Here is a 53,893-nt window from a genome sequence, read left to right on the forward strand (position 1 = left end):
GTCGAGCAGGATGCCGTCGGGGGCGTGGGGGCCGGCGGCCTCGACGGCGAGGTCGATGCGGTCGTAGGTCGCCTGGACGGGCCGGAAGCGGTCGCCGAAGCGCGCGAGGCGCGAGCCCGCGAGCCGGATGGCGTCGGGGTCGCGGTCGATGCCGGCGACGACGAGCGTGGAGTGCGCGGCGAGCAGCGCCTCGGTGTGGCCGCCCATGCCGAGCGTGCCGTCGACGACGACGGGCGCGCGCCCGGCAGCGGCGGCTGCCTCGATCGCGGGGGCGAGCAGCTCGAGCGTGCGAGCGAGCATCACCGGGGTGTGGAGTGCGGATGCGTCCATGTCGTGTCCCATCCCGACCCGGCCCCTGATCCCCATCCGTTCGACGCGCCACCGGGGAAGGTGCGGCGCGGCGGACAGCTGGGGGTCACGGGCCAGGTCAGAAGATGCCGGGGATCACCTCCTCGGTCGTCGACGCGAAGTCGGCCTCCTTGGCCGCGTAGTACTCGTTCCAGGCCGTCGTGTCCCAGATCTCGGCGCGGCTGCCCGCACCGATGACGGTGAGGTCGCGGCCGAGGCCCGCGTAGTCGCGGAGGTTCGCGGGGATCGTCACCCGGTGCTGGCTGTCGGGCTGCTCGCTCGACGCGCCCGAGAGGAACAGGCGGAGGAAGTCGCGGGCACCCGCGGAGGTGAGCGGCGCCTGCCGGATCTGCTCGTGCACCCGCTCGAACTCGCGGATCGAGAAGACGTAGATGCACCGCTCCTGGCCGCGTGTGAGCACGAGGCCGCCCTCGAGCTCCTGCCGGAAGCGGGCGGGGAGGATGACGCGGCCCTTGTCGTCGAGCTTGGGCGTGTGGGTGCCGAGGAACACATCGCCCCCTCTCGTCCGGCCTGCGAGAACCGCCGACTCCTGCCGACTTCCTCCACTCTACTCCACTAGCCGCCACGCGTGCCGGAAATCGCGCCGCGAATCGCGGCTCTTCCTCAAGATTCCGCGGGGATCGGCGGTGGAGGGATTTCCCGCCGCTCGCGGCTCGCGCGCGCCGTCCGGGCACGACGGCGTGGCCCGGCGCGGCCGGCAGCGCCCCTGGCACGCGAAAGGGGCCAGCGCGCATCGCGCTGGCCCCGTCGTGGAGGTGTGTGGAGGGCTGAGCCCTGGAGTCTTGGCCCTAGCCCCTCGTGTTGCGGTCGTCCCACTCCTGGGCGAGCCGGTCCATGAGGCCCGGACCCTGCTTCGCAGCCGCCGGTCCCTGGCCCGGCCGTCCCTGCGCGGCGGCGTCGTCGCCGGTCGCGGGCTTCGAGGCCGACAGCGCCCAGAGCGCACCCACGACCGCGACGCCGAACCCGGCGACGCCGATGACGGCGAGCTTCATCAGCACGCCGACGACGACGAGGACCAGGCCGACGGCGATGCCCAGCACGCCGATCGCGACCTTCGTGTAGTCGACGGTCCGCGGACCGCTCGACGTGTTCACGATGTCAGCCTCGTGCTTGTAGAGATTGCGCTCCATCTCGTCGAGCAAACGCTGCTCGTGCTCGGAGAGGCCCATCTCGCACCCCCTTCGCTCGACTGGTGCGGATGGCCAGTCTACGCGTCTCCGCTGTCAATAGCATGTGGGATGTGTCCGCCCAGCAGCGATTCTCCCGAGCCGTCGACGGCTCCCTCCAGCAGTACCTCGATGCGCGCGAGCGCGCCCTCACCGAGATCTCGGCCGATGCGGCCCCGCTCATGCGGCTCGTGCGCGAGATGGTGTCGGGCGGCAAGCGCGTGCGCAGCTCGTTCGTGCTGTGGGGATGGCACGCCGTCGCGGCGTCCCGGCCGGGTGCGCCGCACACGACGGGCACCGAGCAGGACCCCGAGTGGGTTGACGTCGTGGGCGTCGCGACGGCGATGGAGCTCTTCCACGCCGCCGCGCTCGTGCACGACGACATCATCGACGCATCCGACACTCGCAGGGGCAGGCCCGCGATGCACCGAGCGCTCGAGGCCGTGCACCGCGACGGCGAGTGGGTGGGCGACGCCGCCTCGTGGGGATCGAGCGCCGCGCTGCTCGCGGGCGACCTGCTGCTCAACTGGGCCGACGACCGCATGCTGCTCGCGTGCCGCGGCGCGGCGCACGGCGACGCGGTGCACGACGCATACCGACGGATGCGCGAGGAGGTCACCTTCGGGCAGTACCTCGACGTGCTCGAGGAGGCCGCGTGGATCCGCCAGGAGCCCGCGGCGCTCCTCGACCGAGCGCACACGGTCGCCGTCTACAAGTCGGCGAAGTACTCGGTCGAGGCGCCGCTGACGCTCGGCGCACTGCTCGCGGGCGCGAGCGACCGCCAGCTCGACGCGCTCGCGGGCTACGGGCTGCCGGTGGGCGTCGCGTTCCAGATGCGCGACGACCTGCTCGGCGTCTTCGGCGACCCGGCCGTGACGGGCAAGCCCGCCGGCGACGACCTGCGCGAGGGCAAGCGCACCGTGCTCATCGAGATCGCGCGGCAGCGGCTCACCCCCGGCGTGCGGACGATGCTCGACGAGCTGCTCGGCGACCGCGAGCTCGACGAGCGCCAGGTGGCGATCCTGCAGGACGCGATCCGGCGGTCCGACGCGCCCGCGCGCCTCGAGGCGCTCATCGACGGCGCCGTCGGCGAGGCGCTCGAGTCGCTGCACGAGGGCGAGCTCTCGCGCTCCGCCGTGCTCGAGCTCGAGCGGCTCGCCGACACGGTCTCGAAGCGCGACAGCTGACGCCGTGCCCGCTCGCCGCAGGTTCCCGAGCGCGAAGCCCGCGGCCCGCGCCCGCTACGCGAAGCGACGGCAAGGGCGGCTCGCCCGCGTCGACAACGACCTCACCGCGGAGCAGTGGGCCGACCTCCTCGCCGCGTGGGAGGGCTGCGCCTACTGCCGGGCGACGGATGTCGCGCTGCAGCGCGACTGCGTCATGCCGATCTCGCGCGGCGGGCGCTACACCCTCGAGAACGTGGTCCCCGCCTGCCCGTCGTGCAACGCGAGCAAGCACAGCAGCGAGGTCACGGGGTGGCTCCGGCGCAAGCGGCTCGACGAGCGCGCGTTCCTGCTCCGGCACGCGACGATCCTGCCGACGCTCCTGCGCTGCGAGGACGAGCCGGACTAGCCGAGCAGCTGCGCGGCCTTCCGCACCGAGGCCTTGCCGCCGGCGCGCATCGCGTCGATCGGCGTCATCCCGAGCGAGTCGTCCTCCGCGAGCAGCCAGTCGATCGCCTCGTCCTCGGTGACGCCGAGGTCGTGGAGCACGAGCAGCGTGCCCCGCAGCTCGCTGAGGGGCTCGCCGTCGCGCACGCACAGCGCGGGCACCTGCAGCGTGCCGTTGCGGCGGGTGGCGGGGAGGCGGTGCTCCTCGATGAGGCGGTGGATGCGGCCGACCGGCTGACCGAGCAGGGTCACGAGGTCGGGAACGGTGAGCCATGCGGTGTCGTGTGTCACGCTCCCATCCTGGCATTGCGGCGTGGGTCATCGGCAAGCGCCGGTCCGCCGCCTATCCTCGCCTTCGTGCCCGTCGACCCCCGCGATCCCGTCATCGGACGCACGATCGACCGTCGGTACGCGGTCGGCGAGCGGATCGCTCGCGGCGGCATGGCAAGCGTGTACGAGGGGCTCGACCTGCGGCTCGACCGCAAGGTCGCCGTCAAGGTCATGCACCCGCACCTCGGCGACGACGAGCACTTCCGCGAGCGCTTCATCCAGGAGGCGAAGGCGGCGGCGCGGCTCGCGCATCCGAACGTCGTCAACACCTACGACCAGGGCGAGGACGACGGGCTCGCGTGGCTCGTGATGGAGCTCGTGCCGTCGATCACGCTCCGCGACCTGCTCGCGGAGCGCGGCCGCATCACCTCCGAGCAGTCGCTCGACGTGCTCGAGGCGATCCTCGCGGGCCTCGCCGCCGCGCATCGCGCGGGCATCGTGCACCGCGACCTCAAGCCCGAGAACATCCTGCTCGCGCACGACGGCCGCATCAAGATCGGCGACTTCGGCCTCGCGCGCGCGGCGACCCAGAACACCGCGACCGGCAAGGCGCTGCTCGGCACGATCGCCTACCTCTCCCCCGAGCTCGTCACCCGCGGCCTCGCCGACGCGCGCAGCGACATCTACGCGGTGGGCATCATGCTCTTCGAGATGCTCACGGGCCAGCAGCCGTTCGTCGGCGACGAGCCGATGCAGATCGCCTTCCAGCACGCGAACGAGCAGGTGCCGCTGCCGTCGAGCGTCGCGAACGGCGTGCCGGAGGCGCTCGACTCGCTCGTGCACTGGGCGACGCAGCGCGACCCCAACCTGCGGCCCTCCGATGCCTCGGAGATGCTCGCCGAGCTGCACGCGGTGCGCGAGCGCGGGCTCGACAGCCCCACCACCGTCATGCCGTTCGTCGCGGAGGACGACCGCTCGACGACCGTCATCGAGCGGCCCCGGCCGCAGCGGCGCCGCCAGCTGGCCGAGCCCGAGGTCGTGCACGACGCCGGCGACGGGGTCGCGACCACCGCGCTCGCGCGGCGCGTCACCGTGCGCCGACGGCGCGGGATGCTGTGGCTCGCGATCGTGGTCATCGGCGCGCTCGTCGCTGCCGGCATCGGCTGGTGGTTCAACCTCGGGCCGGGCGGCAGCGCGACCGTGCCGTCCGTGGCCGGCGAGACGCAGGAGGCGGCGCTCGCGCTGCTCGCCGCCGAGGGCATCGAGGTGGACGGCACCGTCTCGGAGCCCGACTACGACACCCCGGCCGGCCACGCGCTCCGCACCGATCCGGGGGCGGGCACCGTGCTCGCGAACGGCGAGGCCGTGCAGCTCGTCGTCTCGTCGGGCCGCCGCAGCCTGCCGCCGCCCGCCGTCGCCGGGATGCCCGTCGACGAGGCGCGCGCCGCGATCGAGGCCGCCGAGTTCACGGTCGCTGACGGCGAGCCAGACGCGGTCTTCGACGGCGCCACGGCCGGCACCGTGCTCGCGGCGTTCACGCCCGACGGCACCGACGTGTCGCAGCTCGAGGCGATCGAGGAGCGCACCCCGATCGCCCTCCGGGTCTCGCTCGGGCCCGTGCCGGCCGAGGCCGGCCAGGTCGCCGCCGAGGCGCAGGCGGCGCTCGAGCAGGCGGGGCTCGTCGTGGACTTCTCGGCGCAGGAGCACTCCGACGAGGTCGAGCAGGGGCGGCTCATCTCGCTCGCCATCCCCACCGACCGGCAGCTGCGGCGAGGGGACTCGATCTCGGGCGTCGTCTCGCTCGGACCGGTCATGGTCGACGTGCCGGACGTCGTGGGCATGACCATCCCGGACGCCGTGCAGGCGATCCGCGACGCGGGCCTCGTGCCCGACCTGCGCACGAACGTGCCGGAGCCGCTCCAGGCGCTCGCGGCGATCCTCTCGCAGGACCCGGGCGCGCCCGGACCGGTCGTCGAGGGCACGACGGTCGTGATCGACGCCACCTACTGACGGAGCCCCTAGGGGCGCTGGGCGGCGCGCAGCTCCTCGGCGACGAGGAACGCGAGCTCGAGCGACTGCATGTGGTTGAGCCGCGGGTCGCACAGCGACTCGTAGCGCGACTCGAGGCCGAGCTCGTCGATCTCCTCCGAGCCGCCGAGGCACTCGGTGACGTCGTCGCCCGTGAGCTCGACGTGGATGCCGCCCGGGAACGTCCCGACCGCTCGGTGCGCCTCGAAGAAGCCGCGCACCTCGTCGACCACGTCGTCGAAGCGGCGCGACTTGTAGCCGTTCTTCGTCGTGATGCCGTTGCCGTGCATCGGGTCGGTGACCCACAGCGGCGTCGACTCGAGCGACTTCGAGGCCTCGAGCAGCGGCGGCAGGGCGTCGCGGATGCGACCGGCGCCCATCCGGGTGATGAACGTGATGCGGCCGGGCTCGCGCTCGGGGTCGAGCCGGTCGACGAGCGCCTCCATGTCGGCGGCGGTCGTCGATGGGCCCAGCTTCACGCCGATGGGGTTGCGCACCCGTGAGAAGAAGTCGACGTGCGCGCCGTCGATCTCGCGCGTGCGCTCGCCGATCCACTGGAAGTGGCTCGAGGTGTTGTAGGCGAGGCCCGTGCGCGAGTCGATGCGCGTCATGGCGCGCTCGTAGTCCATCAGCAGGCCCTCGTGGCCCGTGAAGAACTCGACGCCGCGCAGCTCGTCGAAGTTCGCGCCCGCGGCCTCCATGAAGCGCACGGCGCGGTCGATCTCGCCGGCGAGCGCCTCGTAGCGCGCGAACGACGGGTTCTGCGCGAAGCCCTTGTTCCACGAGTGCACCTGGCGCAGGTCGGCGAAGCCACCCTGCGTGAAGGCGCGCACGAGGTTGAGCGTCGATGCGGCCATGTGGTAACCGCGCAGCATCCGCTGCGGGTCGGCCGTGCGCGACTCGAGCGTGAAGTCGTAGCCGTTGACGATGTCGCCGCGGTAGGCCGGCAGCGTCAGGTCGCCGCGGGTCTCGGCGTCGCTCGAGCGCGGCTTGGCGAACTGCCCGGCCATGCGACCCATCTTCACGACCGGCATCGCGGAGCCGTACGTGAGCACGACCGCCATCTGCAGGATCGTCTTCACGCGGTTGCGGATGTTGTCGGCCGTGGCGCCCGCGAAGGTCTCGGCGCAGTCGCCGCCCTGCAGCAGGAACGCCCGGCCCTGCGCGGCGGCGGCGAGCCGATCGCGCAGCATGTCGACCTCGCCGGCGAAGACGAGCGGCGGGGCGCTGCGCAGCTCGCGGCGCACCTGCTCGACGGCGTCCTCGTCGGGCCACGCGGGCTGCTGCTTGACCGGCAGCGCGCGATACGCGTCGAGGCCCTGCTCGATGGAGCCGCGCTCGTCGGCGTCGGGGATCGCGATCGTGTCAGTCATGCTCGCCTTCGCTTCCAGCGGCGCGGTGCGCGCCACGGATCAGTCTACCGAGCGGGTCGGCCGCCGCGGTTCGCGGCGAGCGCCCGGCGCTCCGCCTCGACCCGCGACTTCACGCTCGACGCGTAGACGTCGATGTACTCCTGGTCGGAGATGCGGTTGAGCGCGACCATGATCTCGTCGGTGATGGACCGCAGCACGAAGCGGTCGCCCTCGAGGTTGTAGTAGCGCGAGAAGTCGAGCGGCTCGCCGAAGATGATCCCGATGCGGCCGACCTTCGGGAGCCGCCGGCCGATGGGCATGATCTTCTCGGTGTCGACCATGACGCACGGCACGACCGGCACGCGCGCGTCGAGCACCATGCGCGCGACGCCGGTACGACCGCGGTAGAGCTTGCCGTCCGGGCTGCGCGTGCCCTCGGGGTAGATGCCGATCAGCCCGCCGTCCTGCAGCTTCTGCAGCGCGGCGTCGAGGCTCTGCGAGCTCTTCTCGCCGCCCGAGCGGTCCATCGGCAGCTGGCCGACCGCGAGGAAGAACCACCGCATGAGCCGGCCCTTGAGGCCCTTGCCGTTGAAGTAGTCGGACTTCGCGAGGAAGTAGACGCGGCGGTCGATGACGAGCGGCATGAGGAAGGAGTCGATCACCGAGAGGTGGTTGCCGGCGATGATCGCCCCGCCCTGCTGGGGGATGTTGTCGACGCCCACGACCCACGGCCGGAAGACGCGCGTCATGTACGGCCCGACCACCCAGTGCCGCATCAGCCAGTAGAACATCGCACCTCCCAGAGGCCTCGAGCCTAGGGCAGTCGTGCGTGCCGCACAGACATGCGGCGGACGTGCGAGGCCCCGGCACGCGCGACCATATGATGAGGAAAAGCACGACAGCCGAAGGAGTCCCAGTGCCACAGCTCACCGTCCCCGAGGGCGTCACGCCGCCCGTCGTCCCCGCGGACCCGGAGGCGAACGTCACGGACCTCCTCGAGGAGACGCTGCTCAACCACCCCGATGCGCCGCTGTTCGCGGTGCCCGAGGGCGAGGGCTGGCGCGACATCTCGACGCGCGAGTTCCACCGCCAGGTGATCGCGCTCGCGAAGGGCCTCGTCGCGGCGGGCGTGCAGCCGGGCGACTCCGTCGGCTTCATGTGCAAGGTGCGCTACGAGTTCTCGCTCGTCGACTTCGCGCTCTGGTACGCCGGCGCCCGCATGGTGCCCGTGTACGAGACGTCGGCCCCGTCGCAGATCCAGTGGATCCTCTCCGACGGCGGCGCGACCCGGGTCATCCTCGAGGACGCCGACCTCGTGTCGCGCTTCGACGAGGCGCACGGCGACCTGCCCGCGATCACCGACGTCTGGCGCATCGACCGCGGCGACCTCGACCGGCTCGTCGAGCAGGGCAAGGATGTGCCCGACGACGAGATCGAGCGCCGCCGCTCGCTCGCCGTCGGCAGCGACATCGCGACGCTCATCTACACCTCGGGCTCGACCGGCCGCCCCAAGGGCACGATGATCACGCACTCGAACTTCGTCGAGCTGTGCCGCAACGCCCGCGTCGTCATGAAGGATGTCGTCGGCCCCGGCACGTCGACGCTGCTGTTCGTGACGCAGGCGCACGTGTTCGCCCGCTTCATCTCGGTGCTCGCGATCGCCTCGACGGTGCGCGTCGGCCACCAGTCCGACACGAAGAAGCTGCTCGCATCGCTCGGCTCCTTCCGCCCCACCTTCTTCCTCGCCGTGCCGCGCGTGTTCGAGAAGGTCTACAACGCGAGCGAGCAGAAGGCCGAGGCCGGCGGCAAGGGCAAGATCTTCCGCCGCGCCGCCCAGGTCGCCGTCGCGCACTCGAAGGCGCTCGACGCCGGTCACGTGCCGCTCCCCCTCAAGCTGCAGTTCGCGCTCTTCGACCGCCTCGTGCTCAACAAGCTCCGCACCGCGATGGGCGGGCGGGTTAAGTACGCCGTCTCGGGCTCCGCCCCGCTGTCGACGTTCCTCGCGCACTTCTACCGCTCGCTCGGCATCCGCATCCTCGAGGGCTACGGCCTCACCGAGACCACCGCGCCGCTCACCGTGGGCCTCCCCGACCGGTTCAAGATCGGCACGGTCGGACCGGCGCTGCCCGGCAACGGCGTGAAGATCGCCCCCGACGGCGAGGTGCTCGGCAAGGGCGTCGCCGTGTTCGCCGGCTACTGGCAGAACGAGCAGGCGACGCAGGAGGCGTTCACCGAGGACGGCTGGTTCCACACCGGCGACATCGGCTCGCTCGACGCCGACGGCTACCTCACCATCACGGGCCGCAAGAAGGAGCTCATCGTCACCGCCGCGGGCAAGAACGTCGCGCCGAACACGCTCGAGGACCCGATCCGCTCGAACACGATCATCGGGCAGCCGGTCATCGTGGGCGACCAGAAGCCGTTCGTCGCCGCGCTCATCACGCTCGACGCCGAGATGCTCGCCACCTGGCTCGAGAACCACGGCCACGACAAGTCGATGTCGCTCGAGCAGGCCGCCGCGCATCCCGCGGTCGTCGAGGAGGTGCGCGGCGCGATCCAGCGCGCGAACCGGCTCGTCTCGCGCGCCGAGTCGGTGCGCAAGTTCGCGATCCTGCCGATCGAGTTCGTCGAGGCGTCGGGCTACCTGACGCCGAAGATGTCGATCAAGCGCCACAACATCATGAACGACTTCAAGCCGCAGATCGACGACATCTACGCGTCGAACTCCACGGCGCACGACGTCGGCGAGTGAGCCGCCGGTGCTCTCGGTGATGGGTCGGCCGCTCGCATGATCGTCCCGAACGCGCCGCAGAGCACCGCGGCGGTCGCCGACCACTACGACGAGCTCGACCTCATCTACCGGCGGGTGTGGGGCGAGCACGTCCACCACGGCCTGTGGACGACGGGGCGCGAGTCGCCCGACCAGGCGGTGGAGGCGCTCGTCGACACGGTCGGCGACCGCTTGCGCCTCGAGCCCGGGCAGCACGCCGCCGACATCGGCTGCGGCTACGGCGGCACCGCGCGCCGGCTCGCGACCACGCGCGGCGCTCGGGTGACCGGGTTCACGCTCTCGGCCGAGCAGGCCGCGTACGCGGCGGCGCACCCGGTCGACGGCGTCGACATCCGCGTCGGCGACTGGCTCGAGAACGATCTCGCGGATGCGTCGGTCGACGCGGCCTGGTCGATCGAGTCGAGCGAGCACATGGTCGACAAGCAGGCGTTCTTCGACCAGGCGCATCGCGTGCTCGCGCCCGGCGGCCGCCTCGTCGTCTGCGCGTGGCTCGCCGAGACGGGCGCGACCGGCTGGAAGGTGCGGCACCTGCTCGAGCCGATCTGCCGCGAGGGCCGCCTGCCCTCGATGGGCACGCGCGAGGAGTACGAGGCGATGGCGCGCGCGGCCGGCTTCGAGGTCGTCGGCTTCGAGGACGTCAGCCGCCGCGTGGCGCGCACGTGGACGATCTGCGCCCGCCGGCTCGCGCGCGCGCTCGTGACCGACCGCGACATCCGCCGCATCGCCCTCCCGGCGCGCAACCGCGTGTTCGCGCTGTCGTTCCCCCGACTCATCGCCGCCTACCGCACGGGCGCGATGCGCTACGGCATCTTCACGCTCGAGAAGCGCGACTGACGCGGTTCAGTACCAGGGGGCCTTCCGCACCTCGGCCATCGCGACGCTGCGCATCTCCTTGTCGAGCGCCTGCAGGTAGAGCCTGCCGTCGAGGTGGCCCATCTCGTGCTGCAGCAGCTGCGCCATGAGACCCTCCCCCTCGAGCACGACCTCCGCGCCGTCGAGGTCGACGCCCTCGACGCGCGCGAACGGGTGCCGCGGCGTGGGGAAGCCGAGCTCGGGCACCGACAGGCAGCCCTCGTCGACGAGCTCGGGCTCGCCGCGCACCTCGACGATGCGCGGGTTGAGCACGTAGCCGACCTGCCCGTCGACGTTGTAGGAGAAGGCCGCCTTCGCGACGCCGATCTGGTTGGCGGCGACGCCCGCGCGACCCGGCAGCCGCACGGTGTCGAGCAGGTCCTGCACGAGCGCGGCGGTCGCGGGCGCGCCGGGGTCGACCTGCGCGGCGCGCTCGCGCAGCACCGGGTCGCCGAAGACACGGATCTCTCGCACGCTCATGCCGGGCGCACCACCGCGATGAGGTCGCCGGCCTCGACCGGCGTCGTGCCCGTGAGCGCCATGCGCTCGATCGTGCCCGCGATGGAGGTGGTGATCGCGGCCTCCATCTTCATCGCCTCGATCGTCGCGATCGGGTCGCCCGCGGCGACCGTGTCACCCTCGGCGACCTTCACCGTCACCGCGCCCGCGAACGGGGCGGCGACGTGGCCGGGTGCCGACGCATCCGCCTTCTCCGCCTTCTGCTTGTCGACCGTCACGGAGCGGTCGCGCACGTAGACGGGGCGCAGCTGGCCGTTGAGGACCGTCATGACGGTGACGATCCCGTCGTCGTCGGGCTCGCCGACCGCCTCGAGCTCGACGTTGAGGGTGACGCCGCGGCCGATGCCGACCTGGTGCTCCTCGCCGTGCTGCATGCCGTAGAGGTAGTCGATCGTGTCGACGACCGAGAGGTCGCCGTACTGCTCGCGGACCTCCTTGAACGCGGCGGTGGGGCCGGCGAAGAGCAGCTCGTTGAGCGCGTCCTGACGGTCGGCGCCGGGCTCGCGCAGCCGGTCGAGCTGCTCGGTCGTGAGCGGCGTGACCGAGATGTCGACGTCGCGGCCCTCGAGCACCTTCGAGCGGAACGGCTCGGGCCAGCCGCCCGGCAGGTCGCCGAGCTCGCCGGCCATGAACCCGATGACGGAGTCGGGGATGTCGTACTTGCGCGGGTCGCGCTCGAAGTCGTCGGGGTCGACGCCCTGCGCGACGAGCTGCAGCGCGAGGTCGCCGACGACCTTCGACGACGGCGTCACCTTCGTGGGACGGCCGAGGATGCGCGAGGCGGCGGCGTACCAGTCCTCGATCTTCTCGAAGTCGTCGGCGAGGCCGAGCGCGATCGCCTGCTGGCGCAGGTTCGAGAGCTGCCCGCCCGGGATCTCGTGGCGGTAGACGCGGCCGGTCGGGCCCGGCAGTCCCGACTCGAACGGCTTGTAGAGGCGGCGGACCGCCTCCCAGTAGGGCTCGAGGTCGCTCGCCGCGTCGAGCGAGATGCCCGTGTCGCGATCGGTGTGCGCGACGGCCGCGATGAGCGCCGAGAGCGACGGCTGGCTCGTCGTGCCGGCCATCGGGGCGCTCGCGACGTCGACCGCGTCGACGCCGGCTGCGGATGCGGCGAGCAGCGTCGCGAGCTGGCCGCCGGCCGTGTCGTGCGTGTGGAGGTGCACCGGCACGTCGAAGCGCTCTCGGAGCGCCGCGACGAGCTTCGACGCCGCACCGGCGCGCAGCAGTCCCGCCATGTCCTTGATCGCGAGCACGTGCGCCCCCGCGTCGACGATGCGCTCGGCGAGCGCGAGGTAGTAGTCGAGCGTGTAGAGGTCCTCGGCCGGGTCGAGCAGGTCGCCCGAGTAGCACAGCGCCACCTCGGCGACCGTCGTGCCGGTCGCGAGCACCGCGTCGATCGCGGGCCGCATCTGGTCGACGTCGTTGAGCGCGTCGAAGATGCGGAACACGTCGATGCCGGTCGCGGCTGCCTCTTCGACGAACGCCTCCGTCACCTCGGTCGGGTACGGGGTGTAGCCGACGGTGTTGCGGCCGCGCAGCAGCATCTGCAGCGGGATGTTCGGCATGCTCTCGCGGATGCCCGCGAGCCGCTCCCACGGGTCCTCGCCGAGGAAGCGCAGCGCGACGTCGTAGGTCGCGCCGCCCCACGCCTCCATCGAGAGCAGCTGCGGCGTCATGCGGGCGACGTGCGGCGCGACGGCGACGAGGTCGGCGGTGCGCACGCGCGTCGCGAGCAGCGACTGGTGCGCGTCGCGGAACGTCGTCTCGGTGACCGCGAGCGAGGTGCGCTCGCGCAGCGCCTTCGCCCAGCCGGCCGGGCCGAGCTCCTGCAGCCGCTGCCGCTCGCCGTCGGGTGCGGGCGCCTCGAGGTCGATCTCGGGCAGCTTGATGGCCGGGTTGATGACGTCGACGGCCTCGCCGTTCGGCTGGTTGACGGTCACGTCGGCGAGCCACGCGAGCACCTTCGACGCGCGGTCCTTCGGCGGGTTGATGCGCGTGAGCTCGGGGTGCTCGTCGATGAAGTGCGTCGACACGTCGCCCGAGCGGAAGTCGTCGCTGTCGAGCAGGTTGAGCAGGAACGGGATGTTCGTGGCGACGCCGCGGATGCGGAACTCGCTCACCGCGCGGTGCGCGCGCCGGATGGCCGTATCGAGGTCGCGGCCGCGGCACGTGACCTTCGCGAGCATCGAGTCGAAGTGGGGGCTGACCTCGGTGCCCGGGTTGATCGTGCCGCCGTCGAGGCGCACGCCCGCGCCGCCCGGCGAGCGGTACGCGGTGATGCGGCCGGTGTCGGGGCGGAAGCCGTCGGCGGGGTTCTCGGTCGTGACGCGGCACTGCAGGGCCGCGCCGTGCATCCGGATCTCGCCCTGCGTGAGCCCCAGGTCGGCGAGCGACTCGCCCGCGGCGATGCGGATCTGGCTCGCGACGAGGTCGACGTCGGTGATCTCCTCGGTCACCGTGTGCTCGACCTGGATGCGCGGGTTCATCTCGATGAACACGTGCTGGCCGGCGCGCTCCCCTGCGGTGTCGAGCAGGAACTCGACGGTGCCGGCGTTGACGTAGCCGATCGAGCGCGCGAAGGCGACGGCGTCGCGGTAGAGCGCGTCGCGCTGCTCCTGCGAGAGGTTCGGGGCGGGCGCGAGCTCGACGACCTTCTGGTGGCGGCGCTGCACCGAGCAGTCGCGCTCGAACAGGTGCACCGTCTCGCCCGAGGCGTCGGCGAGGATCTGCACCTCGATGTGGCGCGGGCGCACGACGGCCTGCTCGATGAACATGGTCGCGTCGCCGAACGCGCTGTCGGCCTCGCGCATGGCGGCCTCGAGCGCGCCCGGGAGGTCCTCGCGGCGCTCGACGAGCCGCATCCCTCGGCCGCCGCCTCCCGCGACGGCCTTGCAGAAGACCGGGAAGCCGAGCTCGTCGGCGCCGGCGATGAGCGCGTCGAGGTCGGTGGTGGCGGGGGTCGAGGCGAGCACGGGCACGCCCGCGGCGATCGCGTGCTCCTTCGCGGTGACCTTGTTGCCCGCCATCGCGAGCACCGAGGGTCCGGGGCCGACGAACGTGATGCCCGCCTCGGCGGCGGCGGTCGCGAGCTCGGGGTTCTCGCTCAGGAAGCCGTAGCCCGGGTAGATGGCGTCGGCGCCGGCGTCCTTGGCGACGCGGATGATCTCGCTCACCGTCAGGTAGGCGCGCACCGGTCGGCCCGGCTCGCCGATCTGGTACGCCTCGTCGGCCTTCTGGCAGTGGAGGGAGTTGCGGTCCTCGTGTGCGTACACCGCGACGGTGCGCACGCCCAGCTCGTTCGCGGCGCGGAAGGCACGGATCGCGATCTCGCCTCGATTGGCGACAAGCAGCTTCGAGAACATGCGGATTCCTCCGAACAGTGCGGCGACGCGGGCTTTCCAATCTAGTGCCGCTAGGCTTGGCCGCCGTGCACGTACTCTCGATCAGCTCCCTCAAAGGCGGTGTCGGCAAGACGACCGTGACGCTCGGTCTCGCCTCCGCCGCCTTCGCCAAGGGCCTCCGAACGCTCGTGGTCGACCTCGATCCGCAGTCCGATGCCTCGACCGGCATGGACATCGAGATCGAGGGCCGCCTCAACGTCGCCGACGTGCTCGCGAACCCCAAGGACAAGGTCGTCCAGCAGGCGATCTCGCCCTCCGGCTGGACGCAGGGGCACGGCGGCACGATCGACGTCCTCATCGGCTCGCCCTCCGCGATCAACTTCGACGGACCGCATCCGACCATCAAGGACATCTGGAAGCTCGAGACGGCGCTCACGACCGTCGAGAACGACTACGACCTCGTGCTCGTCGACTGCGCTCCGTCGCTCAATGCGCTCACCCGCACCGCGTGGGCAGCGTCCGACCGCGTGCTCGTCGTGACGGAGCCCGGCCTGTTCTCCGTCGCCGCCGCCGACCGCGCGCTCCGCGCGATCGAGGAGATCCGCCGAGGCCTGAGCCCGCGCCTCCAGCCGCTCGGCATCGTGGTGAACCGCGCACGGCCGCAGTCGCTCGAGCACCAGTACCGCATCCAGGAGCTCAAGGACATGTTCGGGCCGCTCGTGCTCGAGACGATCCTGCCCGAGCGCACGTCGATGCAGCAGGCGCAGGGCGCTGCCCGGCCGCTGCACGTGTGGCCCGGCGAGGGCGCGCAGGAGATGGCGCTGCAGTTCGACGAGCTGCTCCAGACCGTGCTGACCGCGTCGGGCCGCATGGGCGACGAGGCTGCCTCGGGCCGCAAGGTGCCCGCGCCGACCGCCGCCGTCGACGCGACCGCCGCTGCCGAGCTCGAGGAGGCCGCGGCCGCCGAGGCAGCCGACCCCGACGCGACCGCCGCCGAGCCCACCAAGTAGCAGCGCCTTCCCCCTCCCGCACCCGCGCCGCCGCGAGTGGTCACGCCCGCACCTGAGTGGTCACTCCCGCACGTGAGTGGTCACTCCGGGATGTGAGTGGCGCCTCCCGCGCGTGAGTGGCGCCTCCCCCACCTGAGTGGCGCCTTTCGCGCGTGAGTGGCGCCTCCCGCGCGTGAGTGGCGCCTCCCGCACGTGAGTGGCGCCTCCCGCCGGCACGGAGGCACCTGCCGGACGCGAGCTACGGAACGAAGCCGTGCCACCACCATCCCTGCGCGCATCGACGACCACAGACCATCTCGCGCCTCACGACTCCCCGGACCCGACCTATCCGCGTGCCGCTCGCTCCGAGAGGCGCCGCTCAGATTCAGAGGCCGCCACTCACGCGCGGGAAGCGCCACTCAGGTGCGGAAGGCGCCACTCAGGTGCGGATGGCGCCACTCAGGTGCGGAAGGCGCCACTCAGCTGCGGAAGGCGCCAGTCAGGCGCGGGAGTGACCACTCAGGCGCGGGATTGACCAGTCAGGCGCGGGAGTGACCACTCACGCAGGCGGGGCGGAGCGCGGCGGAGTGGGGCGGGTCAGGCCGTGCGGCTCTTGCGCGCGCGGCGCGCAGCGAGCTCGTCGACGTGGCTCTCGTCGACCCTCGTGACCTCGAGCTCGATGAGCTGGGTCTCGACCTCGCGGAGGACCTTGCCGACGGCGATGCCGAAGACGCCCTGGCCGCGGCCGAGGAGGTCGATGACCTCGTCGCTCGACGTGCAGAGGTAGACGCTCGCGCCGTCGGAGATGAGGGTGGTCTGCGTGAGGTCGCGGACGCCGGCCTCGTGGAGCTGCTGGATGGCGACGCGGATCTGCTGCAGCGAGATGCCGGTGTCGAGCAGTCGCTTGACGAGCTTGAGCACGAGGATGTCTCGGAACGAGTAGAGCCGCTGGCTGCCGGAGCCGTGGGCGGTGCGCACGGTGGGCTCGACGAGCCCCGTGCGGGCCCAGTAGTCGAGCTGGCGGTAGGTGATGCCCGCAGCGTCGGCGGCGATCGCGCCGCGGTAGCCCACGGCGTCGGACTCCTCGGGCAGGCCGTCGGTGAACAGCAGGCCGGCCTCGAAGCGGCCGGCGGCGCCCGCGTCGGTGCCGCCGTGGGTATCGTCCAGGCTGCCGTCGCGCATGGCCGTTCCTTCCGCAGTGCTGGGCTCAACCTTCAAGAAGAGATTGAGTGTTAGGCCCCACCGTAGCGACCCGATGCCCCGCCGCCGTGCATCTCGTGCCCGGGGCGGCGTGTCGGACCGAGTCTACGCCCTGCCGCCCACGAACGGCTCGACGCGCTGGTCAGGAGCCGAGCGCCTCGCGCGTCAGCAGCTCCCGCACGGACTGGATCTGACCGGCGAGGTCGCGGGCCGCCTCTGCGGCCTTCGCCTGGCTGCCGGTCTCGCGGCGGCCGCGCATGGGCTTGAGCGCCGACTCGATGAGCGCGGCCTCGCGCTGCGCCGACTGGCGCATGCCGCGCAGGTGGCGCGGCTCGATGCCGTAGCGCTGCAGCTCGACGAGCGCGCGCAGCGCCTGCACCGCGTCGTCGCCGAACGGCTCCGCACCCGGGATGAGCTGCGCGGAGATGGCGTCGGCGAGCAGCTGCTTCGTCGCGCCCGCCTCGGCCTGCAGCTCGGCGCGCGAGAGCCGCCGCTCGACCGCGAGGATCGACGGCGCCTCGACGCGCACGTTGGCGCCCGGGACCTGCGGCGTGCGGCCGGCGTCGATGTCGTCGAGGTGACCGAGGATCACCTTGAGCGGCAGGTAGTGGTCGCGCTGGAGGGTGAGGATGTAGCGCAGCCGCTCGAGGTCGGCCGCGTCGAACTTGCGGTAGCCCGACGGCGTGCGCTGCGGCGAGATGAGCCCCTGGTCCTCGAGGAAGCGCAGCTTCGACGGGGAGAGATCGGGGAACTCGGGGCCGAGCTTCGCCAGCACCTGGCCGATGGAGAGGAGTCCCGCGGGCTTCCTCGCCGCCTGTGCGCTCACGCCCGCGGTTCGAGGTCGAGGCGGGAGCGGTAGAAGGTGAGGCGGAACTTGCCGACCTGCACCTCGGCGCCGTCGTGCAGCACCGCGCGGTCGACGCGCTCGCCGTCGAAGTAGGTGCCGTTGAGCGACCCGAGGTCGCGCAGCTCGAAGGCCGTGCCCTCGCGCGTGAACTCGGCGTGACGGCGCGAGACGGTCACGTCGTCGAGGAAGATGTCGGCGTCGGGGTGGCGACCGGCGATCGTCGAGTCCTGGTCGAGCAGGAACCTGGCCCCCACGTTGGGGCCGCGGCGCACGACGAGGATGGCCGAGCCGGAGGGCAGCGAGGCGACCGCCTCGCGGTCCTCTGCGGAGGTGCCGGAGAGCATCGCCGCGAGCTGCGCGCGGTAGTCATCACCCCACGACTGCGTGCTGTCGCCGTCGGGGCCCGGCTTCCCGGCGTCGTGCTCGGTCATGCGCTTTCCTCCACGCGGACGGTGCCGGCGGAGCCGGCGAGTGTCGTTCAGCATACGGGTTCGAGGCTTCGTCCGGACTCGGAGCCGCCGTCGCCTGAGAGGCCCACCCTAGCGAATCGGAGCGCCCCGCGTGACGCTCACGGCAGGCCCGCGAACTGGCGCAGCAGCGCCGCCGTCGCCGCGGCGGCAGCGACCGCGACGATGAAGGGCGCCCGTACGGCGAACAGCCCCGCCGCGACCGCCACCGCGGGGATGCGCGCGTCGAGCACGATGCCGTCGCCGCCGCCGAGCGCCTGCACCGCGACGAGGCCCGCGAGCAGCGAGACGGTGAGCAGCTCGAGGGTGCGGCGCGGCCGCGGGCTGTCGAACAGCCGCGGCGGCACGGCGTAGCCGAGCAGCTTGATGGCGAGCACCGCGATGCTCGCGAGCAGCAGCAGGTGCCAGGTGGTCATGCGTGCTCCCCTCGCGGATGCGTCGTGTCCGGATGCCCTGCACCGGCGGCCGCGCCCGGGTCGGGCAGCGTCGACTCGTGCTTGGGCCCGAGCCAGTTCGAGAGCCCCACCACCACGCCGACGGCCGCCGCGACGATCACGGGCAGCCCCGCCGGCAGCACGGGCAGCAGCGCGGTGGCGAGCACGGCGCTCGCCGCCGCGACGGCGACAGCCTGCCGCGCGCGCAGTCGCGGCCACAGCAGCCCGACGAACGCCGCAGCCGCCGCGGCGTCGAGCCCCCACTGCTTCGGGTCGCCCAGCAGGTCGCCGAGCACCGCGCCCGCGAGCGTCGCGAGGTTCCAGCCGATCCAGATGCCGACGCCCGTCACCCAGAACCCGACGCGCTGCGACCGCGGCTCCGGCTGCGCGAGCGCGACCGCGGTCGACTCGTCGATCGTCACGTGCGCCGCGAGCGGCATCATGAGCCCCCGCGGGTCGACGACGCGCCGCATGCTCATGCCGTAGAGCGCGTTGCGCAGCCCCAGCATCGCTGCGCTCGCGACGCCCGCGATGCCGCCGCCCGCCGCCATCACGCCGATGAAGGCGAACTGCGAGCCGCCCGAGAACATCAGCAGGCTCAGCACCATGGTCTGCCACAGGTCGAGCCCGGACGAGATCGCGAGCGCGCCGAACGAGAGCCCATAGGCGCTCGTTGCGACGACGACGCTGAGCCCCGCGCGCCACGCGCGCCGCACCGCATCCGTCTGCACCGATCCAGCCTACGAGTGGTGCCAGGTGCTCGTCGCCCGCCGCCGCTAGCGTGGTGCCATGCACCTGATCGTCGGCGAGGACGGCCTCGCGCGCCCGCCGTGGGCGGCGACCGACCCGCTGCTGCGCGACTACTACGACCGCGAGTGGGGCATGCCCGTGCGCGACGAGACGGGGCTGTTCGAGCGGCTCTCGCTCGAGGCCTTCCAGTCGGGGCTGTCGTGGGCGACGATCCTGCGCAAGCGACCGGCGTTCCGCGAGGCGTTCGCGGGCTTCGAGGCGGATGCGGTGGCCCGCTTCGACGACGACGACGTCGAGCGCCTGCTCGCCGACGCCGCGATCGTGCGCAACCGCCGCAAGATCGACGCGACGATCGGCAACGCCCGCGCGACCGTGGCGCTGCGCGAGCAGGGCGGCCTCGCCGAGCTGATCTGGTCGTTCCAGCCGGAGTGCACCCCGACGCCCGAGACGCTCGCCGACGTGCCGACCGTCTCGGCCGAGTCGCTCGCACTGTCGAAGGCGCTCAAGCGCCACAGCTTCGCGCACGTCGGGCCGACGACGATGCACGCGCTCATGGAGGCGGTCGGCGTGATCGACACCCACCTCGTCGGCTCGCACCGACGGGGCTCGAGCGGCGTGTGGACGGCCGACGGGCGCCGAGCAGTGGACGGACGAGCAGCGGAGAGGCAGCCGGCATGAGCCGCATCCTGATCGTGCAGTCGCGGCCCGAGGACGACGTCGCCGGCGCCGAGCTCGAGGCCATGGTGCGCTTCGGCCGGCTCGACGAGTCGCGCATCCACCGCGTGCGGCTCGACCGCGACCAGCCCGAGATCGACCTCCGCGACGTCGACGCCGTGCTCATCGGCGGCGGCCCGGCGAACTTCAGCGACGACCCCGAGCTGCGGCCCGCGGCCCACGCGGGCGTCGTGCCGTGGCTGCAGGCGCTCGCGGTGCGCGTCATGCGCGACGACATCCCCTACCTCGGCGCCTGCCTCGGGCTCGGCGCCGTCGTGCACGCGCTCGGCGACCGGATGATCCGCGGAGTCGCCGAGTCCGTCGCTCCCGTCGAGCTGAGCCTCGTCGGCGACGACTGGCTCACCGAGGGCCTCCCCCGAGCGTTCACGGCGTTCGGCGGGCACAAGGAGGGCATCCGCGAGGCGCCCGCGGGGTCGCCCGGCCTGCCGGTGGCGACGCTCGCCGTCTCGGCCGCGTGCGTGCACATGCTGCGGGTCGGCGAGCACGTCGTCGCGACCCAGTTCCATCCCGAGCTCGACGCCGACGGCCTCGAGCAGCGCATCCGCGCCTACCGCGACCACGGCTACTTCTCCCCCGACGAGGTCGACGACCTCGTGCGGGCGGGCAGGGCCGCGCACGTCGAGCACCCGCAGACGATCCTCGCGCGCTTCGCCGAGCGCTACGCGCTGACGCGATGACGCGCGGTCGAGTGGTCGTCGCCTTCGACGCGTTCAAGGGCAGCCTCACCGCGCTCGAGGCGTGCGAGGCCGCGGCGCGCGGCGTGCGCGACGCGATGCCGGGCACCGACGTCTCGCTCGTGCCGATGGCCGACGGCGGCGAGGGCAGCCTCGACGCGCTGCTCGCCCGCGGCGGGGAGCGGCGCTCGACCGAGACGGTCGACGCGATCGGCAGGCCCGCCCTCGCCCACTGGGCGCTCGACGGGCAGCACGCGGTGATCGAGCTCGCGCAGGCGGCGGGGCTGCCGCAGGTCGAGGACGCGCCGCTGCGGCCGCTCGAGGCGACGACGGCGGGCCTCGGCCGCGTCGTGCTCGCGGCGCTCGACGAGGGCGCGACCGAGGTGACCCTGCTGCTCGGCGGATCGGCCACGACCGACGGCGGCACGGGCGTGCTGCGCGCGCTCGGCGCGAGCCTCACGGATGCGTCGGGCCAGCCGATCGCGGACGGCGGCGGCGGCCTCGCCGCGCTCGAGCGCCTCGACCTGCGCGACCTCGACCCGCGAGCGCTCGCCGCCCGATGGCGCTTCGTCACCGACGTCGACGCGCCGCTCACGGGACCGCGCGGCGCGGCGGCGGTGTTCGGGCCGCAGAAGGGCGCGACCACGCACGACGTCGTGCTGCTCGACGACGCGCTCGGCCGGCTCGCTCGCGTCGCGGCCGCGGAGCTGGCCATCGACGAGCGCTCGATCGCCGACGTGCCGGGCGCGGGCGCCGCCGGCGGCATCGCGAGCGCGCTGCGCGCCCTCACGGGCGGCGAGATCGTCGCGGGCGGCGTGTGGTTCGCGGCACTCGCGGGACTCGACGACGCGGTCGTCGGCAGCGCGCTCGTGCTGACCGGCGAGGGTCGCTTCGACGAGCAGTCGGCGGGCGGCAAGGTCGTCTCGGTCGTGCACGACGCGGCCGTGCGGCACGGCGTGCCGCTGTGCGTGCTCGCGGGCGCCGTCGACGCGCGCGCCGCCGCGGCGATGCGCGTGCCTGCCCTGTCGATCGCCGCCGGCGCCGCGAGCCTCGCCGACCTGCAGCGCGACGCGGCCGACCTGCTCGCGGCGGGCGCCGCATCCGTCGCCCGGCTCGCCCTGCGCTAGCGGGCGAACGCAGCACGCGGCGTCTGGACACGCCGCCCGGCGGGGTTCAGACTGCCCTCATGGATGAGGCGGGCCCGCCGATCCGCACGCCTGACCAGCGCCTGCGCGTCTTCGTCAGCTCGACGCTGAAGGAGCTGGCGGAGGAGCGTCAGGCGGTCCGGTCGGCCATCGAGTCGCTGCAGCTCGCGCCGGTGATGTTCGAGCTGGGTTCGCGGCCGCACCCGCCGCGCTCGCTCTACCGCTCCTACCTCGCGCAGAGCGACGTCTTCGTCGGCATCTACGGCGAGCGCTACGGCTGGGTCGCGCCGGGCGAGGCCGTGTCCGGGCTCGAGGACGAGTACGCGCTCTCGGGCGACCTGCCGTCGCTCATCTACGTGCTCGAGCCCGCGCCGGACCGCGAGCCGCGGCTGCGGGCGCTGCTCGACCGCGTGCGGTCCGACGACCGCACCTCCTACCGCTCCTACCGCGACGCGGCGGAGCTCGCTGCGCTCGTGCGGCAGGACCTCGCGACGCTGCTCGCGGAGCGCTTCGACGCGGGCAGGGCCCGCGCGCGCGGCCGCGCGGCGCCGGGCATCCCCGCGCCGTACAGCGCGATGCTCGGGCGCGACGTCGAGCGCGACGCGCTGCTCGGGCTGCTCGCCCGGCCCGACGTGCGCATCGTGACGATCGTCGGCGACGGCGGCATCGGCAAGTCGCGGCTCGCGATCGAGGTCGCCGGCGCGGCGGCCGCCGCAGGCTCGAGCGTGGCGTTCGCGATGCTCGAGACGATCACGGTGCCCGAGCGGGTGATCACCGTCATGGCGCGCGCGCTCGGCGTGCGCGACACGGGCGACGCACCGCTCGAGGAGAAGGTGGTCGACGCGCTCGCCGACCGCGACGTGCTGCTCGTGGTCGACAACGTCGAGCACGTGCTCGCCGCGGCGTCGCTGCTCGTGCGGCTCATCGGTGCCGCGCCGGGCCTGACGCTGCTCGTGACGAGCCGCTCGCCGCTGCGCGTGCGCGCCGAGCGACGCTTCCCGCTCGGGCCGCTCGGCCTGCCCGAGCCGGGTGCGAGCCCCGCTGCGATCGCGGAGGCGCCCGCCGTCGCGCTCTTCGTCGAGCGCGCGACCGCGGTCCGCCCGGGCTTCCGGCTCACGCCGGCGAACGCCGCGACCGTCGCGGAGATCTGCCGACGGCTCGACGGCAGCCCGCTCGCGATCGAGCTCGCGGCGGCCCGCCTGCTGTGGATGCCGGTCGACGAGCTGCTGCGGCGGCTCGAGTCGGCGCTCACGCTGCTCGTCGGCGGCGCCCGCGACCTGCCCGAGCGCCAGCGGGCGCTGCGCAGCACCATCCAGTGGAGCGTCGACCTGCTCGAGCCCGGCGCCGCGAGAGCGCTGACCGCGCTCGCCGTGCCGGCCGGACCGTTCCTCGGCGCGACGGCGGAGGCGGTGCTCGGGGCGGCGGGGATCGACGACCCCGTCGGCGCGATCACGGCCCTCGCCGAGGCGAGCCTGCTGCGGTCGGAGGAGCGCGGCGACTCCCCCGTGCTCTCGTTGCCCGCGCTCGTGCGCGCCTTCGCTCGCGACGCCGGTCCCGCCGAGCTGCTCGAGTCGGCGAAGACGGCCTGGATCGACCACTACCGGCGGGCTGCGGCCGACGCGGCGCGCGAGCTGCGCGGCGCATCGCAGCTCATGACCCTGCAGCGGCTCGAGCTCGAGGTGGAGAACATCGGCGGGGTGGTGCGGCTGCTGCTCGACGATCGCCGGCTCGACGCGGCGGCCGAGCACGCGTGGGCGCTCTACCTGTACCTCTGGATCGGCGGCTACCTCGGGCTCGTGCGGGAGTGGATGACCGAGCTGCTCGCCATCGCCGAGCGCGAGGGCATCGCGCTCGCCGTGCGCACGCAGGCGATCGCGCTCTACTACACGCACGCGCCGCGCTTCTGGCAGGAGCCGACCGCCGACGTCGTGCCCGGCATGCAGGCCTCGCGCGACCGGTTCGCGGAGGCCGGCGACGCGGGCGGCGCGGCGCTCGCGGATGTCTCGATCGGCCTCGGACTGCTCGACCGGCCCGAGGGTCCGGACGTGCCGGGCGCGATGGCGGTGCTCGAGCGCAGCGGCGCCGCCTTCCGGGAGCTGGGCGAGAGCTGGGGCGAGGCCATGACGCTCGTGATGCTCGGCCGCATCGCGCTGCTGACGGGCGCCGTCGACGAGGCGCTCGAGCGCTTCGAGCAGAGCCTCGCGCTCGCGACCGCCGAGCGCGAGCTGCTCGGCATCGTCATCGCCCGCAACCACTGCGGCTGGGCACGGCTGCTCGCCGGCGACCTCGCCGGGGCTGCCGACGACATGAGCGCGAGCCTCGACGAGTCGCTCGCGCTCGGGCACGACGAAGGGGTCGCCTACGGCCTCGAGGGCTTCGTCGGCGTGCGCGGCGCACAGGGCGACGCGGCGGCCGCGGGGCTGCTCCAGGGCGCGGCCCAGGCGCTGCGCCGTAGGAAGGGTGCCCTCAACCGGAGCGGCTTCGACTTCTCGACGCCCATCGTCCAGCGGCTCCGCGACGCGGGCGCGGGAGCGGTCTTCGACGAGGCCGCGGCGAAGGGGACGACGATGCCGCTCGCCGAGGCGATCGCGCTCGTGCGGGAGCCATGAGCAGCGGCCGGCACCGACGGCATCGTCCCGGCGATGACCGGCTGCTCGCGGCCACGCGCTGGACGGGCCTCGCGATCGTGCCGTTCCTGGTCATCGCGGTGGTGGTGCTCTTCACCGCCCCCGAGCGCAGCGGCGAGCTCTTCGCGTGGCCGATCGCTCCCCCGATGTCGGCGTACCTGCTCGCCTCGGCGTACCTCGGCGGCATCGCGTACTTCGTCGCGGCCTGGCGGGAGCATCGCTGGCACCGCGTGCGGCACGGGCTGCCGGCGGTGCTCGTGTTCGCGGGGGCGCTGCTCGTGACGACGCTGCTCCACCTCGAGCGGTTCTCGCAGAACCTGCCGTTCTGGGTGTGGCTCGCGCTCTACGCGACCACGCCGGTCGCGGTCGCGGCGCTGCTGCGGCTGCAGCGCGGCTCCGACCCGATCACACCCGACCCCGACGACGTCGCGGTGCCTCGAGCGGCGGGCGTGGCGCTCGCCGTCATCGGCCTCGGCGCGCTCGCCGTGGGCGCGGCGGCGCTCGTCGCGCCCGCGTGGGTCGCCGAGCTGTGGGCGTGGCAGCTCACGCCGCTCACGGCTCGAGCGACGGGTGCGGTGCTGACGCTCACGGGCGTCGTGAACCTCGCGATGCTGCGCGACGAGCGCTGGACCGCGTTCCGCATCCTGTTCGGCGCACAGCTGCTGAGCCTCGCGGCGATCGTTGTCTCGCTGCTCGTGCGCCGCGACGACCTGCTGTGGGAGCGGCCGCTCACCGTGCCGTTCCTGTGCCTCATCGCGCTCGCGGTGCTCTCGTACGGCGGTGTCACCGCGTGGTGCGAGCGCCGGCTGCGCGCCGCGCGCGCCACCGGTTGACGGCGCCGACCGGATCGGCGGCGGATGGGGCGGCTCAGGCCGCGGCGTCCTCGAGCGCGCCCGCCGACCGCAGCAGCTCGAGCGCGCGCACGCGCTCTGCCGTCGTGCCGTGCACGGCCATGATGAGCTCGTCGGCATCGGCCTCGATCTGGAAGCGGCGGAGGGTCGTGACCGCCTCCTCACCGGTGCCGAGCGCGGTGTTGCGCACCATCGACGCGATGTGCGCCGCCTGCGGGCTCGCCGCGAGCGCATCCAGCTCGTCGTCGCCGACCTGCTGCGCGATGGGGCTGTCGCGCAGCAGCAGGCTCCGCACGCGGGCGCGCACGAGCTGCCGCTGCATCGTCATCGCCTCGTCGCGCGTGGGCGCGACGACCGCGTTGATGCCCGCGATCACGAACGGCTCGGCGAGCTGCGCGCTCGGCTCGAACCGCTCGCGGTAGACCGCGACGGCCTGGTGCAGCGCGTCGGGCGCGAAGTGCGAGGCGAACGCGTACGGCAGGCCGAGCGCGGCCGCGAGCTGCGCGCCGAACAGCGAGGAGCCGAGGATCGTGAGCGGCACGTTCGTGCCGTGGCCCGGCACGGCGCGGATGCCGGGCACCGTCGGCTCGCCCGACAGGTAGCCCTGCAGCTCGACGACGTCCTCGGGAAAGCGCTCGGATGCGCGGATGTCGCGGCGCAGCGCCGTCCAGGTGCGCTGGTCGGTGCCCGGCGCGCGCCCGAGCCCGAGGTCGATGCGGCCCGGGTGCAGCTCGGCGAGCGTGCCGAACTGCTCGGCGATCACGAGCGGCGAGTGGTTGGGCAGCATGACGCCGCCCGCGCCGAGCCGGATGGTCGAGGTGTGCGCCGCCACGTGGGCGATGAGCACGCTCGTCGCGCTCGAGGCGATCGTCGCCATGTTGTGGTGCTCGGCGTACCAGACGCGCGCGTAGCCGAGCCGCTCGGCGGCCTGCGCGAGGTCGACGGAGCCGGCGAGGCTCGCGCCGGCCGTCTCTCCGGGGGCGATCGGGGCGAGGTCGAGCACGGAGAGACGCATCCGTCCAGCCTAGGCCGGGCGGATGCGGGGCGCCGTGGCCTTCGCTCTCAGCGGATCAGATCGCCTCGAGCACCACCGCGGAGCCCTGGCCGCCGCCGCCGCAGATGCCGCTCGCGCCGATCGAGCCGCTGCCGAGCTGCTGGAGCCGGCGCGCGAGGTGCCCGACGATGCGGGCGCCGGATGCGCCGATCGGGTGGCCGAGCGACACCGCGCCGCCGTTCGCGTTCACGATCTCGGGGTCGACGCCGAGCTGCCGGGTCGACGCGACGCCCACGGCCGCGAACGCCTCGTTGATCTCGACGGCCTTGAGGTCGCTCGCGGCGAGCCCCGCGCGGCCGAGCGCCTGCTCGATCGCGTCGGCGGGCTGCGAGTGCAGCGAGACGTCGGCGCCGGCGACGAAGCCGGTCGACACGATGCGCGCGAGCCCAGCGATGCCGTGCTCGGTCGCGTAGCGGTCGGAGACGAGCACGAGCGCGGCGGCGCCGTCGGTGATCTGCGACGCGTTGCCGGCCGTGATCGAGCCGTCGGGGCGGAAGGCAGGGCGCAGCGCGGCGAGCGACTCGACAGTCGTCTCCGCGCGCACCCCGTCGTCGGTCGCGACCGTGACGGTCTTCCTGCCGGCCTTGACCTCGATCGGCACGATCTCGTCGTCGAGGGAGCCGTCGGCCTGGGCCCGCGCGAGCCGGGCGTGGGAGGCGGCGGCGAACTCGTCCTGCTGCTCCCGCGTGATCTCGAATGCCGCGTTGAAGCCGTCGGTCGACTCGCCCATCGGCACGCGCTCGAAGGCATCCGTGAGCCCGTCGAACTGCATCGTGTCGGTGAGCCCGAGCTGCCCGAACTTGGCGCCCGCGCGCATCGGCGCGGCGTGCGGCGCGAGGGTCATCGACTCCTGGCCGACGGCGACGACGACGTCCGCCTCGCCGAGCTGGATCATGCGGTGGCCGGTCACGATCGCCTCGGTGCCCGAGAGGCAGACGGCGTTCACGCCGAGCGCGGGCACGGTCATGGGGATGCCCGCGCCGACGGCGGTCTGGCGCGGCGGGTTCTGCCCGACGGTGGCCTGCAGCACCTGGCCCACGATGACCGCGTCGACCTCGGTCGGCGCGACGCCGGCCTTCTCGAGCGCGTGCTTCGCGGCGTGCGCGCCGAGCTCGGTCGAGGGCGACTGGGCGAGCTGGCCCAGGAACTTGGCGAACGGGGTGCGCGCGTATCCGGCGATGATCGTCTCGGGCATGGTGCTGCTCCTTCGCAGTCGGGATGCCTCCACGATACCCGCGCGCTGCCGCTCGCGCGGGCGCTCGCCGTGCGCGAGGATGGTGCCATGGCCGACTCCCCCACCGCCCTGTTCGTGTGCGTGCACAACGCCGGCCGCTCGCAGATGGCGGCAGGCTTCCTGCGCGAGCTGTCCGGCGGCGCCGTCGAGGTCCGGTCGGCCGGCTCCATGCCCGCCGAGCGCATCAATCCCGTCGCCGTCGACGCGATGCGCGAGGTCGGCGTCGACATCACCGCCGAGGTGCCGAAGGTGCTGACGACGGACGCCGTGCGCGCCTCCGACGTCGTGATCACGATGGGCTGCGGCGACGCGTGCCCGATCTTCCCCGGCAAGCGCTACGAGGACTGGGAGCTCGACGACCCGGCCGGTCAGGGGATCGAGGCGGTGCGGCCCATCCGCGACGACATCGAGCGGCGGGTGCGCGACCTGCTCGACTCGCTCGGCGTCCAGCCCGTTCGCTGATTGCGGGAGTAGAACGGAGGGCACCGATGAGAGGAGACGCAGCCATGAGCGATCAGCAGCACCAGCAGAGCCCGGACGACCTCACCGTCGACCCGGAGGACCGCGACGTCGACCCGCTCGACGAGCGGCAGGACCCGGAGACCGAGGAGGACACCGTCTCGGGCGGTGCGCCGCAGCCGCCGGCCTGAGCCGCGTCGACGATCGTGCCGAAGGGCCGGGCGGTGCGCCCGGCCCTTCGTCACGCGGTCAGCGGTCGGTGCGCTGCTCGTCCGCGGGCCACTGATCGGCCGTGTCCTCGTGGCCGGCGGTCGCGGTCGGGGTTGCGCCCTCCTCGTACCACTGCTCGGCGGCGTCCTGGTGCCCGCCCTCGGTGGGCGTCCCGGGCGTCGCGCCCGCGGAGCCGTCCGACGCATCCGCCGATCCGCTCCCCTCGCCCGCGATGTTCACCATCCACAGCACCCCCCAGCGATCGACGAGCATGCCGAACGTGTCGCCCCACGGGGCCTCGACGAGCGGCTCCAGGATCCTCGCGCCGTCCTCGAGGCCCTGCCAGTAGCGGGTGAGCGTCGCGGCGTCGTCGCCGGAGAGCGAGACCTGCTGGGTGCCGGTCGGCTGCGGCATCGACGACGGCGTATCGGCGCCCATGATCGTGTGGCCGTCGGCGGTCGTCAGCTGCGCGTGCATGACGAGGTCCGCGTCGTCGGGGCCCTCGCTCATGCCGGACTCGCCGAACGTGCTCACGACGAGGTCGCCGCCGAACACGCCGTGGTAGAAGTTCATCGCCTCGCGCGCGTCCCTGCCGAACGCGAGATAGGGGTTGAGCAGGATTGCCATGTTGACTCCTCACATGCGGCCGCTCGGCCGCGTGCGGCCAGCATGGCGCAGCCGTCCCGCCCGCGCCAGGGTCTCGCGCCGAGGATGCGCCGAGGATGCACCGTCGCGCGCCCCGCCGTAGCATGACCGAGCACACCATGCACGATTGCGAGACCGGGTGGACGACGGCACCGGGCAGGAGCCCGCGCGGACCGCTGCAGCGGACGATCCTCGGCGTGCCGTCGAGCCCGAGGCGCCGGAGGCGTCGGTCGCACCGGCTCGGCGTCGCCGGCGCCGGTGGTTCGTCGGTGGTGCAGCGCTCGCCGTCGCGGCGATCGCCATCACCGGCTCGATCGTCTCGTGGAGCTCGCAGTCGAGCGCCGAGACGCTCGCGCACCGCATCGAGGCGTGGCACGCCGAGCACGGCCGCGCGGGATGCGAGCTCGACGTCAGGATCGTGAGCGCGGTGGGCCTGCAGCAGCGCGCCGAGGATGTGCTGCGCGCGGCCGAGCACGTGCCGAGCGCCGAGACGCTGCTCGGCGAGCGCGAGCGCACCGTCTTCGGCGAGCGCCGCGAGGCGCTGCTGCGCACCCTCGCCGACGGCGGCTTCGTCACCGACGACGACCGCGCGGTCGCACGCACGTGGCAGGCCCGCGCCGCCGCAGCCGCCGATCCGACGTCGTTCGACGTGCTCGCCGCGTGCCTCGAGGACACGGCGGCCCGCCGCACGCCGCTCAAGCAGGTCGCGCCCGACCAGGCGCCGGACCTCGAGCGCGAGCTGCGGGCGCTCGGCGACCCCCGCGACTTCGACGACGCGCGGATCGACCGGCTCGAGGCCGCGATCGGTCAGCTGCTGCCTGCGACCGTCGCGATCGCGCAGAGCCGCGTCGACCTCGCGTCGCTCGAGGCCGACCTCCCGCTCGTGCCCCAGCAGGCGCTCGCGTCGGTGCGCGACGCCGACGCGCACCTGCGCGCGCTGCTCGAGCTCGTCGGCGGCGCGCACTCCCCGGCGGACGTGCTCGACCTCGTCGAGGGCCTCGCGATGCACGTCGCCGCCGGCTGGGTGGCAGAGGCGTGGCAGCTCGAGGCCGCCGGCGATCTCGACGCCGCGAGCGCGTGCGCCGCGTCGGCCGCGTCATCGCGGGCGGCGATCGCCCAGGCGGCACCGCGTCCGATCACCGACCGAGGACCGGCCGGCCCGCTGCTCGCGCGGCCGCCGCTCAGCGAGCCGCCGCCGCTCACGACGCCCGAGCCGACGCCGAGCGTCGGACCGGAGGGCGGCGCTTGGGGGCCGGTCGATCCGGGACCGTCGGCACCCGCGCCATCCGATCCCGTGCCGTCCGAGCCGGCCCCGGTCGAGCCGGGTCCGATCGAGCCGGGCCCGACCGAGCCGGCGCCGACCGACCCCGCGCCCGAGCTCGGTTATCCGCCAGCGCCCGACCCGTCGCTCGCGCCCGGCGATCCGACGCCGGCGCCCTCGCCGGAGCCGTCGCCGGGCAGCTGATCTGCCCTGCCGGTCGGCCCGCGCTGCCGGTCGACATGCGCTGCCGGTCGACCCGCAGGGCCGGTCGACTAGCGTGGACGGCATGACGCAGACGACGATCCAGGTGTACGGCGCCGACTGGTGCAGGGACTGCCGCCGCACGAAGCAGCAGCTCGAGGGCCTCGCGGTCGACTTCGCCTACATCGACGTCGAGCACGACGACGCGGCGGCGCAGCGCGCGCAGGAGATCGCCGGCCGCATGAACATCCCCGTCGTCGTCTTCCCCGATGGCTCGCACCAGGTGGAGCCCTCGAACGCCGACGTCGAGGCGAAGCTGCGCGAGCTCAGCCTGCTCTGAGCCTCGGCGGACGGGTCCGCGGGAGGCCTCAGGCGCCGACGGCCGCCGGCAGCCGCAGCTCTGCGGTGAGCCCGCCGTCGCTGTTGCGACGCAGGCCCACGTCGCCGCCGTTGCGGCGCGCGAGCTCAGCGACGATCGCGAGCCCCAGGCCCGTGCCCGCGACGTTCCCGCGCTCGGCGCCCGGCGCGCGGTAGAAGCGCTCGAAGGCCTGCGCGATCTCCTCGTCGGCCATGCCGGGCCCCGTGTCGGCGACCTCGAGCAGCACGGAGGCGCCCTGCACGCGCGCGGAGAGCCGGATGCGCCCGCCGTCGGGCGTGAACTTCAGCGCGTTCGTGAGGAGGTTCGTGACGGCGCGCACGATGTCGCTGCGCGAGCCGAGCACCGCCGCGTCATCGGCGTCGACCGTCACCTCGAGTCCGCGCGGATCGCTGACGACCCGCAGGTTCGCGACGACGTCCTCGAGCAGGTCGGCGCATCCGATCGGCTCGGGGTGCTGCGGTCGCGTCGGGGCCGTCGCGCCGCCGCTCAGGGTCAGCAGGTCCTCGACGAGCTCCGAGAGGCGGTGGGCGTTGCGATCGATCACGGCGAGCCAGGCGCGCTTGCTCTCGTGCACCGATCCCGAATCGGCGAGCAGCTCGGTGTAGCCGACGATGCTCGTGATCGGGGTGCGCAGCTCGTGGCTCGTGGTGGCGAGGAAGTCGTCGCGCTGCCGCTCGAGCTCGGCGCGGATCGATCGTGCCGACTGCCGCTCGACCTCCGCCTCGACCTGCGCCTGCTGCGCGCGGAGGATCGAGGTCACGTCGAGCAGCTGCACGGCGAAGCGCGCGCCGTCGCCGTCGACGGCGTTCGCCGCCATCGTGATCGTGCGCCCCTCCGGAGTGGTGACCGTCGTCTGCTCGGCGCTGTGGAGCGCTCGGGCCGAGGCCTGCTCGATGCTGCCGGCCCAGGCGTCGCCCTCGCCGAGCTCGCGGGCGAGCAGGCGACGGGCTGCCCGGTTCATCCACACCACGCGGGTCGCGTCGCCGTCGCGCTGCGCGATCGCGAGCCCGACGCGCGCGTCGACGAGGCTGCCACCCAGCAGCTGCGTCGACGCGTCGAGCTGTCGCGAGACGGCCCGCAGCTCGTACTGCGCGGCGGTGAGCACGACGGCGAAGCCCGCGAAGGTCACGAGCAGGGTCTCGAGCAGCGCGGCACCGACCGTCACGTCGAGGCCGGTTGCGCTGAACGGCCCGCCGCCCGCGAGCGTCAGGCCCAGCATCGCGAGCGACGCGACGAGGCTCTCGACGAGCACGACGCGGATCGGGAAGCGGAAGGCGGCCCAGGCGAGGAACGGGTAGAGCGTGAAGGCGAGCGGCAGCGCCTGGTCGACGTGGAACACGAACCCGATGGCGACCGCGAGCAGCACCGCCTGGACGAGCATCTCGGCGGCGCTCGCGCGCACCGGCACGGCTCGCGGGAGCACCGCGAACGGCGTGATCATGAGCACCGCCGCCGCGTGCGACGCGGCGACGAACGGCGCCGTCGGGAAGAAGGGATTGCCGTCGGCGACCACGATGGCGCCGACGAGCACCCCGGCGAGCATGGCGGCGACCGCGGCCGCGACCGCGAACCGCAGCGCGGCCTGCAGCGACGAGAGCCGGAACGGCCGCCGCCACGCCTGCAGCACGCTGAGCGACACCGCGACCTCGAGGCCGTTGGCGACGGCGAACGCGAGCGACACGAGGAGCGGTCGCCCCGCGAGCGCGTTGGCCGAGGCGGTCACGACCACGACGAGCACGAGCGCGGCAGGGATGCGGTCGCGCGGCACGAGCAGCGCGAGCCCGAGCGACAGCCCCGCGGCCGGCCACCAGACGGCGACGCCCGTGCCCTGCGGCGCGAGGATCGCGCCACCGAGCGAAGCGGCGAAGATCAGCACCGCGGCGAGCAGCCACATCCACCACGTCAACGGCCTCCGCGAGGGCGCATCCGCCTCCGCGTAGGGCGCCGCCTCCGCGGCAGTGGTGCTCATAGAGGAGCACGCTACGCGTCCGGGCGGGGTCCGTGGGACCGGCGCCGCTCAGGATGCGAGCAGATCGGCGGGCTCCAGCACGATCACCGGCGTGCGGCGGCGGCGCCTGCGCGAGTACGCCTCCATCGTCGGGCCCTCGCTGTAGGCGTCGAAGCCGGCCCAGAGCCGCTCCCGCTCGATGCCCTGCGCCTCGCGCGCCCGCACCGCGCGACTGCCGCCCGGGAGGTCGACGACGGCCTCCGGGTGCGCTCGGAGGTTGAGCCACCACGCCGGGTGCGGCTCATCCCAGCCGTTCATCGCCATCGTGATGAGGTTCGCACCGTCCTCGTAGTAGGCGACGATGACGGCACGGGGCCTGCCCGAGCGACGACCGGTGGTGTGGAGGCGCAGCATGCCGTACTTGCCCGGGCGCGGACGGGTGAGCCCGAACCGACCGCCCGTAGCGCGGTAGAGCGCCCGGTGCACGACCCACGCGGTGCGCACGAACCAGCGCGGCGGGACCTTCGGCAGCTGCTCGACCTCGGCCATCACGGGACTCCTCTCGGCCTTCGGCATCAGCGTAGGCACGCGCGTCGGGGCCGCACAGGGGGTCATCCCCCGTGCTGCCCCCGGGCCTGCCCACCGCTGAGCGATGCCGCCTGCTCGGGCGTAGGCTCGCGGCACACGCAAGAAGGAGCACGACCATGCGACTGCCAGCGGGGCTCGCCGTCACCGCCGTGCTGCTCGGTGCCACCGCCTGCGCGCCCGCCGGTCCCGCCCCGCAGCCCTCGATCAGCGCCGTCGCGAGCGCCGCGCCCCCCGAGCCCGCCGCATCCGCCTCGCGCATGCCCTTCGAGGTCGGCTCGATCGCCGCGCCGGCGACCGTGGCGACCGGCCTGCAATCGCCGTGGTCGGTCGCGTTCACCGACTCGGGCGGCGCGCTCGTGAGCGAGCGCGACACCGGCGCCATCGTCGAGCTGTCGCCGAGCGGGCAGCCGACGACGATCGCGCAGATCGCGGGCGTCGCGCACGGCGGCGAGGGCGGGCTGCTCGGCATCGCCATCGGTGACGGGCACCTCTACGCGTACGTCACGACCGCCGACGACAACCGGGTGCTGCGCGCGAGCCTCACGGGCGAGCCCGGCGGGCTGGCGCTCGGGCAGCCCGAGACGGTGCTCGAGGGACTGCCCGCCGCGGGCAACCACAACGGCGGCCGCATCGCCTTCGGTCCCGACGGCATGCTCTACGTGACGGCCGGGGATGCCGGCCAGCCGAGCCGCGCGCAGGACCCGGCGAGCCTCGCCGGCAAGATCCTGCGGCTCGAGCCCGACGGCTCGATCCCCGCCGACAACCCGACGCCCGGCTCGGCCGTCTACTCGCTCGGCCACCGCAATCCCCAGGGGATCGCGTGGGCGGACGACGGCTCGCTGTGGGCGACCGAGTTCGGTCAGGACACGTGGGACGAGCTCAACCGCATCGAGCCGGGCGCGAACTACGGCTGGCCGGTCGTCGAGGGCGCGGCGGGCGACGCGCGCTTCGCCGACCCCGTGCAGCAGTGGGCGCCGAGCGAGGCGAGCCCGAGCGGCATGGCGCACGCCGACGGCCGGCTGTGGATCGCGAACCTGCGCGGGCAGTCGCTGCGCGAGGTCGACCTCGACGCCCCCGGCGAGTCGACCGTGCACTGGCTCGCGGAGCTCGGGCGGATGCGCGACGTCGTCCTGGCGCCCGACGGGGCGCTGTGGGCGGTCACGGGCAACACCGACGGCCGCGGCGCACCGGCCGAGGGCGACGACCGCATCCTCGCGTTCGCTCCGTAGCGCGCCAGACGAGCTGCGCCCGCGCGGCGCGCTGGCCAATGGCTCGGATATGCGGCAAGGTCGGAGCCATGACTCTGAGCAATGACGCTCGCCTCGGCCTCGACTCGCTCGCGGTGCACGCGGGCCGCGACGACCTGATGGCGCTGGGCGTGCACGCCGCCCCGATCGACCTCTCCTCCACCTACGCGCTGCCGGGCGTCGACGCCGGCGGCGACGCGTACGAGCGGCTCGCGACCGGCGGTGACGTGGGCGACGGATCCGCCGTCTACCAGCGCCTGTGGAACCCGACCGTCGCGCGGTTCGAGCGCGCCCTCGCGCAGCTCGAGGGCGCCGAGGAGGCCGTGGCGTTCGCGTCGGGCATGGCCACGACGACCGCGGTGCTCACCGCGGCGCGGCAGCGGCGCGGAGCGCACGTCGTGGCGGTGCGACCGCTCTACGGCGGCACCGACCACCTGCTCGCGAGCGGCCTGCTCGGCACCGAGACCACGTTCGTCGACCGCGTCGACCAGGTCGCCGCCGCCGTGCGGCCCGACACCGGTCTCGTCATGGCCGAGACCCCCGGCAACCCCACGCTCGAGCTCATCGACCTCGACGCGCTCGTCGCGGCCGCGGGCGACGCGCCCGTGCTCATCGACAGCACCTTCGCGACGCCCGTGCTGCAGCGCCCCCTCGACCACGGCGTCGCGCTCTCGCTCCACTCCGCGACGAAGTACATCGGCGGGCACGGCGACGTGCTGGGCGGGGTCGTCGCGTGCGACGCCGACTGGGCGGCGGCCATCCGCCCGGTGCGCGCGATCACGGGTGCCATCGCGCATCCGCTCAGCGCCTACCTCATGCACCGCGGCCTGCAGACGCTGCCGCTGCGCGTGCGCGCGCAGCAGGCGACGGCGCAGCTCGTCGCGGAGGCCGCCGGCGCGATGCCCGGCGTGCGCGCCGTGCGATACCCGGGCCTGCCCGGCTGCGACCCGCTCGGGCTCGTGGGCCCCGGTCGCCAGATGGCGGGGCCGGGCTCGGTGCTCGCGCTCGAGGTCGGCTCCTACGCGCTCGCCGCCGCCGTCGCCGAGGGCGTGCGGCTCTTCACGCACGCCGTCTCGCTCGGCAGCGTCGACTCGCTCATCCAGCACCCCGCGTCGCTCACGCACCGGCCCGTCGCGCCCGAGGCGAAGCCCCACGCGGGCGTGCTGCGGCTCTCGATCGGCCTCGAGGACGCCGACGACCTCATCGCCGACCTGCGCCAGGCGCTCGAGGCAGCGACTGGCAGCTAGAACTCCTGGTAGACCGCCGGGTCCTGATCGGCGAGCCGGCCGTCGGGGCGACCGAGCGCCGTGATGGCTGCGACCTCGTCGTCGCGCAGCGCGACGTCGAGGGCACCGAGGTTCTCGCGCTGCCGCTCGGGCGACGCGGCCTTGGGCAGCGGCACCGCGCCGCGGGAGATCGCCCACGCGAGCACCACCTGGCCGGCCGTCGCGCCGTGCGCGGCGGCGACCTCGGCGATCTCCGGCCGGTCGAGCAGGTCGTTGCCGCGACCGAGCGGGCTCCACGCCTCGGTGATGATGCCGTGCTCGCGGTCGTAGGCGAGCTGCTCCTCCTGCGGGAAGTACGGGTGCAGCTCGATCTGGTTCACCTCGGGCAGCACGCCCGTCTCGGCCTGCAGTCGGTCGATGTGCTCCGGCAGGAAGTTGCACACGCCGATGGCGCCGATGAGCCCGCGCTGCTTGGCCTCGACGAGCGCACCCCAGGCCTCGACGTACCGCCCCACCTCGGGGTTGGGCCAGTGGATGAGGTACAGGTCGATGCGGTCGAGGCCGGTGCGCGCGACGCTCTCCTCGATCGTCGCGATCGCGGCGTCGTGCTCGTGGTGCCGCCCCGGCAGCTTCGAGGTGACGATGAGCTCGTCGCGGGCGATGCCGTGCCCGGTCGCGCGCGCGGCGGCGCCGACCGTGCCCTCGTTCTCGTAGTTGAACGCGGAGTCGAGCAGCCTGTAGCCCGCGCCGATCGCCCGCTCGATCGCGGCGCCACCCTCGCGACCCTTGAGCCGGTACGTGCCGAAGCCGAGCACGGGCAGGGTGAGGCCGCCGTGGGCGGTCGTCGTGGGGATCATGGTGCTCCTCTCGGGCTCACCCTACGGCGACCGCCCCGTGCGGGTCACGCCGCGACCCTCAGGGACGCAGCAGCACCTTGCCGACGCGACCGGGTGTCAGGCTCGCCTGCACCGCGCCACGGATGTCGTCGAACGGATGGATGCCCGAGACCGGGAGCGTCAGGTCGCCCGACGAGATGCGCTCGGAGAGCTCGCCGAACAGCCGCTGCTTGACCGCCGGGTCCATGCGGCGCCCGACGATGCTGCCCCAGAAGCCCCGGACGGTGATCTCCCGGAAGATGAGGTCGCCGACCCCGAGCTCGAGCGTCGGCGCATCCATCGCGCCGAAGGCGACGAGCGTGCCGCCGTCGCCGACGACCGAGAGCACGTCGCCCGCGGAGCTCCCGCCCACCGAGTCGACGCCGGCGACGATCGTCTCGCCGCCGGTGAGCTCGCGCACGCGGTCGGCCCAGCCCTCCTCCGCGGTCGAGACGATGTCGCCGATGCCCGCGTCGCGCAGCTCGTCGATCGCCTCGGCGCGCCGCACGAGGCCCACCACGCGGATGCCGCGCGCTCGCGCGAGCTGCGCGACCATGCGGCCGACCGCGCCGTTCGCGGCGTTCTGCACGAGCCACTGGCCCGGCTGGAGCGCAAGGTCGTGCAGCAGGCTGATCGCGCTGAACGGCATCGCGATGAGCTGCGCCGCGGCCTCGTCGGGCAGCCCCTCGGGAGCGGGCACGAGCCCGGCGGCGTCGGCGACGAACTGCTCGGCCCAGACGCCGAACGCGCCGGCGATCACGCGGTCGCCGACGGCGAGCGACTCGACCCCGTCGCCGAGCGCCTCGACGACGCCGACCGCCTCGGTGCCGCTCGCGGCGGGCAGCTCTGGCACGAAGCCGTAGGTGCCGCGCACGGTCCAGAGGTCGTGGTTGTGGATCGTGGCGAGGGTCGTGCGCACGCGCACCTGACCGGCACCGGGCTCGGGAAGGGGGCGGTCGACGACGTGCAGGACGTCCTCGGGCTCGCCGAACTGCTCATGGACGATGGCACGCATGCTCGGGTCCTCTCGTTGCCTGACGGATGGTGGATGGGCTCACGACGATCGGCGCGAGCGCGCGCGCCACCAGTGGCGCAGCGCATCCCACGCTCCGGTCGACCAGAGGGCGACCGCGACGAGCACGGGCTGGAAGAACAGCCTGCCGAAGCGGGCCGCGTCGGTGTCGAGGCCGAAGCCGGCGCGCGCATTCAGCCACTGGGAGATGTTGCCGGGGAAGACGGCGATGAAGAAGGCGGCAGCGATGAGGCCGACCCAGACCCACCAGCGGCGCAGGACGAGCAGCGCGAGCCCGAGCACGATCTCGACGACGCCGGAGGCGAGCACGACGAGATCGGGGTCGAGCGGCACGAAGTCGGGCACCTGGGCCTGGAACTCCTGTCGCGCGACCGTGAGGTGGCCGATGCCCGCGAGCACGAGCGAGGCGCCGAGCAGCACGCGGGCGATCGTGCGACCGATCGACCGGCGCGCGCCCGGCGCCTCGGCCTCAGTCATCCGAGACCGAGATCGTCACGTCGATGTTGCCGCGCGTCGCGTTCGAGTAGGGGCAGACGGTGTGGGCCGCGTCGACGAGCTCGCGAGCGCGGGCCTCGTCCACGCCCGGCAGGACGACCTCGAGGTGCACCGCGAGCGTGAAGCCCCCAGAGCCGTCCGGGCCGATCTGCACGCGGCTGCCGACGCTCGAGTCGGTGAGCTTCTCGCGCTTCTCGCGCGCGACCGCCTGGAGCGCCGAGTGGAAGCACGCGGCGTAGCCGGCCGCGAACAGCTGCTCCGGGTTCGAGCCCGCACCCGTGCCGCCCATCTCGGCCGGCACGGCCATCTCGAGGTCGAGGGTGCCGTCGATGGTCGCGACGCGGCCGTCGCGGCCCGCTCCGGTCGACAGTGCCTCTGCGGTGTACAGCACGTCCATGGTGCTCCTCTCGTCTGGACGGCGCGATCGCGCCGTCATGGTGCTCCGGTGACCGACGAGGGATCGTCGGCCACCGCGTGCATGGATGCCGTGATGCCGTGCAGGGTCGCGAGCAGCTGCGCTCCGTCGACCGTGTCGCCGAGCCCTAGGCCGCGCGCGACGGCGGCGGGCAGGTGCGCGAGCTCCGTGCGCAGCTCGTCGCCGCGCGCCGTGGGGCTGACGCGCACGACGCGCGCATCGGCGTCGCTCCGCCGCCGCTCGACGAGCTCGTCGCGCTCGAGCCGCGCGAGGAGCGGCGAGAGCGTGCCGCTGTCGAGCTGCATGCGCTCCCCCAGGTCCTTCACGCTCTGCGGGCCCTCGACCCACAGCGTGACGAGCACGAGGTACTGGGGGTAGGTCAGCCCCCACGGCTCGAGCAGGCTGCGGTACGCCTGCGTCGTCGCGCGTGCGGCGGAGTAGAGCGCGAAGCAGACCATCTCGTCGGTGATGGGCTTGGCTGCAGGCATGGTCCGAGCCTCGCACAGAAACAGATTGTGCACAACTCAATCTACGCAGCTCGTCCGCTACCGTCATGCCATGCGCTCCCCCGCCGTGGCCGTGTCGGCCTGCCTGCTCGCGCTCACGACGGCGATCAGCGCGTGCTCGACGAGCCCCACGCCGACGCAGGAGGACGACGGGGCGTTCCTGGTCGCGTCCGCCGAATCGCTCGAGTCGAGCACGACGACGCGGGGCGGGCGGACGCTGCTGGAGGTGTCGGAGCCCGGCTACACGGTGCTGCTCGAGCCGGATATGCGCGCGCCCGGCAACGAGCCCGTGACCGGCACGCTGCACGTCGCGGACGGCTGCCTCGAGGTCGCCGTCGACGGCGACCGGGCGCGCATCGGCGCCGTGATCGCCGGGGCCATCGGCATGGGGCCGAGCTCGCTCGTCGACGACGGCGCGACGCTCCGGTTCGGCGAGCGACTCGAGCTGGTCTCGACAGCCGCGCCGTCGATCGATGAAGCACCCGCGTCGTATCGGGCCGCGTGCCCCAACATCACCGGGCTGCTGGGCATCGGGCCCTGACCGTCGCGCCGACTGCCAGACCCCCGACGATCACCGCTCGGGCGCGCGTCGCGACCGCATCTGCGCGAGCGGCAGCGCGAGCCGTGGATTGCCCTCGAGCACTGCCTCGTGCCGCTGCAGGAAGTCCCAGTAGCCCTCGGTGAACGCCGACTCCTTCGCCGCCTGCTGCGACGGCCACCACCGGCCCATCCGCTGCAGGTACGCGCCGCCCGACACATACGGCTTCGTGCCGACCATGCCGCCATCGGCGAACTGGCTCATGCCGAAGACGTTCGGCACCATCACCCACGGGTACGCGTCGACGAAGAGCGAGAGGAACCAGCGGTTCACCGACGCGGGAGCGTAGCCCTCGAGCAGGAACCAGTTGCCGAGCACCATCAGCCGCTCGATGTGGTGCGCGTAGCCGTGCTGCAGCACGCGCTCGAGCACGGTGCGCACGGGGATGGGCAGGTCGTCGGGAATGCCCTCGCCCGAGTACCACCACGGCTCGAGCTCGCGCGTGAGACCCAGCGCGTTCGCGCCCTCGAGCTCCGGGTGCGCCCGGTACATGCCGCGCATGTACTCACGCCAGCCGATCACCTGGCGGAGGAAGCCCTCGAGCGACGGCAGCGGCACGTCGCCGCTCGCCTCGAGCACCGCATCGACGACGTCGTGCGGCGTGAGCAGGCCGAGGTTGAGCGCGGGCGTCAGCACCGAGTGGAAGAGGAACGGCTCGTCGGCGGCCATCGCGTCCTCGAAGCGCCCGAAGTCGCCGAGGCGCTCGTCGACGAACGCGCGGAGCCACGCGCGCGCGTCATCGTGCGTGACGGGCAGCCAGAAGTCGCGCGCGTCACCGGGGTGGTCGGGGAACCGCTCGCGCACCTCCTCGATCACCTGCCGGGTGATGGCGTCGGGCTCGATCCGAGGCAGCTCGGGGATGCGGATGCCCGTCTTGGGCAGCGGCTCGCGGTTGTCGGCGTCGTAGTTCCAGCGGCCGCCCGCCGGGCTGTCGCCCTCCATGAGGATGCCGGTGCGCTGCCGCTGCCAGCGGTAGAAGTCCTCCATGCGGGCTCGCGGGTGATCGCGGAACCATGCGTCGAGCTCCACCTCGGGCGTGAGGAACGCGACGTCGGCCCATCGCTTCGTCTGCACGCCCGCGCGCGCCGCGATCCGGTCGATCCGCCGGTCGACGCCGCGGTCGGAGGCGCGCATCCACGCGAGACCGGTGATGCCGTGCTCCCGGATGAGGTGCGCGACGCCCTCCGAGAACGAGCGGCCGTCGGTGTGCGGCACGTGCCGCACGGTGCGGCCCTCGTCGCGCCGGCGCTCGACGTAGTGGCGCATGGCCGAGAGCACGAGCACGATCTTGTGCTGGTGGTACGGCAGGCGGTCGAAGAGCTCGGCCGACTCGACGAGCAGCAGCTCGTCGATGTCGTCGTCGTCGAGCGCGGGGTGCCGCTCGAGCAGCTGCGTGCCCAGGATGAGCGCCGCCCGCCGCGGCGCGCCGCTGCTCGTGCTCGACACGCCGGGTCCGCTCAGCCGATGGGCCGGAGGCCGTCGGGCGTCTCGACGAGCAGCTCGAGCTCGTCGGGCGAGGGCCAGCCCTGCAGCTCGTGCACCCCGCGATCGGCCTCGATCCACGCGATGCGCTCGTCGTCGCTCCAGTCGCGGCCCTCGCTGATCGACAGCATCGCGAGGCGGCCGTCCTGCACCCCGAGCATCACGTCGAACGATCGTCCCTCGACCGCGGTGTAGCGGCCGATCACCGGCAGGTTCGCGTCGCCGGGCACGGCGAGGGGCGCACCCGCCGGCACGGCGAAGCCGATGCCGGGCCAGAAGCCCTCGGGCTCCGGCCCCTCCCAGCGCACGGCGCGAGCCGCCGCCAGCTGCGAGCGCAGCTCGGGCGCGCCGAAGCCGTCGGTCGCCGCGAGCAGACGGTCGGCGAGGGCGCGGACGTCGTCGGGGACCTCGACGAGCTCCTCGGCCGGCTCATCCTCGACGCCCGCGACGGCAGTCGCGGCAGCCGCATCCGATCGTCGCCCGAGCCACCAGCCGCCGATCGAGATCGCGCCGGCCGCGGCCGCGAGCAGCGCCCGCGGACGATCGATGCCCGCCGCGCGCACGCGGTCGTGGAGGCGGGCGTCGAGCGCCTCGCCCGCCTCGGCGATGCCGAGCGTCGCGCCGGCCGCTCCGACGACCATCCCGAGGCGAGCGCCGGCCGACAGCGCCGCTCCTGCTTCGGTGCGCAGCAGCGCCCACGTGGACCACGCGGTCAGTCCCGCCATGGCCGCGCGATAGCCGAGCCGGCGGCCGGGCGTGAGGACGCGGGGATCGATGAGGGTGAGCGCTGCGACCGCAGCGCTCGAGACGACGCCATGGGCGACGCTGTCGGCGTCCCCGAGGGGCGAGAGGGCGGAGCGGAAGGTCGACGGCATGGTCGCGAGCGTACCGACGGCAGCTGTCCCGCGGCCTCGGCGACTCAGTCGCGGAGGACGGGCCGGCGCTCGCCCGCGGTCACCGCGAGGTCGAGCCGGTTGCCGGGCGGGGGCATCGGGCACACGTAGTGGTCGCTGAACGCGCAGGGCGGCAGGAACGACCGGTTGAAGTCGAGCGTCGTGCGCCCGGCGTCGTCGGGCAGCGGCGGGCGCAGGAAGCGGAACGGGTAGGCGCCGTCGTCGCCGGTGTCGTCGCCGGTCGCGTCGCGGAAGACGATCGCCAGCTCGCCGTCGCCCCGAGTCGCGGTCAGCGAGCGCCGCTCGCCGAGCAGCGTGAAGTCGAGCGTGCCGGCGCCGCCCTGCGTCGTGCGGTGGCCGTCGACCTGCTCGACCTCGATCGGCTCGTCGCGCGGCATCCAGTGCGCCTCGACGACCCACTCGGGGTCGGGGCGCCAGGCCGCGATCGACTGGAGGCGCACACGACGCTCGGCGCGGGGGTCGATGCGGCGGAGCGCAGGCACCCCCTCGCGCACGAACGCCCGCACGAGGCCATCGCCCGCTCGGAGCGTCTCGCCCGCGCGCAGCGTGACCGCGTCGGCGACCGGCGCGCCGTCGGTGCGCTCATAGCCGGAGCCTGCGAGCCCCGCGCCCACGACGGCATCCCCGTCGGCGCGCCAGCGGCCGGCCACGCCCTCGACTGATCGCTCCTCGCCGCTCAGCCACACCGTGTCGGCGAGCGCCGCGATCCCGTGCGGGCCGGCGACGAGCCGCCAGCGCGCCTCCTGCCACCACTGCCACGCGGCCTCGAAGTCGGCTGCCGTCTTGGCTCGTGCATCCATGTCGGTCCTCCTCCGCCAGGCTAGCGACGAGCGCCGCGCCTAGACTCGGAGGGTGACGTTCACCCGCAGCATCATCGCGGTCGCCGACGCCGATCCGGGCAGGCTCGCGCTCTCGGGAGACGGCGAGCGCGTGTCGTACGGCGAGCTGCGCGACGTCTGCACGCGGATCCGCAGCGGCATCGAGGTGCTGCTCGAGGGCGCCGCCCCCGGTCGCACCGACGCCGAGACCGGCGGGGTGCCGATCATCGCGGTCTCGCTCTCGCGCGCGATCGATGTGGCCCGCTGGATCAGCGGCGTGACGTCGTTCCGGGCGATCGTCGCGGTGCTCGACCCGCTGTGGCCCGAGGAGCACCGCCTCGAGACCATCCGGCGCGTCGACCCAGCGCTCGTCATCACGGACGACGCCGACTTCGAGGCGTCGCTCGGCGCGCTCGAGCCATGGACCGGCACTGCCGTCTCGCTCGAGCGCTTCGACGCGCTCGCCGAGACCGCGCGCGTGCCTTCGGGGCCGGAGGTGCGGCCGCGCGACGAGCCGTTCCTGCTCCTGTTCACGTCGGGCACGACCGACCTGCCGAAGGGCTTCCTGCGCTCGCGCGGCAGCTGGGACCACAACGTGCGCATCAGCCGCGCCTACCTCGACGCTGAGGACGGCATGGCGACGATCGCGCCTGGGCCCGTCTCGTACAGCCTGACGCTCTACGCGCTCGTGGAGGTGCTCGCCACCGGTGGCTCGCTGCACCTGCAATCCGGCTTCGACGCGGTGGCCGCCGTGCAGACGATCGAGCGCGAGCGCGTCGAGCGCTTCGTCGGCGTGCCCTCGATGCTGCTCGCGCTCGCCGCGGCAGCTGAGCGCTCCGCGAGCGTGGATGCGCTCGACTCGCTCCGCACGGTCATCACGGGTGGCGCCAACCAGAGCGAGCGCATCCGCTCGGTGTTCGAGGCGGCGGCGCCGCGAGCGCGGCTGCGCAGCTACTACGGCGCCTCCGAGATCGGCTTCATCGGCTACAGCGACGCGGGTGACGGCACCCGGCTCACGCCCTTCGACGGCGTCGAGGTGAGCGTGCGCGACGACGCCGGCGAACCGGTGCCCGACGGCGAGATCGGCACGCTGCACGTGCGCGTCGCCTCGGCGGTCGAGCGGTACGTGTCGGCGACGAGCGACGAGCGCATCACCGACGCCGAGGGCTGGTCGAGCGTGCACGACCTCGCCTCGATCGAGGGCGGTGCCATCGTGCTCGCGGGCAGGGCCGGCGACATCGCCGTCTCGGGCGGGCACAAGGTCTCGCTCCCGCAGGTCGAGCGAGCGCTCGCGACCGTGCCCGGCTGCGAATCGTGCTGCGCCGTGGCGCTGCCGGACGCGTCGCTCGGCTCGATCGTCGCGGTGGTCGTCGAGGGCGAGGCCGAGACGGTGCCGCCGAAGCAGCGCATGCAGCAGGAGCTGCGCCGCCTGCTCGCCCCGCAGTTCGTGCCGCACCGCTACTACCGCGTCGCCGAGCTGCCCCGCACGGCCGGCGGCAAGGTGCGCCGCGGCGCGGTCGCCGAGCTCGTCGCCGACGGGACGGCGGAGCGGCTGTGAGCGGGCAGCGCGCGTTCGTCACCGGCTTGGGAGCCGTCACGCCGAACGGCCTCGACCTCAGCTCGACGTGGGATGCCGTCGTCGCCGGTCGCAGCGGCATCCGCCCCCTTGAGGGCGTCGACGTCGCCGACCTCGCGGTCAAGGTCGGCGGCGAGGTGCGCGGGTTCGACCCGCTCGCGCACGTGTCGCGCTCCGACGCGCGGCGGCTCGACCGGCACGCGCTCTACGCGGTCGCGGCCGCCGCCGAGGCCATGGCGGGCTTCACAGCGGCCGACCCGACGCGCTTCGGCATCACGGCGGCGACCGGCTCCGGCGCGGTGTCGCTGACGCAGGAGGCGGTGCGCGCGCTCGACGCGCACGGGCCTCGGCGGGTGCCGCCCGGCGTGGTCGTCTACGGCGGCGCGGATGCGGCTGCCGCGTTCCTGAGCGAGCGGTACGGCGCGCGCGGGGCCGGCGTCGGCACCTCGGCGACGTGCGCGAGCGGGGCCGTCGGCCTCGGCGACGCGCTGCGCGCCATCCGCCACGGCTACGCCGATGCCGTGCTCGTCGTCGGCGCCGACGACTGCCTCAACCGCGTGAACCTCGCCGTGAACTCGATGCTCGGCGCGCTCGCGCCCGGGTACGCCGACGAGCCGTCAGCCGCGTGCCGACCGTTCGATCGAGCGCGCAGCGGCTTCGTCATGTCGTCGGGGGCGGCCGCGCTGCTCGTCGAGTCGGAGGAGCACGCGCGTCGCCGCGGTGCCGACGTGCTGGGCGAGATCGTCGGGTACGGCGTCACCTCCGACGCGTTCCACGCGACCGCCCCGCGGCCCGATGGCAGCGGCGCGGCCGCCGCGATGCGGCAGGCGCTCGACGACGCGCACCTCTCCCCCGACGACGTCGACCACGTCAACGCGCACGGCACGGGCACGCCCCTCAACGACGCGATGGAGGCGGCCGCGCTGCGCTCGGTCTTCGGCGACGCGCTCGGCTCGGTGCCCGTCAGCTCGACGAAGTCGACGACCGGGCACCTGCTGGGCGCCGCCGGCACGCTCGAGGCGGCCCTCTCCGTGCTCGCGATGCGCGACGGCGTCATCCCACCGACGATCAACCTCGACGACCCGGAGTTCCCCGAGCTCGACGTCGTCGCCCTCGAGGCGCGGCCCGCGACCTCGCGCACCGTGCTGTCGAACTCGTTCGGCTTCGGCGGCCACAACGCCGCGCTCGTGCTGCGCAGCGTCTGAGCGGCGTCAGAACGCCGGCGGCACCCCGAGCCCCTCGAGCACCTCGCGCACGCGGTCGCTCGTGAGCGCGCGCTGGAGCGCCGCGATCGCGGGCGAGTCGGCGTTGCCGGCGCGCGTCACGAGCGCCACCTCGAACCGCTCGTCCTGCTCGACGACGAGCCCGTCCTCCTCGGGCGTGAGCCCGATCTGGCGCGCGAACGACGGCAGGTTGTAGACGGCATCCGCCTCGTCGTAGGCGGTGTTGAGCTGCAGCAGGTCGACCTCGGTGATCTCGAGGTTGCGCGGGTTCTCGACGATGTCGCTCACCCTCGCCGCGTAGCGCTCGACCGCAGGATCGAGCGTGATGATCCCGTTCTCGGCCAGCAGCTGGAGGGCGCGCGCCGCGTTGGCCTTGTCGTTCGCGATCACGACGCTGCCACCCTCGGGAAGCTCGTCGAGCGAGCCGAGGGAACGCGAGTAGAACGCGACGACGGTCTTGTAGACGGGCTGCACGACGACGAGGTCGGCGCCGTTGCGCTCGTTGAACTCCTCCATGAACGACTCGAACTGCACGACGTTCGCGTCGATCTCGTCGTTCTGCACGAGCACGTTGGGCTGCACGTAGTCCGAGACGGGCACGAGCTCGACCTCGAAGCCCTCCTCGATCACCTCGGCGGCGGCCTCGACGGCGTCGGTCATCGGGGTGACGGTCGCGGCCACCCGGATCGTGACGGTCTCGGACGCATCCGGCTGGGACGCATCCGGCTCGCCCGCCGCGGCGCAGCCGCTCGCGAGCATGGCGACGGCGGCCGCCGCTGCGGCGACGAGTCGGATGCGGTGCCGGATGCGGTGGTCGGTTCGGAGGTGCATGGGGTGCCTTTCGAGGTGGGTGCGGTGCGTCAGCGCTTGTCGAGCGCGGTCGAGACCCTCTCGCCGACGGTCTGCAGCAGCAGCACGCCGACGATGACGATCGCGATGATCGAGTACATGAGCGGGTAGTCGTACTCCTGGTAGCCGAAGCGGAGCGCGAAGTCGCCGATGCCGCCCCCGCCGACGATGCCGAGCACGGTGGAGTACGAGATGAGGCTGATCGCGGCGGACGTCAGCGCGTAGACGAGGCCCGACCGCCCCTCGACGAGCAGGAAGTGCACGACGGTCTGGCGCACATCCGCCCCCATCGACCTCGCGGCGTGCAGCACGCCCGGCGGGATCTCGAGCAGGATCTGCTCGACGAGTCGGGCGTAGATGGCGACCCCGACGAAGCAGAGCGGGAAGGTCGCGGCCTCCGTGCCGAAGGTCGTGCCGTAGAGCGCCCGAGTGAGCGGGATGAGGAAGACGACCAGCAGCAGGAACGGGAAGGAGCGGATGACCGACACGTACAGGTTGGCGACCCGCCACACCGGCTTCCGCTCGCGCGGCCCGCCAGGGCGGGTGAGGAAGATGGTCACGCCGAGGGGCAGCCCGAGCACGATGGCGGCGGTGAGCGAGACGGCGAGCATGTAGCCGGTCTCGGCGAGCGCGATGCCGATCTGGTCGGCGTTCGCCGCGAGCGACGCGAGCGCGTCGGTCATGCGCCGAGCATCCGCTCCGCGTGCGCGAGGTAGCTCGCGTGCTCGCGCCCGTAGTCGGCCCGCACGACCGGGAAGACGCGCTGCAGCACGCCGCGCTCGAGCACCGCCACGCGGTCGCAGATCGCGCCGACCGCTTCGAGCTCGTGCGTGACGAGCACGACGGTGGTGCCGAAGTCGCGTCGGGCGTCGCTCAGCAGCTGCAGGATGCCCTCGGTCGTGCGGGTGTCGAGCGCGCTCGTCGGCTCGTCGGCGAGCAGCAGGCCCGGCCGGGTGACGAGGGCGCGGGCGATCGCGACGCGCTGCTGCTGACCGCCGGAGAGCTGCGCCGGGTAGTGGTCGGCGCGGTCGGCGAGGCCGACGTAGTCGAGCAGGCTCTCCACGTGCTGCGGGTCGACGGCGCGCTGGAGCTTGAGCGGCAGGGCGACGTTCTGGCGCACGGTGCGGTTCGAGAGCAGGTTGAAGCCCTGGAAGACCATGCCGATGCGGCGGCGCAGCTCGCGGATCTCGCGGTCGCGGAGCGCCGCGGGATCGGTGCCGAGGATGCGCACGCGGCCGCTCGTCGGATGCTGGGCCGCGTCGAGCAGTGCGAGGAGCGTCGACTTGCCGGCGCCGGATTCGCCGATGACGCCGATGATCTCGCCGCTCGCGATGTCGAGGGTGAGGTCGTCGAGCGCCTTCGTCGCGCCGTAGGCGACCGTGACGTGCTCGAGGGATGCGACGGGGTCGCTCGTGGACATGGCTCGACCTTCTGGCGTGCACCTGGGGGTTTGTTGCTCTCAGTCCAACAATAGCGCGCTGAGCCTCCCGGCCGCTGACTCAGTCGGTCGACGCCACCAGGTGCTCCGCGAGCGTCGCGAGCGCCGCGCTGCCCGCCAGGTCGCCGGCGAGCAGCGGAACCTGCGCGATCGGGATGCCGCCCACGGCCGCGCGCAGCCGTTCGAGGTGCCGCTCCTCCTGCTCCCGGCGCTCGGCGAGGAGCGCCCCGGCATCGGCGGGAGACCGACGGTTCACGACGATCGCGGCGGGCTCGATGCCGAGCTCGGTCAGCTGCCGCATGACGTCGATCGACTCCGCGACGGGCAGGCGCTCGGCGATCGTGACGACGACGAACGACGACTGCTGCGCATCAGTCACGACGCTCCCCATGAGCGCGAACCGGTCGCGCCGCGCGACGAGCGTGCGCCGGAGCTCGGCATCGGCGCTGGGCGCCTCGTCCTTGACGCCGACGATGCCGCGCGCGGCCGCGGCGAAGCGCTCCGACCGGTCGCGACTCGCGAGGAGGGTCCCGGTCCAGCTGCTGAGCTGCTCGGGGAGCGCGAGCAGGCGCAGCGTGTGGCCGGAGGGCGCGGTGTCGAAGACCACGAGGTCGTAGGCGTCGCGGCTGCTCGCGATGAGCTCGGCGACGCGCTCGAGCACGGCCGACTCGTGGCTGCCGGGTGCCGACCTCGCCTGATCGAGGTGCTGCTGCGCCGAGGCGTGGAGCCGATCGGGCAGCAGCCGCCGCATGGTCGCCGCGACCGAGGCGAAGTGCCGGTCGATCGTCGACTGCGGGTCGATCTCGATCGCATCGACCGATCCGCGCTCGAGCGAGAGGACGCGCACGGCCTCATCCGAGAGCTCGCGGTCCCAGACGTGCCCGAGGTTGTGCGCCGGATCGGTGGAGACGAGCAGCACGCGCCCGCCGTCGCGAGCGCGCGCCACCGCGAGCGCCGCGGAGACCGAGGTCTTGCCGACGCCTCCCTTGCCGCCGACGAAGAGGACGCGGCGCGACCGCGCGAGCGCTAGCAGCATGCGACGTGGTCCAACGGCGAGCGCGGGATTCCGACGCGCGTGTGCCAGGCGTGGAAGTCGTCCCACACCGCCGGCAGCAGCTCGGCGGAGTAGTAGGCAGCGGGATCGGGCACGCCGAGCGCCTCACCGAGGACGACGATCATGAACAGGTCGTCCTCGTCGCGCTGCTCCCGCAGGAAGGTGCGCCGGTAGGGGCCGGTGTAGAACTCCTGCAGCCCATCGCGCAGCGCGCCCCAGCGCCGGGAGCGACGCTCCCGGCGCTGGGCCCCGCCGTGGGCGGGTGTCACGTGCTCAGACTTGCTCTCGCGTGGCGACGAGCTGGAGATCCTCGTCCTCGTGCTCCGGCGGACCCTGCACGGCACGTCGCATCGCCAGGACCGCCTCGACGGCGACCCAGACGCTCGAGACGATGATGACGATGTCGATCGCGAACAGCAGCCAGTCGGGGTTCTCCGGCGCGGCGAAGCTCGTGAGCTGCTCGATGGCCGCCCAGAACGACATGACGAAGACGAGCACGAGCGGGATGATCGCCGGCCACGGGTTGCGCCGCTTGCGCAGCAGCATCACGGCGATGATCGACAGCGTCAGCGATGCCAGGAGCTGGTTGGTCGTGCCGAAGAGCGGCCAGATCCGGAGGCCTCCCTCACCGCCGAGCCCCTGCGAGAAGGTCAGGCCCAGGCCGACGACGACCACGACGAGCGTCGCCGGGATCTTCGTGATCTTGACCTTGAACGCATCCCCGATCTCCTGCACGACGAAGCGGAGCAGTCGCATGCCGGTGTCCATCGTCGTGGCGGCGAAGAGCACCGCCATGGTCGCGAGCACCGTCGCGCTGAGCGATGCCGGAAGGCCCAGGCCGTTCTCCATCAGCGCGCCGCCACCCTGGACGAAGGCCGTGACGCCACCGGCGCCGAAGGAGCTGTAGATCTCCTCCCACTCGGCGACCGAGCGGAAGCCGCCGATCACGGCGAGGATCGTGCCGAGCGACAGCATGCCCTCGCCGACGGCGCCGAAGTAGCCGACGAACCGGGCGTCGGTCTCCTTGTCGATCTGCTTCGACGTCGTGCCCGACGAGACCATCCCGTGGAAGCCCGAGATGGCGCCGCACGCGATGGTGACGAACAGCAGGGGCACCATGCTCGGCGTGCCCTCGGGCAGGTTCGTGTTGAACATCGGGGCGACGATGTCGGGCGGGTTCGCCGAGAACAGCGCACCGAGGAGGACCGCACCGAAGAGCAGGATGAGGCCGACGAAGAGCTGCACGCCGTTGATGTAGTCGCGCGGCTGCAGCAGCACCCAGACCGGCAGCAGCGAGGCGATCGCGCCGTAGATGAAGAGCACGAGGATCCACACCGTCGCGGGGCTCATGCCGAGGGTCGACTCGGGCAGCACGACCGGCACGCTGTCGCCGAGGACGATGAGGGCGTAGAGCGCGACGACACCGACGATCGTGACGGGGATGAGCGGCCAGCGCATCCGGTAGACGGCGACGCCGACGAGCAGGGCGACGATGATCGCGCCCCACGTGGGGATGACGGCGGTCGGCGTGCTGATGAGCAGGTTCTTGATCACGACCGCGAAGGCGGCGATCACCATGAGCAGCAGCAGGAAGATGACGACGAGGAACAGGTTCGCCCCGCGCTTGCCGATGTAGCGGCCGGAGAGGGCGCCGATCGACTTGCCCTTGTTGCGGAGCGAGGCCCACAGCGCGCCGAGGTCGTGCATGCCGGCGAAGAAGACCGTGCCGATCGTGACCCACAGGAGGGCGGGGAGCCAACCCCAGATGACGGCGATCGCCGGGCCGACGATCGGCGCGGCACCCGCGACCGACGTGAAGTGGTGGCCCCAGAGGATGAACTTGTTCGTCGGCACGTAGTCGATGCCGTCCTTGAGCTCGTGGGCCGGCGTCGTGAAGCCGGAGTTGAGCTGGTACACCCGCTTGGCGAGGTACTTGGAGTAGAAGAAGTAGCCTGCGGCGAACATCGCCAGGCCGATGAGCATCAGTGCAAGGGAACCCATCCGAGTCCTCCCCCTTCGTCGCGCGCCTTCGCGGATCTGGCTGGGCACCGTCGGTGCCGCCTCGCAACGACAGTATCCGAATCTTAGGATCTGCCCAGAATCGGCTGGGCGTGGCGCTGATCGCCCACGGCCTCGATCCGATCCCGCCGCGCACGACGCGCGTCGATCGGTCGCTAGGGTCGGGGCGTGCCATACCCCGCTCGCGCACCCGCGTGGCGCTACGCGCACGCGGAAGCCGCAACCGCGCTCGGTCCGGAGGCCGTGCTCAGCGCGGTCAGCGTGGAACGGCGAGCGCGACCATGACGACGACGGCCTCCCGCCGAGAGCGACTGCAGGCATGGAACGAGCGGTTCCTCGTCGAGGAGCGCCACCTGCCGCTCGCGGCTCGGCGGCGGCTCTACGCGACGTCGAGCGTGCTGATCGTCATGGGCCTCGCCGCCTTCACGGTCCTGCTCGTCGGCGTGCTGACGCAGTCGGGTCTCGCTCAGCTGGACGAGCCGGTCGACGCATGGTTCGACGGCTTCCGCTCGCCCGACACGACAGCACTCATGATCGCGCTCGCGATCGTCTTCGGACCGATCGCACTGCCGGCCATCGTGCTGGTCGTGGTCACCGTCTGGACGATCGCCGCGAAGCACATCTGGCGACCGCTCCTGCTGGCAGTGGGCATGCTGGCAGGCGTCGCGCTCGCCCTCATCATCGCGCCGATCGTCGGACGGCCACGGCCGCCGATCGCCGACATGCTGTTCGGCACCGACCACACCTCGTCGTTCCCCTCCGGGCACGTGCTCGGTGCATCCGACTTCTTCCTGCTGCTCGCGTTCCTGCTCGCGAGCCGCGTCCAGCAGCGGTGGTTCACCGCGTCGGCGGTCGCGGTCGCCGTCGTGATGATCGTGGCGCAAGCGGCGGGGCGCATCTACCTGGGCTACCACTACCTGAGCGACGTGAGCGCATCGATCGCGCTGTCGATGGTGATCGTCGGGGTCGTGATCGCCGTCGACACGCGGAGGACCGCGAGGGTGCCGGGCGAGCGCGCAGCGGCGACGCCGATCGTGGCGGAGCGCTGAGGCCGTCGCGAGCCGTCAGGGTGTTGCGTGGAAGAACGCCGAGTCAGCATGGCGGTGACGAGCGGCGCCCTCGCGCAGGTGGGTACGGTCGAACCATGGCTCCCGCGGACCGCGCCCGCTCCCCTCGCCCGACCGGTGGGGTGGTGGCGGGCGCGCTCGGTCTGGATGCCGTGCTCGTCGTCGGCTTCGCGGCCGTCGGCCGGGCGAGCCACGAGTCGGGCGTGCTCGGCGAGGGTGGCATGGGGCTGATCACCACCGCGTGGCCGTTCCTCGTCGCCCTCGCCGTCGGCTGGATCTTCAGCCCCGGGTGGCACGCTCCGCTCGCGCCGCTGCGCACCGGCGTGCCGGTGTGGGCCGTGACCGTCATCGGCGGGATGCTGCTGCGCGCCGTCTCTGGGCAGGGCACCGCGGTGCCGTTCGTCGTCGTCGCGACGCTCACGCTGCTGGCGCTGCTCGTCGGCTGGCGCCTGCTGGCGACGCTCGCGCGGCGGCGCGTCAGCCGGAGCTGACGGCGGGCGTCACGCGGTCGGCGACCCCGGGGCCGCGAGCACCAGCAGGCTGCTCGAGGCCGTCGCGACGATCGCGCCGCTCGCGTCGCGGATCTCGCCCTCCGCGAAGATCACGCGCCTGCCGGGCTTCGTCACGCTCCCGGTCGCGGTGAGCGTGCCGGATGCGAGCGTGACGGCGCGCAGGTAGTTCACCTTGATCTCGATGGACGTGTAGCCGACGCCCGCATCGAGCGTCGTGTGCGCAGCGCATCCGACGACGGTGTCGAGCAGCGTGCAGAGCAGACCGCCATGCACGGTGCCGAGCGGGTTGTAGTGCTCCTCGCCGGGGGCGCAGGTGAAGACCACTCGCCCGGGCTCAGCCTCGACGAGCGTGCTGCTGCTCAGCACGGCCATCGGCGGTGGCGGGATGGTGCCGTCGCGCAGGGCGCGCATCAGCTCGAGCCCTGAGAGCCCCGCTGCCGCCGTCCTGGCCTCGGCGGGATCGACCCAGGTGACCGTCCTGCTGCGCTCCGTCATGGTCCTGCTCCCGTCGTCCGCACGTCGGACCGACGCTATCGGGGTCTCGCGCCGTTCGCCCGAGCCGCCGCTTCCCAGACGCGCGCGCTCTGGGCGGAGACGTGCGCGTCGTGCGTCTGCTGCCAGTTGAGGCCGCCGCGCGCGAACGTCGCGAGCACGGCGGGCGGCACGTCCTGCAACGCGGTGGGGGTGTCGAGCCATGCGCAGTCGCGCACGTGCACGAGGTCGACCGCGCGCGCATCCGCCCGATCGTCGTAGCGCCAGGGCCCGCCGATGCGGCCGAGCCACAGGAAGCCGCCCTCGTCGCGCGTCCAGACGAAGGCCCCCTCGGGCGCGTCGGCGAATCGCTCGATGCGGCGCGCGAGCCGCTCGTCGAAGGCAGCAGCCGATGCCGCCGCCTCCGATGGATCGGTCGGCACCCGCGGCAGCACGCCGCCGAACCCGCAGAGCCCCTCGCGGAGCGCCCGTTCCACGGCGGCGCCCTCCGCGACGTCGGGCCGACGCGATCGCATCGGCGCGCGGTAGACGGGCGGCGACGGGATGGTCACCCGTCGCCCTGCAGACCGGCTGGTGGCGTCAGCGCCTCGGCGAGCATCACGAGGATGCCGCTCGGGCCGCGGACGTACGTCAGCCTGTACATGTCCCGGTAGTTCGCGACGCCGCGCAGCGGAAGGCATCCGTGCGTCGCCGCGATCGCGAGGGCTTCGTCGAGGTCGTCGACCGAGAACGCGACGCGATGCATGCCGATCTCGTTCGGTCGCGTCGGCTCGGTCTCGATCGCCTCGGGGTGGAGGTACTCGAAGAGCTCGAGCCGGCCCTGACCGTCGGGCGTCGCGAGCAGCGCGATCCTCGCGTGGTTGCCGTCGAGGCCCACCGCGGTGTCGGTCCACTCGCCGCGCACCTCGTCGCGCCCGACGACCGTGAGGCCCAGGTCGGTGAAGAACGCGATGGCCGCCTCGAGGTCGCCGACCGCGATGCCGACGTTGTCGAGGGTGATGGCCATCCGGGGCTATCCCTCCGGATGCTCGGCGTGATCCGTGACGTCGGGCTCGGCT

The 53,893-nt window shown here is 73.4% G+C and carries 58 protein-coding genes (1 of these 58 only partly in view); 22 read left to right on the forward strand and 36 right to left on the reverse strand.

What is annotated here, in order from left to right:
- From mraW to ABD106_RS04345, 3 genes are all read right to left on the reverse strand, one after another.
- Positions 1-330: 16S rRNA (cytosine(1402)-N(4))-methyltransferase (mraW, locus tag ABD106_RS04335; protein WP_343917650.1), on the reverse strand; the 330-nt coding region annotated here is incomplete at its 3' end.
- A 97-nt stretch (positions 331-427) separates the two neighbouring features.
- On the reverse strand, positions 428-859 hold the full coding sequence (mraZ, locus tag ABD106_RS04340) for a division/cell wall cluster transcriptional repressor MraZ (protein ID WP_343917652.1): 432 nt from the start codon (positions 857-859) through the stop codon (positions 428-430).
- 298 nt (positions 860-1,157) lie between these two features.
- Positions 1,158-1,538, reverse strand: a complete 381-nt coding sequence (locus ABD106_RS04345) for a DUF3040 domain-containing protein (RefSeq protein ID WP_343917654.1) — start codon at positions 1,536-1,538, stop codon at positions 1,158-1,160.
- A gap of 71 nt (positions 1,539-1,609) precedes the next feature.
- Here ABD106_RS04345 and ABD106_RS04350 point away from each other — a divergent pair, with 71 nt between their 5' ends.
- Positions 1,610-2,722, forward strand: a complete 1,113-nt coding sequence (locus tag ABD106_RS04350; RefSeq protein ID WP_343917656.1) for a polyprenyl synthetase family protein — start codon at positions 1,610-1,612, stop codon at positions 2,720-2,722.
- 4 nt (positions 2,723-2,726) lie between these two features.
- Positions 2,727-3,107, forward strand: coding sequence for an HNH endonuclease (locus ABD106_RS04355; RefSeq protein WP_343917658.1), 381 nt, complete (start codon positions 2,727-2,729; stop codon positions 3,105-3,107).
- On the opposite strand, the gene ABD106_RS04360 is transcribed toward ABD106_RS04355, so the two are convergent.
- Positions 3,104-3,436 carry an Rv2175c family DNA-binding protein gene (locus ABD106_RS04360; RefSeq protein ID WP_343917660.1) on the reverse strand — a complete coding sequence of 111 codons (333 nt, stop codon included), beginning with the start codon at positions 3,434-3,436 and terminating at the stop codon, positions 3,104-3,106. The genes ABD106_RS04355 and ABD106_RS04360 overlap by 4 nt on opposite strands.
- Before the next feature lie 66 nt (positions 3,437-3,502).
- On the opposite strand from ABD106_RS04360, the gene pknB reads away from it, so the two are divergent.
- Positions 3,503-5,425 carry a Stk1 family PASTA domain-containing Ser/Thr kinase gene (gene pknB, locus ABD106_RS04365; RefSeq protein WP_343917662.1) on the forward strand — a complete coding sequence of 641 codons (1,923 nt, stop codon included), beginning with the start codon at positions 3,503-3,505 and terminating at the stop codon, positions 5,423-5,425.
- Between the two features lie 8 nt (positions 5,426-5,433).
- Here the strand turns inward: pknB and ABD106_RS04370 are convergent, their stop codons facing one another.
- Complete coding sequence (locus tag ABD106_RS04370; RefSeq protein WP_343917664.1) at positions 5,434-6,816, reverse strand: class II 3-deoxy-7-phosphoheptulonate synthase; 1,383 nt, start codon at positions 6,814-6,816, stop codon at positions 5,434-5,436.
- 44 nt (positions 6,817-6,860) lie between these two features.
- Entirely contained in the window at positions 6,861-7,586 is a 726-nt protein-coding gene (locus ABD106_RS04375; protein ID WP_343917666.1) for a lysophospholipid acyltransferase family protein, read from the reverse strand.
- Between the two features lie 92 nt (positions 7,587-7,678).
- Here ABD106_RS04375 and ABD106_RS04380 point away from each other — a divergent pair, with 92 nt between their 5' ends.
- Positions 7,679-9,547, forward strand: a complete 1,869-nt coding sequence (locus ABD106_RS04380; protein ID WP_425545710.1) for an AMP-dependent synthetase/ligase — start codon at positions 7,679-7,681, stop codon at positions 9,545-9,547.
- Between the two features lie 36 nt (positions 9,548-9,583).
- Complete coding sequence (locus tag ABD106_RS04385; protein WP_343917670.1) at positions 9,584-10,420, forward strand: class I SAM-dependent methyltransferase; 837 nt, start codon at positions 9,584-9,586, stop codon at positions 10,418-10,420.
- A gap of 6 nt (positions 10,421-10,426) precedes the next feature.
- Here the strand turns inward: ABD106_RS04385 and ABD106_RS04390 are convergent, their stop codons facing one another.
- Together ABD106_RS04390 and ABD106_RS04395 are read right to left on the reverse strand one after the other, a co-directional pair.
- A complete protein-coding gene (locus ABD106_RS04390; RefSeq protein WP_343917672.1) occupies positions 10,427-10,918 on the reverse strand; it encodes a peptide deformylase in 492 nt (163 codons plus the stop codon).
- Entirely contained in the window at positions 10,915-14,319 is a 3,405-nt protein-coding gene (locus ABD106_RS04395; protein WP_343917674.1) for a pyruvate carboxylase, read from the reverse strand. The genes ABD106_RS04390 and ABD106_RS04395 overlap by 4 nt, the downstream gene beginning before the upstream one ends.
- Before the next feature lie 65 nt (positions 14,320-14,384).
- Here ABD106_RS04395 and ABD106_RS04400 point away from each other — a divergent pair, with 65 nt between their 5' ends.
- A complete protein-coding gene (locus ABD106_RS04400; RefSeq protein WP_343917676.1) occupies positions 14,385-15,308 on the forward strand; it encodes a ParA family protein in 924 nt (307 codons plus the stop codon).
- A gap of 576 nt (positions 15,309-15,884) precedes the next feature.
- On the opposite strand, the gene ABD106_RS04405 is transcribed toward ABD106_RS04400, so the two are convergent.
- From ABD106_RS04405 to ABD106_RS04425, 5 genes are all read right to left on the reverse strand, one after another.
- The gene (locus tag ABD106_RS04405; RefSeq protein ID WP_343917678.1) at positions 15,885-16,469 is read right to left on the reverse strand and encodes a MerR family transcriptional regulator; all 585 of its coding nucleotides are present in this window, start codon (positions 16,467-16,469) and stop codon (positions 15,885-15,887) included.
- 160 nt (positions 16,470-16,629) lie between these two features.
- Positions 16,630-17,313 (reverse strand): transcriptional regulator FtsR, encoded by a 684-nt coding sequence (gene ftsR, locus ABD106_RS04410; RefSeq protein ID WP_343917680.1) that lies wholly within the window; start codon positions 17,311-17,313, stop codon positions 16,630-16,632.
- A complete protein-coding gene (locus ABD106_RS04415) occupies positions 17,310-17,765 on the reverse strand; it encodes an FHA domain-containing protein (RefSeq protein WP_343917682.1) in 456 nt (151 codons plus the stop codon). Before ABD106_RS04415 ends, ftsR begins: the two co-directional genes overlap by 4 nt.
- 137 nt (positions 17,766-17,902) lie before the next feature.
- Positions 17,903-18,217 carry an AzlD domain-containing protein gene (locus ABD106_RS04420; RefSeq protein ID WP_343917684.1) on the reverse strand — a complete coding sequence of 105 codons (315 nt, stop codon included), beginning with the start codon at positions 18,215-18,217 and terminating at the stop codon, positions 17,903-17,905.
- Positions 18,214-18,966 (reverse strand): AzlC family ABC transporter permease, encoded by a 753-nt coding sequence (locus ABD106_RS04425; RefSeq protein ID WP_343917686.1) that lies wholly within the window; start codon positions 18,964-18,966, stop codon positions 18,214-18,216. Before ABD106_RS04425 ends, ABD106_RS04420 begins: the two co-directional genes overlap by 4 nt.
- A 58-nt stretch (positions 18,967-19,024) precedes the next feature.
- Between ABD106_RS04425 and ABD106_RS04430 the strand changes: the two genes are divergently transcribed.
- From ABD106_RS04430 to ABD106_RS04450, 5 genes are read left to right on the forward strand one after another with little or no spacing between them, the layout of a single operon-like run.
- Positions 19,025-19,663 (forward strand): DNA-3-methyladenine glycosylase I, encoded by a 639-nt coding sequence (locus tag ABD106_RS04430; protein ID WP_343917688.1) that lies wholly within the window; start codon positions 19,025-19,027, stop codon positions 19,661-19,663.
- Positions 19,660-20,397, forward strand: a complete 738-nt coding sequence (locus ABD106_RS04435; protein WP_343917690.1) for a glutamine amidotransferase-related protein — start codon at positions 19,660-19,662, stop codon at positions 20,395-20,397. Before ABD106_RS04430 ends, ABD106_RS04435 begins: the two co-directional genes overlap by 4 nt.
- The gene (locus tag ABD106_RS04440) at positions 20,394-21,521 is read left to right on the forward strand and encodes a glycerate kinase (RefSeq protein WP_343917692.1); all 1,128 of its coding nucleotides are present in this window, start codon (positions 20,394-20,396) and stop codon (positions 21,519-21,521) included. Before ABD106_RS04435 ends, ABD106_RS04440 begins: the two co-directional genes overlap by 4 nt.
- 59 nt (positions 21,522-21,580) lie before the next feature.
- Positions 21,581-24,148 carry a DUF4062 domain-containing protein gene (locus ABD106_RS04445; protein WP_343917694.1) on the forward strand — a complete coding sequence of 856 codons (2,568 nt, stop codon included), beginning with the start codon at positions 21,581-21,583 and terminating at the stop codon, positions 24,146-24,148.
- Positions 24,145-24,999, forward strand: a complete 855-nt coding sequence (locus ABD106_RS04450) for a hypothetical protein (RefSeq protein WP_343917696.1) — start codon at positions 24,145-24,147, stop codon at positions 24,997-24,999. The genes ABD106_RS04445 and ABD106_RS04450 overlap by 4 nt, the downstream gene beginning before the upstream one ends.
- Positions 25,000-25,033: 34 nt before the next feature.
- Here ABD106_RS04450 and ABD106_RS04455 read toward each other — a convergent pair whose 3' ends face one another.
- Positions 25,034-26,032, reverse strand: coding sequence for an LLM class flavin-dependent oxidoreductase (locus tag ABD106_RS04455; RefSeq protein WP_343917698.1), 999 nt, complete (start codon positions 26,030-26,032; stop codon positions 25,034-25,036).
- Positions 26,033-26,087: 55 nt separating this feature from the next.
- A complete protein-coding gene (locus tag ABD106_RS04460; RefSeq protein WP_343917699.1) occupies positions 26,088-27,266 on the reverse strand; it encodes an acetyl-CoA C-acyltransferase in 1,179 nt (392 codons plus the stop codon).
- 87 nt (positions 27,267-27,353) lie between these two features.
- Between ABD106_RS04460 and ABD106_RS04465 the strand changes: the two genes are divergently transcribed.
- Both ABD106_RS04465 and ABD106_RS04470 read left to right on the forward strand, forming a co-directional pair.
- The gene (locus ABD106_RS04465) at positions 27,354-27,767 is read left to right on the forward strand and encodes an arsenate reductase ArsC (RefSeq protein WP_343917701.1); all 414 of its coding nucleotides are present in this window, start codon (positions 27,354-27,356) and stop codon (positions 27,765-27,767) included.
- Positions 27,768-27,811: 44 nt separating this feature from the next.
- The gene (locus ABD106_RS04470) at positions 27,812-27,955 is read left to right on the forward strand and encodes a hypothetical protein (RefSeq protein ID WP_343917703.1); all 144 of its coding nucleotides are present in this window, start codon (positions 27,812-27,814) and stop codon (positions 27,953-27,955) included.
- A gap of 58 nt (positions 27,956-28,013) precedes the next feature.
- Here the strand turns inward: ABD106_RS04470 and ABD106_RS04475 are convergent, their stop codons facing one another.
- Positions 28,014-28,601, reverse strand: coding sequence for a VOC family protein (locus ABD106_RS04475; protein ID WP_343917705.1), 588 nt, complete (start codon positions 28,599-28,601; stop codon positions 28,014-28,016).
- A gap of 145 nt (positions 28,602-28,746) precedes the next feature.
- On the opposite strand from ABD106_RS04475, the gene ABD106_RS04480 reads away from it, so the two are divergent.
- Both ABD106_RS04480 and ABD106_RS04485 read left to right on the forward strand, forming a co-directional pair.
- Complete coding sequence (locus tag ABD106_RS04480) at positions 28,747-30,084, forward strand: hypothetical protein (protein WP_343917707.1); 1,338 nt, start codon at positions 28,747-28,749, stop codon at positions 30,082-30,084.
- Positions 30,085-30,166: 82 nt separating this feature from the next.
- Entirely contained in the window at positions 30,167-30,421 is a 255-nt protein-coding gene (locus tag ABD106_RS04485; protein WP_343917709.1) for a glutaredoxin domain-containing protein, read from the forward strand.
- A 28-nt stretch (positions 30,422-30,449) separates the two neighbouring features.
- On the opposite strand, the gene ABD106_RS04490 is transcribed toward ABD106_RS04485, so the two are convergent.
- Both ABD106_RS04490 and ABD106_RS04495 read right to left on the reverse strand, forming a co-directional pair.
- A complete protein-coding gene (locus ABD106_RS04490; RefSeq protein WP_343917711.1) occupies positions 30,450-32,429 on the reverse strand; it encodes a sensor histidine kinase in 1,980 nt (659 codons plus the stop codon).
- A 48-nt stretch (positions 32,430-32,477) separates the two neighbouring features.
- Positions 32,478-32,957: a nitroreductase/quinone reductase family protein gene (locus ABD106_RS04495; protein ID WP_343917713.1), complete on the reverse strand. Its 480-nt coding sequence runs from the start codon at positions 32,955-32,957 to the stop codon at positions 32,478-32,480.
- 155 nt (positions 32,958-33,112) lie between these two features.
- Between ABD106_RS04495 and ABD106_RS04500 the strand changes: the two genes are divergently transcribed.
- Together ABD106_RS04500 and ABD106_RS04505 are read left to right on the forward strand one after the other, a co-directional pair.
- Positions 33,113-34,225 (forward strand): PQQ-dependent sugar dehydrogenase, encoded by a 1,113-nt coding sequence (locus tag ABD106_RS04500; protein ID WP_343917715.1) that lies wholly within the window; start codon positions 33,113-33,115, stop codon positions 34,223-34,225.
- A 68-nt stretch (positions 34,226-34,293) separates the two neighbouring features.
- Positions 34,294-35,490 carry a trans-sulfuration enzyme family protein gene (locus ABD106_RS04505; protein ID WP_343917717.1) on the forward strand — a complete coding sequence of 399 codons (1,197 nt, stop codon included), beginning with the start codon at positions 34,294-34,296 and terminating at the stop codon, positions 35,488-35,490.
- On the opposite strand, the gene ABD106_RS04510 is transcribed toward ABD106_RS04505, so the two are convergent.
- From ABD106_RS04510 to ABD106_RS04530, 5 genes are read right to left on the reverse strand one after another with little or no spacing between them, the layout of a single operon-like run.
- Positions 35,487-36,326: an aldo/keto reductase gene (locus ABD106_RS04510; RefSeq protein WP_343917719.1), complete on the reverse strand. Its 840-nt coding sequence runs from the start codon at positions 36,324-36,326 to the stop codon at positions 35,487-35,489. The two genes, ABD106_RS04505 and ABD106_RS04510, sit on opposite strands and share 4 nt — an antisense overlap.
- Positions 36,327-36,384: 58 nt before the next feature.
- A complete protein-coding gene (locus ABD106_RS04515) occupies positions 36,385-37,359 on the reverse strand; it encodes a zinc-binding dehydrogenase (RefSeq protein ID WP_343917721.1) in 975 nt (324 codons plus the stop codon).
- A 39-nt stretch (positions 37,360-37,398) separates the two neighbouring features.
- Complete coding sequence (locus tag ABD106_RS04520) at positions 37,399-37,854, reverse strand: DoxX family protein (RefSeq protein WP_343917723.1); 456 nt, start codon at positions 37,852-37,854, stop codon at positions 37,399-37,401.
- The gene (locus ABD106_RS04525) at positions 37,847-38,269 is read right to left on the reverse strand and encodes an organic hydroperoxide resistance protein (RefSeq protein ID WP_343917725.1); all 423 of its coding nucleotides are present in this window, start codon (positions 38,267-38,269) and stop codon (positions 37,847-37,849) included. The genes ABD106_RS04520 and ABD106_RS04525 overlap by 8 nt, the downstream gene beginning before the upstream one ends.
- Before the next feature lie 35 nt (positions 38,270-38,304).
- Positions 38,305-38,775, reverse strand: a complete 471-nt coding sequence (locus tag ABD106_RS04530) for a MarR family winged helix-turn-helix transcriptional regulator (protein WP_343917727.1) — start codon at positions 38,773-38,775, stop codon at positions 38,305-38,307.
- Between the two features lie 70 nt (positions 38,776-38,845).
- Here ABD106_RS04530 and ABD106_RS04535 point away from each other — a divergent pair, with 70 nt between their 5' ends.
- The gene (locus tag ABD106_RS04535; protein ID WP_343917729.1) at positions 38,846-39,334 is read left to right on the forward strand and encodes a hypothetical protein; all 489 of its coding nucleotides are present in this window, start codon (positions 38,846-38,848) and stop codon (positions 39,332-39,334) included.
- Between the two features lie 30 nt (positions 39,335-39,364).
- Here the strand turns inward: ABD106_RS04535 and ABD106_RS04540 are convergent, their stop codons facing one another.
- From ABD106_RS04540 to ABD106_RS04550, 3 genes are read right to left on the reverse strand one after another with little or no spacing between them, the layout of a single operon-like run.
- Complete coding sequence (locus tag ABD106_RS04540) at positions 39,365-40,837, reverse strand: cryptochrome/photolyase family protein (protein WP_343917731.1); 1,473 nt, start codon at positions 40,835-40,837, stop codon at positions 39,365-39,367.
- Between the two features lie 11 nt (positions 40,838-40,848).
- Entirely contained in the window at positions 40,849-41,748 is a 900-nt protein-coding gene (locus tag ABD106_RS04545) for a hypothetical protein (RefSeq protein ID WP_343917733.1), read from the reverse strand.
- Between the two features lie 44 nt (positions 41,749-41,792).
- A complete protein-coding gene (locus ABD106_RS04550; protein WP_343917735.1) occupies positions 41,793-42,587 on the reverse strand; it encodes a DUF1684 domain-containing protein in 795 nt (264 codons plus the stop codon).
- Between the two features lie 52 nt (positions 42,588-42,639).
- Between ABD106_RS04550 and ABD106_RS04555 the strand changes: the two genes are divergently transcribed.
- Complete coding sequence (locus tag ABD106_RS04555; RefSeq protein ID WP_343917737.1) at positions 42,640-44,163, forward strand: class I adenylate-forming enzyme family protein; 1,524 nt, start codon at positions 42,640-42,642, stop codon at positions 44,161-44,163.
- Positions 44,160-45,386, forward strand: a complete 1,227-nt coding sequence (locus ABD106_RS04560) for a beta-ketoacyl-[acyl-carrier-protein] synthase family protein (protein ID WP_343917739.1) — start codon at positions 44,160-44,162, stop codon at positions 45,384-45,386. Before ABD106_RS04555 ends, ABD106_RS04560 begins: the two co-directional genes overlap by 4 nt.
- Positions 45,387-45,392: 6 nt before the next feature.
- Here the strand turns inward: ABD106_RS04560 and ABD106_RS04565 are convergent, their stop codons facing one another.
- The 6 genes from ABD106_RS04565 to ABD106_RS04590 all read right to left on the reverse strand — a co-directional run bounded on the left by ABD106_RS04565 (position 45,393) and on the right by ABD106_RS04590 (position 50,746).
- Positions 45,393-46,235, reverse strand: coding sequence for a MetQ/NlpA family ABC transporter substrate-binding protein (locus ABD106_RS04565; protein ID WP_343917741.1), 843 nt, complete (start codon positions 46,233-46,235; stop codon positions 45,393-45,395).
- A 29-nt stretch (positions 46,236-46,264) separates the two neighbouring features.
- Complete coding sequence (locus tag ABD106_RS04570; RefSeq protein ID WP_343917743.1) at positions 46,265-46,936, reverse strand: methionine ABC transporter permease; 672 nt, start codon at positions 46,934-46,936, stop codon at positions 46,265-46,267.
- Positions 46,933-47,673: a methionine ABC transporter ATP-binding protein gene (locus tag ABD106_RS04575; protein ID WP_343917745.1), complete on the reverse strand. Its 741-nt coding sequence runs from the start codon at positions 47,671-47,673 to the stop codon at positions 46,933-46,935. The genes ABD106_RS04570 and ABD106_RS04575 overlap by 4 nt, the downstream gene beginning before the upstream one ends.
- A gap of 79 nt (positions 47,674-47,752) precedes the next feature.
- A complete protein-coding gene (locus ABD106_RS04580) occupies positions 47,753-48,727 on the reverse strand; it encodes an ArsA family ATPase (protein ID WP_343917746.1) in 975 nt (324 codons plus the stop codon).
- The gene (locus tag ABD106_RS04585; protein WP_343917748.1) at positions 48,718-49,014 is read right to left on the reverse strand and encodes a cory-CC-star protein; all 297 of its coding nucleotides are present in this window, start codon (positions 49,012-49,014) and stop codon (positions 48,718-48,720) included. Before ABD106_RS04585 ends, ABD106_RS04580 begins: the two co-directional genes overlap by 10 nt.
- A 4-nt stretch (positions 49,015-49,018) precedes the next feature.
- On the reverse strand, positions 49,019-50,746 hold the full coding sequence (locus ABD106_RS04590) for a carbon starvation CstA family protein (RefSeq protein WP_343917750.1): 1,728 nt from the start codon (positions 50,744-50,746) through the stop codon (positions 49,019-49,021).
- Positions 50,747-51,045: 299 nt separating this feature from the next.
- Here ABD106_RS04590 and ABD106_RS04595 point away from each other — a divergent pair, with 299 nt between their 5' ends.
- Both ABD106_RS04595 and ABD106_RS04600 read left to right on the forward strand, forming a co-directional pair.
- On the forward strand, positions 51,046-51,813 hold the full coding sequence (locus ABD106_RS04595; protein ID WP_343917752.1) for a phosphatase PAP2 family protein: 768 nt from the start codon (positions 51,046-51,048) through the stop codon (positions 51,811-51,813).
- A gap of 95 nt (positions 51,814-51,908) precedes the next feature.
- Entirely contained in the window at positions 51,909-52,322 is a 414-nt protein-coding gene (locus ABD106_RS04600) for a DUF3054 domain-containing protein (RefSeq protein WP_343917754.1), read from the forward strand.
- Between the two features lie 9 nt (positions 52,323-52,331).
- Here ABD106_RS04600 and ABD106_RS04605 read toward each other — a convergent pair whose 3' ends face one another.
- The 4 genes in view from ABD106_RS04605 to ABD106_RS04620 are tightly spaced (at most 35 nt apart) and all read right to left on the reverse strand, a layout consistent with a single transcriptional unit that may run on beyond the window.
- Positions 52,332-52,838, reverse strand: a complete 507-nt coding sequence (locus tag ABD106_RS04605; RefSeq protein WP_343917756.1) for a PaaI family thioesterase — start codon at positions 52,836-52,838, stop codon at positions 52,332-52,334.
- Positions 52,839-52,873: 35 nt separating this feature from the next.
- Complete coding sequence (locus tag ABD106_RS04610) at positions 52,874-53,350, reverse strand: GAF domain-containing protein (RefSeq protein ID WP_343917757.1); 477 nt, start codon at positions 53,348-53,350, stop codon at positions 52,874-52,876.
- 32 nt (positions 53,351-53,382) lie between these two features.
- Entirely contained in the window at positions 53,383-53,841 is a 459-nt protein-coding gene (locus tag ABD106_RS04615) for a VOC family protein (protein WP_343917758.1), read from the reverse strand.
- A 6-nt stretch (positions 53,842-53,847) separates the two neighbouring features.
- A protein-coding gene (locus ABD106_RS04620; protein ID WP_343917760.1) for a hypothetical protein crosses the window boundary here: on the reverse strand, positions 53,848-53,893 show its 3' end. The gene runs 128 nt beyond the window's last position; 46 of the gene's 174 nt are visible here — the last part of the coding sequence; the start codon falls outside the window, past its right edge; the stop codon is at positions 53,848-53,850.

Source organism: Agrococcus citreus (genome assembly GCF_039527715.1).
GTDB lineage: Bacteria > Actinomycetota > Actinomycetes > Actinomycetales > Microbacteriaceae > Agrococcus > Agrococcus citreus.

What these genes read in the sequence shown, in the direction of transcription:
- ABD106_RS04345 (WP_343917654.1), bottom strand. Translation starts at nt 1,538, where the DNA reads ATGGGCCTCTCCGAGCACGAGCAGCGTTTGCTCGACGAGATGGAGCGC.
- ABD106_RS04370 (WP_343917664.1), bottom strand. Translation starts at nt 6,816, where the DNA reads ATGACTGACACGATCGCGATCCCCGACGCCGACGAGCGCGGCTCCATC.
- ABD106_RS04375 (WP_343917666.1), bottom strand. Translation starts at nt 7,586, where the DNA reads ATGTTCTACTGGCTGATGCGGCACTGGGTGGTCGGGCCGTACATGACG.
- ABD106_RS04380 (WP_425545710.1), top strand. Translation starts at nt 7,679, where the DNA reads ATGAGGAAAAGCACGACAGCCGAAGGAGTCCCAGTGCCACAGCTCACC.
- ABD106_RS04385 (WP_343917670.1), top strand. Translation starts at nt 9,584, where the DNA reads ATGATCGTCCCGAACGCGCCGCAGAGCACCGCGGCGGTCGCCGACCAC.
- ABD106_RS04390 (WP_343917672.1), bottom strand. Translation starts at nt 10,918, where the DNA reads ATGAGCGTGCGAGAGATCCGTGTCTTCGGCGACCCGGTGCTGCGCGAG.
- ABD106_RS04395 (WP_343917674.1), bottom strand. Translation starts at nt 14,319, where the DNA reads ATGTTCTCGAAGCTGCTTGTCGCCAATCGAGGCGAGATCGCGATCCGT.
- ABD106_RS04405 (WP_343917678.1), bottom strand. Translation starts at nt 16,469, where the DNA reads ATGCGCGACGGCAGCCTGGACGATACCCACGGCGGCACCGACGCGGGC.
- ABD106_RS04415 (WP_343917682.1), bottom strand. Translation starts at nt 17,765, where the DNA reads ATGACCGAGCACGACGCCGGGAAGCCGGGCCCCGACGGCGACAGCACG.
- ABD106_RS04420 (WP_343917684.1), bottom strand. Translation starts at nt 18,217, where the DNA reads ATGACCACCTGGCACCTGCTGCTGCTCGCGAGCATCGCGGTGCTCGCC.
- ABD106_RS04430 (WP_343917688.1), top strand. Translation starts at nt 19,025, where the DNA reads ATGCACCTGATCGTCGGCGAGGACGGCCTCGCGCGCCCGCCGTGGGCG.
- ABD106_RS04435 (WP_343917690.1), top strand. Translation starts at nt 19,660, where the DNA reads ATGAGCCGCATCCTGATCGTGCAGTCGCGGCCCGAGGACGACGTCGCC.
- ABD106_RS04440 (WP_343917692.1), top strand. Translation starts at nt 20,394, where the DNA reads ATGACGCGCGGTCGAGTGGTCGTCGCCTTCGACGCGTTCAAGGGCAGC.
- ABD106_RS04445 (WP_343917694.1), top strand. Translation starts at nt 21,581, where the DNA reads ATGGATGAGGCGGGCCCGCCGATCCGCACGCCTGACCAGCGCCTGCGC.
- ABD106_RS04450 (WP_343917696.1), top strand. Translation starts at nt 24,145, where the DNA reads ATGAGCAGCGGCCGGCACCGACGGCATCGTCCCGGCGATGACCGGCTG.
- ABD106_RS04455 (WP_343917698.1), bottom strand. Translation starts at nt 26,032, where the DNA reads ATGCGTCTCTCCGTGCTCGACCTCGCCCCGATCGCCCCCGGAGAGACG.
- ABD106_RS04460 (WP_343917699.1), bottom strand. Translation starts at nt 27,266, where the DNA reads ATGCCCGAGACGATCATCGCCGGATACGCGCGCACCCCGTTCGCCAAG.
- ABD106_RS04465 (WP_343917701.1), top strand. Translation starts at nt 27,354, where the DNA reads ATGGCCGACTCCCCCACCGCCCTGTTCGTGTGCGTGCACAACGCCGGC.
- ABD106_RS04470 (WP_343917703.1), top strand. Translation starts at nt 27,812, where the DNA reads ATGAGCGATCAGCAGCACCAGCAGAGCCCGGACGACCTCACCGTCGAC.
- ABD106_RS04475 (WP_343917705.1), bottom strand. Translation starts at nt 28,601, where the DNA reads ATGGCAATCCTGCTCAACCCCTATCTCGCGTTCGGCAGGGACGCGCGC.
- ABD106_RS04485 (WP_343917709.1), top strand. Translation starts at nt 30,167, where the DNA reads ATGACGCAGACGACGATCCAGGTGTACGGCGCCGACTGGTGCAGGGAC.
- ABD106_RS04490 (WP_343917711.1), bottom strand. Translation starts at nt 32,429, where the DNA reads ATGAGCACCACTGCCGCGGAGGCGGCGCCCTACGCGGAGGCGGATGCG.
- ABD106_RS04495 (WP_343917713.1), bottom strand. Translation starts at nt 32,957, where the DNA reads ATGGCCGAGGTCGAGCAGCTGCCGAAGGTCCCGCCGCGCTGGTTCGTG.
- ABD106_RS04500 (WP_343917715.1), top strand. Translation starts at nt 33,113, where the DNA reads ATGCGACTGCCAGCGGGGCTCGCCGTCACCGCCGTGCTGCTCGGTGCC.
- ABD106_RS04505 (WP_343917717.1), top strand. Translation starts at nt 34,294, where the DNA reads ATGACTCTGAGCAATGACGCTCGCCTCGGCCTCGACTCGCTCGCGGTG.
- ABD106_RS04510 (WP_343917719.1), bottom strand. Translation starts at nt 36,326, where the DNA reads ATGATCCCCACGACGACCGCCCACGGCGGCCTCACCCTGCCCGTGCTC.
- ABD106_RS04515 (WP_343917721.1), bottom strand. Translation starts at nt 37,359, where the DNA reads ATGCGTGCCATCGTCCATGAGCAGTTCGGCGAGCCCGAGGACGTCCTG.
- ABD106_RS04520 (WP_343917723.1), bottom strand. Translation starts at nt 37,854, where the DNA reads ATGACTGAGGCCGAGGCGCCGGGCGCGCGCCGGTCGATCGGTCGCACG.
- ABD106_RS04525 (WP_343917725.1), bottom strand. Translation starts at nt 38,269, where the DNA reads ATGGACGTGCTGTACACCGCAGAGGCACTGTCGACCGGAGCGGGCCGC.
- ABD106_RS04530 (WP_343917727.1), bottom strand. Translation starts at nt 38,775, where the DNA reads ATGCCTGCAGCCAAGCCCATCACCGACGAGATGGTCTGCTTCGCGCTC.
- ABD106_RS04535 (WP_343917729.1), top strand. Translation starts at nt 38,846, where the DNA reads ATGCGCTCCCCCGCCGTGGCCGTGTCGGCCTGCCTGCTCGCGCTCACG.
- ABD106_RS04545 (WP_343917733.1), bottom strand. Translation starts at nt 41,748, where the DNA reads ATGCCGTCGACCTTCCGCTCCGCCCTCTCGCCCCTCGGGGACGCCGAC.
- ABD106_RS04550 (WP_343917735.1), bottom strand. Translation starts at nt 42,587, where the DNA reads ATGGATGCACGAGCCAAGACGGCAGCCGACTTCGAGGCCGCGTGGCAG.
- ABD106_RS04565 (WP_343917741.1), bottom strand. Translation starts at nt 46,235, where the DNA reads ATGCACCTCCGAACCGACCACCGCATCCGGCACCGCATCCGACTCGTC.
- ABD106_RS04570 (WP_343917743.1), bottom strand. Translation starts at nt 46,936, where the DNA reads ATGACCGACGCGCTCGCGTCGCTCGCGGCGAACGCCGACCAGATCGGC.
- ABD106_RS04575 (WP_343917745.1), bottom strand. Translation starts at nt 47,673, where the DNA reads ATGTCCACGAGCGACCCCGTCGCATCCCTCGAGCACGTCACGGTCGCC.
- ABD106_RS04580 (WP_343917746.1), bottom strand. Translation starts at nt 48,727, where the DNA reads ATGCTGCTAGCGCTCGCGCGGTCGCGCCGCGTCCTCTTCGTCGGCGGC.
- ABD106_RS04590 (WP_343917750.1), bottom strand. Translation starts at nt 50,746, where the DNA reads ATGGGTTCCCTTGCACTGATGCTCATCGGCCTGGCGATGTTCGCCGCA.
- ABD106_RS04595 (WP_343917752.1), top strand. Translation starts at nt 51,046, where the DNA reads ATGACGACGACGGCCTCCCGCCGAGAGCGACTGCAGGCATGGAACGAG.
- ABD106_RS04600 (WP_343917754.1), top strand. Translation starts at nt 51,909, where the DNA reads ATGGCTCCCGCGGACCGCGCCCGCTCCCCTCGCCCGACCGGTGGGGTG.
- ABD106_RS04605 (WP_343917756.1), bottom strand. Translation starts at nt 52,838, where the DNA reads ATGACGGAGCGCAGCAGGACGGTCACCTGGGTCGATCCCGCCGAGGCC.
- ABD106_RS04610 (WP_343917757.1), bottom strand. Translation starts at nt 53,350, where the DNA reads ATGCGATCGCGTCGGCCCGACGTCGCGGAGGGCGCCGCCGTGGAACGG.
- ABD106_RS04615 (WP_343917758.1), bottom strand. Translation starts at nt 53,841, where the DNA reads ATGGCCATCACCCTCGACAACGTCGGCATCGCGGTCGGCGACCTCGAG.